The sequence below is a fragment of the Modestobacter excelsi genome (assembly GCF_005930495.1).
GTDB lineage: Bacteria > Actinomycetota > Actinomycetes > Mycobacteriales > Geodermatophilaceae > Modestobacter > Modestobacter excelsi.
Genome location: NZ_SJEX01000018.1, coordinates 1 through 55,517 on the forward strand (window position 1 = coordinate 1; position 55,517 = coordinate 55,517).

The following is a 55,517-nucleotide window of genomic DNA, read 5'->3' on the forward strand; positions in this document are numbered from 1 at the left end:
CTGCTGGACGGGCGGGCGGTCCGGCTGCGGGCGCTGCCCGACGTCGCGGCGGTGCTCGCCGTGCCGGACCTGTCGGTGGTCGCCATCGACATGCCGATCGGGTTGTCCGAGGACGGCGTCCGGGCCTGCGACGTCGAGGCACGGGACCTGCTCCGCCGGACGGGCGCGGCGAGCTCGGTGTTCCCCTCTCCCGTGCGCGCCGTCCTCGAGGCCCGCGACTACGCCCACGCCCGCGAGCTCAGCCGGGCGGCCACCGTGCCGCCGAGGGCGCCGTCCGCGCAGACCTACATGCTGGTCACGGCGATCCGCGCGCTCGACGAGGCGCTCGGGTCGCCGCCCACCGGGCGGGTCGTCGAGGTGCACCCCGAGCTGGCGTTCCGCTGCGGCCTGGGCGGCGTCACCGACCGCAAGGGGACCGCGCGCGGCACCGTCCAGCGGCTGGCGGCGCTGCGCGCGGTGATGGACGTGGAGGAGGCGCTGGCCGACGCCCCGGCCGGCGTCCCGGTGGTCGACGCGCTGGACGCCTGCGCCGCCGCCTGGTCGGCCCGGCGGCTGGCCGACGGCACCGCGCGGTGCGTGGGCGACGGGTCGACGGACTCCCGCGGCCGGCCGATGCGGATCTGCTGGTGACCGCCGGCTGGGTCGAGGTCGGCGACCGGGTGTTCGTCCGCCGTCACCAGGACCTGGACCTCAACTGCGGGCTGGTCGTGGGGGCGGACGGCTGCCTGGTCGTCGACACCCGCTCGCACCTGGGCGAGGGCCGCGCGCTCGCCGAGGCGGTGCGGGCGGTCACGCCGCACCCGTGGACGGTGGTCAACACCCACGCCCACCACGACCACTGCTTCGGCAACGCCGCGTTCCGCCCGGCCGCCATCTGGGCGCACCGGGACTGCGTCACCGAGCTGCTGAGCACCGCGGAGCAGCAGCGCGCCGCGGTCGTCGCCGCGCTGCTCGCCGACGGCGACCCGGCCGCCGAGCTGGTCGCCGCGGCACCGGTGGACCCGCCCGACCACCTCGTCGGCGACGCGGCGGTGCTGGACGTCGGCGGCCGCACGGTGTCGCTGCGGCACCTCGGCCGCGGGCACACCGGCGCCGACCTGGTGGTCGCGGTGGACGACGTCGTCTTCGCCGGCGACCTGGTCGAGGAGGGTGCGCCGCCGGCCATGGACGACGCCTTCCCGCTGGAGTGGGCGGACACGCTCACCGAGCTGCTGGCGCAGACGCGGGGCCCCGTCGTCCCCGGGCACGGCGCGGTCGTGGACGCGGCGTTCGTCGCCGCCCAGCGCGACGAGCTCGCGCAGCTGGCCCGCTGGCTGACCGAACCGGGGTCCGCGCCGGCGTTCGACGAGCAGACCCGGTCGGTCGCCCGCGGGCGGCTCAGGTGAGCAGCCGGAGGACCGGCAGCGGGAGCACGCGGAGCAGCGCGGAGACCGGGCGCCACGGCCACTCGGGCACGTAGGCCCGCACCGGCTCGCGCTCGATCGCAGCGGTCAGCGCCGCGACGCCGGTCGGCAGGTCGACGGTGAACGGGCCGCGGCGCCCGGTGTTGAGGTCGGTGGCGATGAACCCGGGCAGCACGGTGGTCACCGCGATCGGGCCGCCGAGCACGTCGGCGCGGATGCTCTCGGCCAGCGAGTTGAGCGCGGCCTTGCTCGCCCCGTAGGCCGAGCGGCTGCCCGTCATGCCGCGCACCGAGGCCACCGAGGAGATGACCACCAGGTGGCCGGCGTGCTGGGCGCGGAACAGCTGCATCGCCGCCTCGCAGGTGGCGTGGGTGCCCAGCACGTTGGTGGCGAGCACGGCGCGGTTGCGGGCGGCGTGCCCGGTGCCGACCGAGGCGCTCTCGCCGATCCCCGCGTTGGCGATGAACCGGTCGACGCCACCGAGCTTGCCGGCCAGCCGCGGGACGACCTCGGCGACCGCGTCGGGTCGTCGACGTCCAGCTCACCGACCACGACCCGGATCCCGGGACGGCGGGCGCGCAGCTCCTCGCGCAGCTCCTCCAGGCGGTCCAGCCGCCGGGCCACCAGCACGAGGTCGCGACCCCGGGCGGCGAACTCGCGGGCCATGCCCGCGCCGAGCCCGGCGCTCGCGCCGGTGATGAAGATCCGCTGACGGAGGGGGTGCGGCACCCGGTCAGGATGCCGCACGGCCATGTTGGCCAACACGGCCCCGTCACGGGGCAGTCACCCGCCGCCGGACGGCCATGTTGGCCAACATGGCCGCGGGTTCAGCGGCCGCTGAGCTCGAGGGCGTCGGCGGGGACGGAGGACATGTCCGGCCCGGCGGTGCGGGTGCGCTTGAGCTCCCAGAAGTCCGGCAGGTTGGCCAGCAGCACGGCGCCGTCGAAGGCCTTGCCGGCCTCCTCACCGGTGGGGACCCTGCTGATGACCGGGCCGAAGAAGGCGACGCCGTCGATGTGCATGACCGGGGTGCCGACGTCGTCGCCCACCGGGTCCATGCCCTCGTGGTGGCTCTTCTCCAGCTCCTCGTCGTACTCGGTGGAGCCCGCCGCCTCGGCCAGCTCGGCGGGCAGGCCCACCCGCTCGAGCGCCGGGGCGATCAGGTCGGGCAGCTCCACCTTCTCGTGGTGCCGGAGGGTGCCCATCGCGGTGTACAGGTCGCCCAGCACCCCCTCGCCGTGCTGCTGCGCGGCGGCGATGGCAACGCGGACCGGGCCGATGGCCTGCTCCATCATCGCCTGGTACTCCGGCGACAGCTCCCGGCCGCGGTTGAGCACCGACAGTGACATGACGTGCCAGTGCAGGTCGATGTCGCGCACCTTGGCGGCCTCCAGCACCCAGCGGCTGGTGAGCCAGGCCCACGGGCACAGCGGGTCGAACCAGAAGTCGACGCGGGCCTTCGTGGGCGCGCTCTGCACTGCCTCGGTCATGGGTGCTCCTCAGGTTCTCGGTGGTCCGGCCGGGCAGCGCCCGGGTCGTCTGCGGCCAGCAAGTCCGGACGCCGTCCCGTTGTTCCCGGTCGCCCGGCGGGGCACACGGGGAGGAGACCGTCGTCCGGGCATGGGAAGCTCCGTCCCGTGGCAGTTCCCAACCTGACTCGTGACGACGCCGCGGCCCGCGCCGCGCTGCTGACCGTCTCCAGCTACGACCTCTTCCTGGACGTGACCGACGGTCAGGGCCATCCCGGCGAGGAGACGTTCCGCTCGGTCACCACCCTCACCTTCTCCGCGCGCACGCCCGGCGCCGAGACGTTCGTCGACCTGGTCGCCGAACGGGTCCGCTCCGCCACGCTCAACGGCGTCGAGCTGGACGTCAGCGGCTACACCGAGGAGGGCGGCCTGGTCCTGCCGGAGCTGGCCGAGGACAACGAGCTGGTGGTGGACGCCGACTGCCGCTACTCGCGCACCGGCGAGGGGCTGCACCGCTTCGTCGACCCCGAGGACTCCCAGGTCTACCTGTACACGCACTTCGAGCCGGCCGAGGCCAAGCGCGTGTTCGCCTGCTTCGACCAGCCCGACCTCAAGGCGACCTTCACCGTCCACGTCACCGCGCCGTTCGACTGGCAGGTCGTGAGCAACACCGGCGACCGGACCATCGAGGCCGGTGACGCCGGCTCCCAGCTGGTCCACTTCACCCCGACCAAGCGGATCTCGACCTACCTGGTCGCGCTGGTGGCCGGCCCCTACGCCCGCGTCACCGACCTGCACGACGGCATCCCGCTGGGCATCTTCTGCCGGGCGTCGCTGGCCCGGCACCTCGACCCGGACGCGATCTTCGCCGTCACCAAGGCCGGGTTCGACTTCTACCACCGGGTCTTCGACTACCCGTACCCGTTCGACAAGTACGACCAGCTCTTCGTGCCCGAGTTCAACGCCGGGGCGATGGAGAACGCCGGCGCGGTCACCTTCCTGGAGGACTACGTCTTCCGGTCCAAGACCAGCCGGGCCCGCTACGAGCGGCGTGCCGAGACGATCCTGCACGAGCTGGCGCACATGTGGTTCGGCGACCTGGTGACCATGCGCTGGTGGGACGACCTGTGGCTCAACGAGTCCTTCGCCACCTACATCTCCACGCTGTGCCAGTCCGAGGCGACCGAGTACACGACCGCCTGGACGACGTTCGCCAACACCGAGAAGTCCTGGGCCTACGCGCAGGACCAGCTGCCCTCGACCCACCCGATCGCGGCCGACATGGTCGACGTCGCGGCGGTCGAGGTGAACTTCGACGGGATCACCTACGCCAAGGGCGCCTCGGTGCTCAAGCAGCTGGTGGCCTACGTCGGCCGCGACGAGTTCCTGGCCGGGGTGCGCCGGTACTTCCGCAAGCACGAGTACGGCAACACCACCCTCGACGACCTGCTCAGCGAGCTGTCCGAGGCCTCGGGCCGCGACCTGTCCGACTGGTCGGCGCAGTGGCTGCAGACCAGCCAGGTCAACACCCTGCGGCCGGTGTACTCCCTCGACGCGGACGGCCGGTACAGCGCCTTCGCCATCGAGCAGACCGCCGTACCGGCGCACCCGGTGCTGCGCCGGCACCGGCTGGCGGTCGGGCTGTACAGCTCCGGCCCCGAGGGCCTGACCCGCTCGCACCGCGTCGAGCTGGACGTCGACGGGGCGCGCACCGAGGTGGCCGAGCTGGTCGGCCACCCGGCCGCCGACCTGGTCCTGGTCAACGACGACGACCTCACCTACGCCAAGCTGCGGCTCGACGAGCGGTCGCTGGCCACGCTACGCAGCCAGATCGGTGCGCTCCCGGAGTCCCTCCCCCGTGCCCTGTGCTGGTCGGCGGCGTGGGACATGACCCGTGACGGCGAGCTGCCGGCCCGCGAGTGGGTGCAGCTGGTGCTCGCCGGCGTGGACGCCGAGTCCGAGATCAGCGTCGTCCAGTCCCTGCTGGCCCGGGTCCAGTCGGCACTGTCGGCCTACGCGGACCCGGCCTGGGCACCGACCGGCTGGGAGCTGCTGGGCGACAAGGCGCTGGCCGCGCTGCACAGCGCCGAGCCGGGCAGCGACGCGCAGCTGCAGTGGTCGCGCACCCTCGCCGCGGCCGCCCGCAGCGAGCAGCACGTGGCCGAGCTACGCGGGCTGCTCGACGGGTCGCGGCAGCTCGAGGGGCTGGCCGTCGACGCCGACGCGCGCTGGGCGTTCCTGCACGGGCTGGTCGCCGTCGGGGCGGCCGGCGACACGGAGATCGACGCGGAGGCCGAGCGCGACCCGACGGCGACCGGCGCCCGCCGGGCCGCGACCGCCCGCGCGCTGCGGCCGACGGCCGAGTCCAAGGCGGAGACCTGGGAGCGGGCGTTCACCGACGAGTCGATCCCGAACGCCGTGCACGAGGCGATGGTGGCCGGGTTCTGGCACCCGGCCCAGGAGGAGCTCACGGCGCCCTACGTCGAGCGCTACTTCGCCGACATCCGCGGCCTGTGGGACCGCCGGCCCGGCGAGATCGCGAAGAACGCCGTCGAGTACCTGTTCCCGAAGGTGATCGAGGAGCGGACGGTCGCCGAGGCCGACGCCTTCCTGGCCGGTGACGACGTCCCGGCACCGCTGCGCCGGTTGGTGAGCGAGGGCCGCGATGGCGTCGCCCGGGCCCTCTGGGCGCGCAAGCGGGACGCCGCCGCCGGCTGACCCGCACGCCGGCCGGTGATCAGGTCACCTGATCCAAGGGCAGGGCGCGGCGTGGCTGGTTCAGTGCGAGCGGCGGGAGGGGCGACCGGCGGCGTCGGACATCTGGCGCAGGCCGTTCACGATCGCACCGACGAGGTCGCCCGAGCCGAGGCGGTTGGTCATCGACAGCACCGCCAGGGCGCAGGCCCGATCGGGCAGCCGGCGGGCGGCGGCGGTGCCGGTGACGATCTCCAGCACCCGCTGCCCGGGCGAGATCGCCACGAGCACGCTGGTGGAGGTGTCGCCGCCGGAGCGGGCGTGCAGACCCTCGGCGGTGGTCCGGGTGTCGGTGCCCAGCTCCCCGATGTAGAGGGTGAAGCGCAGCCCGGTCTCCTTCGAGGACATGGTCAGCGCCTCGTCGAGGCGGGACAGGTCCTGGTAGGAGAACGGGGTGGTGCCGCCGGACTCGTCGACCACCGAGCCGCTGGTGTCCGAGGTCGAGGTGCCGCGGGTGTCGGCGGGCGAGGTGTCGCGGGTGGCGAGCTGCTGGGACATCGGGGCGGGGTCTCCGGAGGGTGACGGGGCGGCGGAGAAGGCGGTGCTCATGGCGCGGTCACCAGGTCCCGCGGGCGCCGCCGGCGGCGGTGCGCCGGTGGGCGTCGGGCTCTTGCTGCTCCTGCGGCACGTGCGGGTGCTCGCCGATCGCCAGCGCGGCGGCGGTGGCACCGAGGCTCGGGGTCACGTGGCCGTCGGCGTGCGCATCCTCCCCGTGGCCACCGCCGGCACCGGAGGCATCGGGGTGCGGCTCGTACCAGATCGGCGCCACGTCCCACGGCTGGCCGGGGCGGTACTTGGTCCGGTCCTTGCCCCGCCCGGGCAGGAGGGTCAGCGCCGCCAGCAGCAGGAAGACCGCCAGCGGGATGACGCCGTAGATGAGCACGGTCTCGGTCACGGGCATGGCCGCAATCTACCGGGACACCGGCACCCCGGCCTGGCAGGTCACCACAGAGCGGGGTGGCGGTGCGCCCAGGGCCGGGCCTGCTCCAGCTGGGCGGCGAGCGAGATGAGCGTCGCCTCGTCGGCGGGGCGACCCACCAGCATGGTCCCGATCGGCAGCCCGGCCGCCGTCCACCACAGCGGCACGCTGACCGCGGGCTGACCGGTGACGTTGTAGACGGCCGGGAACGCGGCGTAGCGCTTCTGCCGCTCGAAGTCCTCGGGACCGTCGTCGCCGAACCAGCCCACCGGGCGGGGCGGCATCGTGCAGATCGGCGAGAGCAGGACGTCGTACCGGCTGGTGGCCTCGATGAACCGGCGGGCGAACAGCCGGAGGACGAACATCGCCTGCATCGCGTCCCGGGCCGACAGCGCCAGGCCCCGCTCGCGCAGGTACCGGGTGAGCGGCCGCAGGTGCGGCACACCTGCCTCGGGCACCGGCAGGGTGGTGGCCGACAGCGCCCAGACCACCTCGAAGGAGCCGTAGATGTCGGCGGTGGGCGGGCCCGACGGGAGGTCCTCCACGTCGTGGCCGAGCTCGGCGAGCAGTGTCGAGGCGTCCTCGAAGGCGGCGCGCACCTCCGGGTCCAGCTCGGCGCCGGGCAGCCCGGAGTCCAGGTACCGGCCGATCCGCAGCCGGCCCGGTGCCCGGTCGGCGTAGCCGAGGAAGCTCTCCCCGGCCGGCGGGGGCGCCGCCCAGAACGGGTCGCCGGGCACCGGGCCGGCCATGGCGTCGAGCATCGCCGCGGCGTCCCGCACGGTCCGGGCCAGCGGGCCCTGCACGCCCAGGGCGGTGACCTCGGAGTTGTACGGCGCGTTGCTCACCCGGCCGCGGCTGGGCTTGATGCCGAACAACCCGTTGATGCCGGCCGGGATGCGGATCGAGCCGCCGCCGTCGGACCCCTGGGCGAACGGCAGCAGGCCGGCCGCGACCGCGGCGGCCGCGCCGCCGCTGGAGCCGCCGGCCAGCAGGGTGGTGTCCCAGGGGCAGCGGGCAGGGCCGGTCAGGTCGTTGTCCGTGTAGCAGGGGAACCCGAACTCCGGTGTGCTCGTCTTGCCGACCGAGATGGTGCCGGCGGCGGCCAGTGCGGTGACGACGGCGTCGTCGACGTCGGGCACGAACTCGGCGAGCACCCGCGAGCCCATCGTCGTCCGCACCCCGGCGGTGTTGTTCAGGTCCTTGATCGCCGTCGGCACGCCGTGCAGCGGCGGCAGCTCCGCGCCGTCGACGACGGCCTGGTCGGCGCGCGCGGCCGCCGCACGGGCCCGGTCGGCGGTGACGGTGATGAAGGCGCCGATCCCCGGGTCGAGGGCGTCGATCCTGGCCAGGGCGTGCTCGACCAGCTCGGTCGGGCTCACCTCCCGTGCCCGGACGACGGCCGCCTGCTCCAGCGCGGTCAGGTCGTGCAGCTGGGTACCCGTCGACGAGGTCACGGCCGGACGCTAGCGGGGGCTGCGCCACGATGGGCAGGTGGACCTCTCCCGCGCCGCGGCTGCCGCCCTGGACGACGCCGACCCGCTCGCCGCCTTCCGCGCCCGGTTCACCGGCGTCGACGGCGGCCTCTACATGGACGGCAACTCGCTGGGCCGGCTGCCCGTCGAGACGCCCGCGGCCGTCGCCCGGGTGGTCGAGCAGGAGTGGGGTCGCGGCCTCGTCGGGTCCTGGAGCAGCTGGGTCGAGCAGTCCCGCCGGATCGGCGACGTGCTGGCCGACGGCGTCCTGGGTGCCCGGCCCGGGGAGGTGCTGGTCTCGGACACGACCAGTGTCGACCTCTACAAGCTGCTGGTCGCCGGGGTCGACGCCCGCCCGGGGCGCGACGTGCTGGTCTGCTGCGCCGACGACTTCCCCACCGACCGGTACGTCGTGGCCGGGGTGGCCGCCGCCCGCGGCCTGACCGTCCGCGAGGTCGACGCGCACATCGACACCGGGCTGGACCTCGACGTGCTGGCCGCCTCGCTGGACGACCGGGTCGCCGTCCTCGTCCTCTCCCAGGTGGCCTACCGCTCCGGAGCCCTCGTCGACATCGCCGAGGTCACCCGGCTGGCCCGGGACGCCGGGGTCATCGTCCTGTGGGACCTCAGCCACGGCGCCGGGGCGGTGCCGGCCGAGCTGACCGCCGCCGGCGCGGACCTCGCCGTCGGCTGCACCTACAAGTACCTCAACGGCGGCCCGGGGGCGCCGGCGTTCCTCTACGTCCGCCGGGAGCTGCAGGAACAGCTGCGCCAGCCCATCTGGGGCTGGTTCGGCGCCCGTGACCAGTTCGCCATGGGGCCGGCCTACGAGCCGGCGGACGGCGTCGACCGGTTCGGCGTCGGCACACCGCCGGTGCTGGCCATGGCCGCGGTGGAGGTCGGCGCCCGGATCTCCGCCGAGGCGGGCATCGAGCGCCTCACGGCCAAGGGCCGCGCGCTCACCGAGCTGGTGATCGCGCTCGCGGACGAGTGGCTGGCCGGGCACGGCGTCACCGTCGCCTCGCCCCGGGAGGTGGCCCGCCGGGGCTCGCACGTCAGCCTGGCGCACCCGCAGGCGTGGCAGCTGACCCAGGCGCTGGTCGACCGCGGCGTCGTCCCGGACTTCCGGACGCCGGACCGGCTGCGGCTGGGCCCGGCACCGCTCTACACCCGGTTCGTCGACGTCTGGGACGCGATGGACCGGCTGCGCACCGTGCTCGCCGAGGGCGCGCACGAGAGCTACCCGACCCAGCGGGCCCGCGTCACCTGATGGAGGACCCTCGTGCCCCCCACCACTCGCGAGCTCGCGGCGGGCCCCTGCACGAGGGCCGTTCCAGGACGTCACCCTGGGTCCGTCAGATGTCGGTGGGGACGCCGATGGGGTTGTGCGGCGGCCAGTCGCCGGCGGCCGTGACGGCGCGGCGCACCGGCACGAGCAGCTCGGCCAGCCGGTCGCAGCCGGCCTCGCCGAGCGCGGCCCACGGGCCCTGCGCCAGCCGGTCGGTGTCCGCCTCCACGGCGGCCCGGAGCGCCAGCCCGTCGGCGGTCAGCTCGCCGTCGGCCAGCCAGCCGCGGGAGGTCAGCACGACCCCGGCGTCGGTCCACTCGTCGGTCGACCAGCCGCGCGCCTTCTGCAGCCAGTCGGCGGACGTCGTCCCGGCCGCGGCGCTGAGCACGAGCGCGGGCAGGCCGAGCAGCTCGTGCTGCATCAGCGTGGCCAGGTGCCCGTCACCGCGGTGCTCGCGCAGCGTCGTCAGCGACTGCCACAGCGCGAGGTGCGGCTGCTCGGGAACGGGCAGCGCGGAGTTCGCCGCGGCCAGCGGGCGGCCCGGGAGGTCGACCGCCTCCGCCGCCCACCGGGCCAGGGTGGCGGCCTCGACGGCAGCGGTCGAGTCGGCCCAGCCCGGCAGCGCCCGCTGCACGGCGGCGTCGACCCCGGCCAGCCGGGCGGCCAGCGCCCCGGCCGGGGACGTCGTCGACCACACCTCGGGCACCCGTCGCGCCACGAACGCCGGCGCGAAGGAGGCGAAGGTCGCCGTCACCACCTCCGGGCCGACGGCGCCCAGCGGAGCGGCCCGGCCGGCGAAGTAGCCGGCCCAGAAGGTGCGCAGCCCGGCGGCGGCGAAGGCGGTGCGGGCCTCGTCGGCGAAGTAGGTCAGCGCGTGGAACGGCTCACCCAGCGCCCACAGGCGCCGCGCCACGGTGTGGCCCTGCTGCAGGGACCCGGCCCGAGCCCGCGAGGGCTGGGCGGCAGGAGGGTCCTCCATCAGGCACTCACGGAGTCGGGCATGCCGAGCCACTCCCGCCACCGGGGGTCGACCGTCCGGTGCCCCAGCAACCGCCACGCCGCGCCGCTGGGGGCGCGCGGCGGGTGCGGCAGCGACCAGCCCATCTCCGCCAGCGACCGGTCGGCCTTGGTGTGGTTGCACCGCCGGCAGGCGGCGACGACGTTGTCCCAGGTGTGCGTGCCCCCTCGGCTGCGCGGCACGACGTGGTCGATGCTGGTCGCCGAGCCGCCGCAGTAGACGCAGGTCGACCCGTCACGGGTGAACACGGCGCGGCGGGACAGCGGCACCTGGACCGGGTAGGGCACCCGCACGTAGCGGGTCAGCCGCACCACGATCGGCACGGCCAGGGTGATCCGCTCGGCGTGCACCTCGTCGTCGGTGACGTCGACGGCCTCGGCCTTGGCGGCCAGGACGAGCACGACCGCGCGGCGGCTGGAGACCACGCACAACGGCTCGTAGGTGGCGTTGAGCAGGAGCGTCGCACCGGTCATGGACGGAGCCGGGGCAGGCGCGTGCGGAGCGAGGGAGCGGTCGTGGCGGGCGCCGGGGTGCCCCGGCGCGGACGACGACCCGAGTGCGGTGATCGACACGGGACACCTCCGAGTGCCCCGGGCCACCGACGGCTTCGACAGCCCACGGGCACGCTCATCCTGCACTGTCCCACCGTGCTGTGAGATGCCGGGCTGTCAGGGGGCCCGGCTACGGTCGGCGCGTGCGCTACCCCGACGCCCCCCGCCTCGACCTGGTGGAGGACCTGCACGGTCACCCGGTCGCCGATCCCTACCGCTGGCTGGAGGACGACGACGACCCGCGCACCACCGCGTGGGCCGCCGGCCAGGACGAGCTGGCCACCGGCCTGCTGACCGGTCTGCCCACCCGCGCGGCCTTCGCCGACCGCCTCACCGAGCTGGTGCACGCCGGCGCGGTCGGCATCCCGGTCCGGCGGCGGGGGCGGGCCTTCTCCACCCGGCGCGACCCCGGTCAGGAGCACGCGGTCCTGCGGGTCACCGAGCCCGACGGGACGGTCCGGGTGCTCATCGACCCGACCGCGCTCGACCCGGCCGGCACCACCACGCTCGACGCCTGGTCGCCCAGCTGGGAGGGTGACCGGCTGGCCTACCAGCTCTCGGTGGGCGGCGACGAGGAGTCCCAGCTCTTCGTGCTCGACGTCGGCACCGGCGAGGTGCTCGAGGGCCCGATCGACCGCTGCCGCTACTCCCCCGTCGCCTGGCTGCCCGGCGGCGAGGAGCTGTTCTACGTCCGCCGGCTGGCTCCCGAGCTGGTGCCCGCCGGTGAGGAGCAGTTCCACCGGCGGGTGTGGCGGCACCGGGTGGGCAGCGACCCGGACTCCGACGTCCTCGTCCACGGCGAGGGCGCCGACCCGGCCACCTACTTCGGTGCCCGCACCAGCGCCGACGGCCGCTGGCTGGTGGTTTCCGCCTCGATCGGCACAGCTCCCCGGGACGACGTCTGGCTGGCCGACCTCGCCGGTGACGGCGCGCTGCGCGAGCTGCAGGTCGGCGTCGACGCGCAGACCACCGCCTGGGTCGCCCGCGACGGCCGGCTCTGGCTGCACACCGACCGCGACGCGCCGCGCAACCGCCTGGTGGTCGCCGACCCGGCCGACCCGGCGAGCTGGGCGCCGGCGGCCTGGCGCGAGGTGGTCCCGCAGCAGCCCGACGGCGTGCTGTCCGACCTGGCGCTGGTCGACTCCCCGGACGGCGGCCTGCAGGTGCTCGCCGTGCACGCCGTCGACGCCACCGACCGGCTCTCGCTGTGGTCGGCCGACGGGAGCGGCCGGCTGGCCGAGGTCAGCGACCTGCACCCGGGCAGCGTCTCCGGGGTGAGCGCTCCCCCGGAGGGCGGGACGACGGCCTGGGTGGGCTTCACCGACCACTCCACCCCGCCCTCGGTGCTGCGCTGGGACGCTGCCGACCCGACCGCGCTCACCACCTGGGAGCAGGCGCCGGTGGCCGGCCCGGTCCCGGACGTGCGGGTGGTCGAGACCCACGCGACCTCGGCGGACGGGACGCCGGTGCACCTGTTCGTGCTGTCGCAGACCGGGACGCCGGAGACGCCACGGCCGACCGTCCTGTACGGCTACGGGGGCTTCAACGTCTCGCTCACCCCGGCCTACAGCGCTCAGGCGCTGGCCTGGGTCGCCGCCGGCGGCGTGTGGGTCGTGGCCAACCTGCGCGGCGGCTCCGAGCACGGCGAGGACTGGCACCGGGCCGGCATGCGGGAGCGCAAGCAGAACGTGTTCGACGACTTCACCGCCGCGGCCGAGCACCTCATCGCCAGCGGCTGGACGACGCCGGCGCAGCTGGCGGTGATGGGCGGCTCCAACGGCGGGCTGCTGGTGGGCGCGATGACCACCCAGCACCCCGACCTGGTCGCCGCCGTCGTGTGCAGCGCCCCGCTGCTGGACATGGTCCGGTACGAGCTGTTCGGTCTGGGCCGCACCTGGAACGACGAGTACGGCACCGCCTCGGACCCGGAGGAGCTGGGCTGGCTGCTGGGCTACTCGCCGTACCACCGGGTGGTCGAGGGCACCGCCTACCCCGCGGTGCTGTTCACGACCTTCGAGTCCGACACCCGGGTCCATCCGCTGCACGCCCGCAAGCTCGCCGCGGCGCTGCAGCACGCCACCAGCGCGGAGGCGCCGATCGTGCTCCGACGGGAGCTGTCGGTGGGTCACGGCGCCCGCGCGGTGAGCCGCACGGTGGGTCTGGCCGCCGACCAGCTGGCCTTCCTGGCCGCCTTCACCGGACTGCACCCCGCCGGTCAGCCCTCCCCCGCGGCAAAGAGCTGACCGGCGGGTTCTCCGACGACCGCAACGTACCGGAACGACGACGCCCCATATCCGCCGAGATGGTCGACCGCATCGCGCCGACCTGCAACACTCACCGCCATGAAGCGGGCACGATCGGTGACCCCGATGGACGACTGCGGCGCTGATCCGGGCCGGCTGTGCTCACTGCCGAGCCGCGGCGGAGGGCTCCGCTGAGGCGCCCCCGCCGCGGGCGGGTGGCCGAGGCCAGCCGTCCGGCGACGTACCGGCAGGTCTTCGCCGTGGCCGAGTTCCGCCCGCTGTTCGGCTCCTACCTGCTGTCCACGATCGGCGACGAACTGGCCCGGGTGGCGCTCACCGTGCTGGTCTACCAGCGCACCGACTCGCCCCTGCTGTCGGCGGTGACCTTCGCCATCACCTACCTGCCCTGGCTGCTCGGTGGTCCGGTGCTGGCCGCACTGGCCGACCGCTTCCCCCGCCACCGCGTGCTGGTCAGCAGCGACGTGGCCCGGGCCGTGCTCGTCGCGTTGATGGCCGTCCCGCACGCGCCGCTGGCGCTGCTCCTCGCCCTGCTGCTGGCGGTGTCGCTCTGCGCGCCGCCCTTCGAGGCGGCCCGCTCGGCGCTGATGGCCGACGTGCTGCACGGCGACCGGTACGCCGTCGCCACGTCGCTGACCGGGGTCACCGCGCAGGTGTCGCAGCTGGTCGGCTACCTGCTCGGCGGCGCGCTGCTGGTCGCGTCCTCGCCCGCGACCGCCCTGCTCGTGGACGCCGCGACCTTCGCCGTCTCCGCGGTCTGGCTGTGGCTCGGCCTGCAACGCCGGCCCGCGCCCGTGCCGGACGGCCCCGACGAGGCGACCCGGTCGATCTGGCAGGACGCCGGCAGCGGGCTGAACCTGGTCGCGTCGATCCCCCGGCTGCGCGCGATCGTCGGGCTGCTGTGGGTCAGCGCCTTCTTCGTCAACGCGCCGGAGGGGGTCGCGACCCCGCTCGCGCTGCAGCTGAACGGGGCCACCGCGGCTGCCGGGCTGCTGCTGGCGGCCAACCCGGCCGGGACGGCGATCGGCGGGCTGGTGCTGGGCCGGCTGTGCCCGCCGCAGCTGCGCGACCGGCTGCTCACCCCGCTGCTCGCGCTGTCGCTCGGTGGGGTGCTGCTGGCCGGGCTGGTGCCGCTCGTGCTGAGCCGTGGGCTCCTCGCCTACGGCCTCGTCGTCGCACTGTTCTTCGTCGCCGGCCTCGGCGGGGCGTGCAACATCCCGCTCAACGTCGCCTTCGTGCAGGCCGTCCCCAGCGCCTTCCGCGGCCGGGCGTTCGGCGTCGCGGTGGCCGGTCTGTCCGGCGCGCAGGGGCTGGGCATCGTCCTGGCCGGGGCGGGCGCCGAGCTGCTGCGGCCGACGACCGTGGTGGCGCTGGCCGGGGGCGTCGGGCTGGTGGCCGTCGTCGTCCCGCTGCTGGCGCTGCGCCGCTCCCCGCCGCCGGACGGCCCGGGAGACGTGGCTCACGTGGCCTCGGCCAGCGGCGCTGAGGGACGATCGACGTCATGAGCGAGACGAGCCGGTCGCTGCCCTCGGCGCGCACCTTCTACGCCGAGGTCGGCGGTGCCGAGACCTTCCGCGCCCTCGTCGCGCACTTCTACGCCGGCGTGCGGGAGGACCCCGTCCTGCGGCCGATGTACCCGGCCGACGACTGGGAGGGCGCGGAGACCCGGCTGCGGATGTTCCTCGAGCAGTACTGGGGCGGGCCGACCACCTACTCGGAGAACCGGGGTCACCCGCGGCTGCGGATGCGGCACGCGCCCTTCGCCGTCGACGCGACGGCCCGGGACGCCTGGCTCACCCACATGCGGGCCGCGGTCGACTCCCTCGAGCTGCCCGCCGAGCAGGACGCCACGTTGTGGGGTTACCTGGAGATGGCCGCCCACAGCATGCAGAACCGCTGACCCCCCGGGGCCGGCTGCACGCGGGCGCAGACCTCCCGCGACCCACCGCCCCTGGAGCACCCCCTGAGCGAGAGCCCGACCCTGTCCACCGCTGACGCCGACTGGTGGCGGACCGCCGTCTTCTACCAGGTGTACGTGCGCAGCTTCGCCGACGAGACCGGTGACGGCGTCGGCGACCTGGCCGGCATCCGCTCACGGCTGCCGTACCTCGCCGAGCTCGGCGTCGACGCGCTGTGGATCACGCCCTTCTACCCCTCCCCGATGGCTGACCACGGCTACGACGTCGCCGACCCGCGCGACGTCGAGCCGGTGTTCGGCGACCTGCCCGGCTTCGACGCCCTGCTCGCCGACGCCCACGCCCGGGGCATCCGGGTGACCATCGACCTGGTCCCCAACCACAGCTCGCACGACCACGAGTGGTTCCAGGAGGCGCTGGCGTCCCCGCCGGGCTCGGCGGCGCGTGCCCGGTACCTGTTCCGCGACGGCCGCGGCCCGGACGGCGGCGAGCCGCCGAACAACTGGCCCTCGGTGTTCGGCGGGCCGGCGTGGACCCGGGTCCCCGACGGCCAGTGGTACCTGCACCTGTTCGCCCCCGAGCAGCCCGACCTGGACTTCACCGACCCCGAGGTCGTCGAGGACCTCGAGACGACGATGCGGTTCTGGCTGGACCGGGGCGTCGACGGCTTCCGGATCGACGTCGCGCACGGCATGGCCAAGCCCGACGGGCTCCCGGACATGGTGCCGATGGAGGACACCGGGCTGCTGGCCGACCACGGCCCCGGTGACCACCGGTTCGACCAGGACGGCGTGCACCTGGTGCACCGCCGGGTCCGCACCGTGCTCGACGGCTACCCGGGCACCATGGCCGTCGGCGAGGTGTGGGTGTCCGACGACGACCGGCTGGCCGAGTACATCCGGGCCGACGAGCTGCACCTGGCGTTCAACTTCAAGCTGCTGACCTCCGCCTGGGACCCTGCCGCGCTGCGGACGGCGATCGACCACTCGCTGGCCACCGTGGCAGGCACCCCCGCGCCGGCCTGCTGGGTGCTGTCCAACCACGACCGGCCCCGGCACGTCAGCCGCTACGGCGACGGCGAGCTGGGCACCCGCCGGGCCCGCGCGGCGGCCCTGCTGCAGCTGGCGCTGCCCGGCGCGGCCTACCTCTACAACGGTGACGAGCTCGGCTTGCCCGACGTCGACCTCCCCGACGAGGTGCTGCAGGACCCGATCTGGGAGCGGTCCGGGCACACCGAGCGCGGCCGCGACGCCTGCCGTGTGCCGCTGCCGTGGTCGGGCGACCAGCCGCCCTACGGCTTCACGAGCGCCGCCGACACCTGGCTGCCGATGCCCGCGGGCTGGGGCCCGCTGACCGTGGAGGCGCAGGCCGCCGACCCCGACTCGGTGCTGTCGCTGTACCGCGCCGCGCTCGCGCTGCGGCGCAGCTCCCCCGCCGTCGACGGCGACGCGCTGGCCTGGCTGCCCGCGCCGGAGGGGGTGCTGGCGTTCCGCCGTCCGGGTGGGTTGGTGTGCCTGGTCAACCTCTCCAGTGGCCCGGTGCCGCTGCCCGAGGGCCAGCTGCTGCTGGCCAGCGAGCCCGTCGTCGGCGGGCAGCTGCCCGTCGACGGGGCGGTGTGGCTCAGCGCCTGAGCACCCCACCGGAGCGCCTCCCGGGACCGGCGTCCCGGGAGGCGCTCGCTCCGGTCCCAGGTAGCATGCGGGTGGTCACGCAGCGTCGCCGCCAACGCTGGGACCACCTTCCATCGACCTGTGTCGACGACCCTCCCAGGGAGCCCGCCCGCCCATGTCGCTGCTCCAGGTCCAGGGCCTGACGAAGTCCTTCGGCGCCCGTCGCGTGCTGCGCGACGTCTCCTTCGGCGTCGGCGCGGGCGAGATCGTCGGGCTCGTCGGGACCAACGGGGCGGGCAAGTCCACCCTCGGCGACATCCTCGCCGGCATCACCGCCGCCGACTCCGGCGTCATGACGCTGCAGGGCGTCCCCTACGCGCCGCTGTCCGCGGACGACGCCCGGCACCTTGGGGTCGGCGTGGTCGAGCAGCTGGTCCGCATCGACCCGGAGCTCACCATCGCCCAGGCGGTCTTCCGCGGGACGCCGCAGGCGGGGCGGCCACCGGCCGAGCTGCGCCGGCAGGCGCAGGTGCTGCTGTCCGCGGTCACCCTGGACGTCGACCCGGACACCCTCGTCGGCGAGCTGCCGCACTTCGTGCACGGGCTGGTGGAGATCGCCCGGGTGCTCGCCGAGGACACCCGCCTGGTGGTTCTCGACGAGGTGTCGGCGGCGCTGCTGCCCATGGAGGTCACCGGCCTGCACGCCGTGGCCGACCGGCTCAGCCGCCAGGGCCGCGGGGTGCTCTACATCAGCCACCGGCTGCCCGAGATGCTCGAGGTCGTCGACCGGGTGCTGGTGCTGCGTGAGGGCCGGATCGCGCTGGACAGCCCGGCCGCGGACCTGGATCCGGTCCGGCTGGCCGCGGAGACCGTCGGCGAGGCGGTGCCGGCGCCCCGGGTGACGACGGTCGCGCCGCGTGCCGACCGGGAGGCCGCACCCGTGGCCGGCGCGCCGTGGCCGCTGCCCACCGGCGAGGTCGCCCTGCGGGTCCGCAACCTGCGGGTCCCCGGCGCGGTGGACGGCGTGGACCTGCTGCTCCGCCGCGGTGAGGTGATCGGGCTGACCGGGCGGCGCTCCTCCGGCGTCCGGGAGATCGCCGGTGCGCTGACCGGTGAGCTGCCCGCCGTGACCGACGAGCTGCTGCTGCACGGCGAGCCGCGTGAGCTGGGCTCCCGGGCGAACGGCAGTGGGCTGCAGCTGCCCGCCTACCGCCCCGACGAGGACGCTTACGGGGTGGACCCCGGCGAGACGATCGCCCGGACGCTCACCCAGGAGGAGTGGGGGGCGCTGACCGACCTGCGCCAGGAGATCGCCACCCTGCGCAGCGTCATCCGCACCGTCCACCAGATGGACGTGAAGACGCTGAGCATCCGGACGCGGGTGGGTGCGCTGTCCGGCGGCGACCAGCACAAGCTCGCCCTGGCCCGGTGGATGGCCGCCTCCGCGCACGACGTCCTCGTGCTGCACGAGCCCACCCGCGGCCTGGACGTCCGGGCCCGCCGGCAGGTGCGCCAGCTGCTGGACGACGCGACCGGGAACGGCGCGTCGGTCGTCGTCGTCTCGGTCGACCCGGACGAGCTGGCCGAGTGCTGCGACCGCGTCGGCATCGTCTCCGGCGGCCGCGTCGCCCGCTGGATCGACACCGGCGGACTCGCCGACGGCAGCGTCCGCGCCCGGATCATCGAGGCCTCGACCGCGGCCTGAGGCGGTGCGCTGACGCCCTCCCCGTCCGGGGAGGGCGTCAGCGCTGCGCGGGGTCCTCCGTCAGACCGCCACGTTGCCGGCGACCGCCCGCAGCTTGTGCCGGGCCAGCGCCAGGTTGGCGCCCACGCGGTTGAGCACGAGGTAGATGAACAGACCGGTGTTGCCCTCGCCGCGCAGCACGTTGATCAGGTGGTACTGGCTCTGCAGCGTGATCAGGACGTCCTCGATCTCGTCCTTCAGCTCGAGGTCGGAGATCGTGCGCAGCTTGGCGCGGACCACGTTGGAGTTCCCGGCGGCGGCGACGTTCAGGTCGAAGCCGGGGCTGCCGCCGGCCGCGAGGGCCATGCCGCTGTCGATGTCCACGATCGCGGCGCCGGTGGCGCCCTCGATCGCGAGCAGGTCGGCGATGACGTTGTCGAGCTGTGCCACGGATGAGGCTCCTGTCGTTCTCGCTGGGGGACGCAGCAGGTCGCTGCGCCCCGGGTCGGGATGGGACCCGGGTCGGCCGGACGGGCCGGACGTCTGGAGGTGCGCGGGCACCCGGGGCGGCGTCGGTGCCACCCCGGTGTGCATCGCACCGGCCGGAGCGCGGTGCGGAGCCGTCTCGTCGGGGGCGGGCGGGGCATCGGGTCGGGGACCGTCATCGGGCACCCGGTCGGGGTCCCGCGGGGCCGCCGCTGCGGGCTGCTGCGGTGCGGGGTGCCCCCACGTCCACAGCGACGCCCACCACCCGGTTGCCATGCTGTTGTTCCGCCTTCGCCGAGGGGCTCAGGACCCCAGACAACACGGCCGCGCCGGGCCGGGCAAACCGGCGGACGTATCTGCAGGTGAGCGCACCGACACTCACGGCGAGCGGCATCGAGGCCCTCCCAGGGGCTCTGCACGGGGCTCGCGGCCGTGCGGCGCTGCGCCCGGCCCGTCGCCTCCCCGCCGGACTCCGGTACCTTCCGCCGGGAACGCGCGGGCTCCCACCCGCTGGCTGTAGAGGAGACGCCGTGAAGACCCGCGACCTCGCTTACATCGCCCTCTTCGCCGCCATCATCGCGGTGCTGGGGACCCTGCCCGCGATCAACGTCGGCCCGGTGCCCATCACGGCGCAGACGCTCGGCGTGATGCTCGCCGGCAGCGTGCTGGGCGCCCGCCGGGGCTTCCTCGCCGTGCTGCTGTTCCTCGTCCTGGTGGCGGTCGGGCTGCCGCTGCTGGCCAGCGGCGCCGGTGGTCTGGCGCCCTTCGCCGGGGCCTCGGCGGGGTACCTGTACAGCTGGCCGGTCGCCGCCGCCGTCATCGGTTGGCTGACCGAGCGCACCTGGGGCCGGTACAACGTCGTCGTCGGCACGCTGGTCAACGTGGTCGGCGGGATCATCGTCATCTACGCGGTCGGCGTCCCGGTGCTCAAGGCCGTCGCCGGGCTGTCCTGGCACACCGCGCTGTGGTCCGGCGCCGCCGTCTTCGTGCCCGGCGACCTCGTCAAGGCGTTCGTCGCCGCGGCCATCGCCGACGTCGTGCGGCGCAGCTACCCGGTGATCGAGCGTCCCCGACGGGCCGTCGGCGCTCGGTGAGGTTCCGCCGCCCCGGTGCCGTCGCGGCAGGCACCGACACCGCCGACCCCGGCCGCGGCCTCGAACTGCGCGGGGTCGGGCACCGGTACGGCGACCGGGTGGTGCTGGAGGGCATCGACGTCACGCTGACCGAGCCGCGCGTGGGGGTCATCGGCGCCAACGGATCGGGCAAGAGCACCTTCGCCCGGCTGCTCAACGGGCTGGTGGTGCCCGACCAGGGACAGGTGCTCGTCGACGGGCTGGACACGCGCACCCAGGTGCGCGCCGTGCGCCGTCGCGTCGGGTTCGTGTTCCAGGACCCCGACGCGCAGATCGTCCACCCCACGGTGGCCGAGGACGTCGGTTACGGGTTGGAGAACCAGGGGGTGCCGGCCGATGAGCGCGCCGCCCGTGTCGCCGAGGTGCTCGCGCGCCACGGACTGGCCGGGCACGCCGACCATCCCGCGCACCTGCTCTCCGGCGGGCAGAAGCAGCTGCTGGCCATCGCCGGCGTGCTGGTGATGCGCCCGGCCCGGATCGTCTTCGACGAGCCGACGACGCTGCTGGACCTGGTCAACGCCCGCCGGGTCGGCGACCTGATCGCGGGGCTCGAACAGCAGGTGGTCGTGGTGACCCACCAGCTGGACCTGCTGCACGACTTCGACCGGGTGCTGGTGGTCGACGGCGGCAGGGTCGTCGAGGACGCCGGCCCGGGCCCCGCCGTGGCTGCCTACCGCACCCTCATGGCCGACCGGTGACCCTCGCGCTCTACGTCCCGCGGGCGAGTGCCGTCCACCGGCTGCCGGCGGGGCTCAAGCTGCTGTGTCTGGCCGTCCTGGCCGTCGCCCTCTTCGCCCTGCCGACGATCACGGCGGCCGGCGCGGCGCTGGCCGGCGTGCTGGCCGTGGGGCTGCTCGTCGCGCGGTTGCCCGTCGCCGTCCTCGCCCGGCAGGCACGCGCGGTGCGGTGGTGGCTGCTGGCGCTGCTCGTCGTCCACGCGCTGACCACGGACCTGCTGACCGGCGCGCACGTCGCGCTCCGGCTGCTGACCCTGGTGCTGGCCGCGGCGGTGGTCACCGCGACGACCCGGGTGAGCGAGATGGTCGCGGTGGTCGAGACGGTGTGCGCACCGCTGCGGCTCGTCGGCGTGCGGCCGGCGCGGGTGGGCCTGGCGATCACCCTGGCGCTGCGGTTCATCCCCGTGCTGACCGAGCGCGCCGACCGGATCCGGGCCGCGCAGGCGGCACGCGGCGGCTCGCCGCGGGGCGTGCGGGCACTGCGCACGACGATCGCCCCGCTGCTGGTGCAGGTGCTGCAGATGGCGCACGACGTCAGCGAGGCGCTCGACGCCCGCGGCGCCGACGTCGAGCCACCGCGAGCGGCGTGGCGGCGGTCGTGACCGGTCGGGTGCGGGAGATCTGGACGGCACCGGCGGCCGCGGCGCCGATGGTGCGGTCGTCGTCGGTCCAGGCGCTGGCCGGGGTCGGGCTGGTGGGTGACCGGTACGCGCTGGGCGGGGGGACGTGGGCCGGCTACCCGCTGCAGGAGAAGCAGCTGACGCTGATCGACGCCGACGAGGTGGCGGCCGTGGCGCGGGAGGTGGGTGTCCCGCTGACCCCCGGCGCGACCCGGCGGAACCTGGTCACCGACGGCGTCGCGCTGCCCTCGCTGGTCGGCCGGTACTTCGCGGTCGGTGAGGTGCTGGCGTTCGGCACCAAGCGCTGCCCACCGTGCACGCACCTGGAGCGGCTGACCGGCTGGAAGCTGGTCAAGGCCCTGGCCGCCCGCGGTGGGGTCAACGCCGCGGTGCTCGTCGGCGGGACGGTGGCCGAGGGCGACGTCGTCCGGCTGGTGTCCGACGAGGAGGCCGCCGGCCGCGGGGCGCCCGTCGGCGCCGACCGCCCGGTCCCCCGCATCGTCGCCCTCCCCGACTGACCCTCCCCCGGGCTCCCGGTACCGAGGCCCGGGGTCAGAGAGTGGGCTCGTCCAGGTACTTGTTCAGGAAGACCTTCTCCTCCGGGGTGAGCCGGCGGGGGCGGTTCAGTGCGAAGTCGACCGGCACCAGCAGGGTGCTGCCGGTGACGGCGAGCCGGCCGTGGTCGAACAGCTCGTAGTGGCAGGTGAAGGCCGCGGCGCGGATGGCGGAGACCCAGATCTGCACCTGCAGCGGCTCGGCGTCGTAGACCACCGAGCGCTTGTAGGCGATCTCATGGGAGGCGACGACGATGCCGCGGCGCAGGCCGGTCTTCTCGTCGTGCGTGGGCTGGTCGAAGAACAGGTCGACCCGCGCCATCTCGAAGTAGCCGAGGAAGGCCACGTTGTTGATGTGCTGGTAGGCGTCCATGTCCGACCAGCGCATCGGGACGTCGACGGTGTGCCTCACGGCGGCCACCCTGCCCTACGTGCTGCTCGAGGCCTGCACGCGGCCCTACTCTCGCCGGCATGAGCGGAGGGTGGGAGCCGGCCGCGCCCGGGGTGCTGACCCTGCCGTCGGGGCGCCGGGTGCGGGGTCGCGGACGGGGTGCTCCGCTGCTGGAGGGCCCGGTGCCCGACCTCGGGGTCTACCTGCTGGGCCGGCGACCGGAGCCGGTGCCGTGGGAGGAGCGCTGGGTGCGCTGGCCGGACTTCCGGCTGCCGGGCGACCCGGCGGAGCTGCGCTCGGCCCTGCTGGAGGCGTGGGAGCGCTCGGCGGACGAGCGGGTCGAGCTGGCCTGCCACGGCGGCACCGGCCGCACCGGGACGGCGCTGGCCTGCCTGGCGGTGCTGGACGGGGTGCCGCCCGCCGAGGCGGTGACCTTCGTCCGGGCGCACTACCGCCCGCGCGCGGTGGAGACCCCGGGACAGCGCCGCTTCGTCGCCGGCTTCGCGCCCCGCTGAGACGCCGACGGCCGGCCGGCGCAACTGCGCCGACCTGCCGTGGTGACGAGCTGGAACGGCCCCCTCGCAGGACCCCGGCACGAGCTCGCGAGTGTTGGGGGGCGAGGGGGTCCTCCTAATCCCGGCTCAGCTTGCGGTAGGTCGCGCGGTGCGGGCGGGTGGCGTCGATGCCCAGCCGCTCGACCTTGTTCTTCTCGTAGTCGGCGAAGTTGCCCTCGAACCAGAACCACTTCGACTCGCCCTCGTAGGCGAGGATGTGCGTCGCGACCCTGTCGAGGAACCACCGGTCGTGGCTGACGACCACGGCACAGCCGGGGAACTCCAGCAGCGCGCTCTCCAGGCTGGTGAGCGTCTCGACGTCCAGGTCGTTGGTCGGCTCGTCGAGCAGCAGCAGGTTGCCGCCCTGCTTCAGGGTCAGCGCCAGGTTCAGCCGGTTGCGCTCACCGCCGGAGAGGACGCCGGCCTTCTTCTGCTGGTCCGGGCCCTTGAACCCGAACGCCGAGACGTAGGCACGCGACGGCATCTCGACGTTGCCGACCTTGATGTGGTCCAGCCCGTCGGAGACGACCTCCCACAGGCTCTTGGCCGGGTCGATGCCGCTGCGGCTCTGCTCGACGTAGCTGATCTTGACCGTCTCGCCGACCTTGACCTCGCCGTCGTCGGGCTTGTCCTGGTCGACCAGCATCTTGAACAGCGTCGTCTTCCCGGCGCCGTTGGGGCCGACCACGCCGACGATCCCGTTGCGGGGAAGGGTGAAGGACAGGTCGTCGATCAGCAGGCGGTCGCCGAAGCCCTTGGACAGGTGCTTGGTCTCTATGACGATGCTGCCCAGCCGCGGGCCCGGCGGGATCTGGATCTCCTCGAAGTCCAGCTTGCGGAACTTGTCGGCCTCCGCGGCCATCTCCTCGTAGCGGGCCAGCCGCGCCTTGCTCTTGGCCTGGCGGGCCTTGGCGCCCGACCGCACCCACTCCAGCTCCTCACGCAGCCGCTTGGCGCGCTTGGCGTCCTTGGCGCCCTCGACCTTGAGCCGGGTCGACTTGGTCTCCAGGTAGGTGGAGTAGTTGCCCTCGTAGGGGTACGCCCGGCCGCGGTCCAGCTCGAGGATCCACTCGGCCACGTTGTCCAGGAAGTACCGGTCGTGGGTGACGGCGATGACGGTGCCGGCGTACTTCTCCAGGTGCTGCTCCAGCCACGCGACGCTCTCCGCGTCGAGGTGGTTGGTGGGCTCGTCGAGCAGCAGCAGGTCCGGCGCCTCGAGCAGCAGCTTGCACAGCGCCACGCGGCGCCGCTCACCACCGGAGAGCACCCGGACGTCGGCGTCACCGGGCGGGCAGCGCAACGCGTCCATGGCCTGCTCGATGCGGGCGTCGAGCTCCCAGCCGTCGGCGTTCTCGATGACCTCCATCAGCTCGCCCTGCTCGGTCAGCAGCGAGTCGAAGTCGGCGTCGGGCTCCCCCATCGCCGCGCTGACCTCCTCGAAGCGGGTCAACGCCGCGCGGAGGTCGGCGACGGCCTCCTCGACGTTGCCGCGCACGTCGAGGTCCTCGTTGAGCGGCGGCTCCTGCTGCAGCATGCCGACGGAGGCGTCGGGGGCCAGCACGGTGTCGCCGTTGGAGGCGGTCTCCAGACCGGCCATGATCTTGAGGACCGTCGACTTGCCGGCGCCGTTCGGGCCGACCACGCCGATCTTGGCGCCCGGCAGGAACGCCAGGGTGACGTCGTCGAGGATCACCTTGTCGCCGTGCGCCTTGCGCGCACGGACCATCGAGTAGATGTACTGGGCCACTGGGGGTTCGAGCCTTCCGTCAGGTCGCGAGCGGGGGCGGGGCAGGGCGGCCGTAGCGCGGCTCCGGCCCCACCCCCTGCGTTCTCGACTCCGATCCTCCCAGTCGGGGAGTCTCACGCCAGCGTCGGCACCGCCTCGCGGTCGCCGCTGACGTCGGAGTCCGTCTCGTGCAACGTCCCTTCCCCCTCGATGTAGTCCGTCGATCGCCCCGAGTACGGGTCCTCGGACGGGGAGGTGTCCTCCGGTGAGAGGCCGGGCCCGGACTCAGCACGCGCCGGCCGCTTGAACTCCGACCAGCCGCGGGCCAGGTTCAGCCCCACGGCCGTGGCCTTGATCCGGTTGGCCTGCCGCCTGCCTGCGTCGCTGTCCCAGGACTCGGTGAGCAGGTTGCCGACGACGACCACCGGGTCGCCCTTGCTGATGCTGCGCACGACGTTCCCGCCCAGCTCGCCCCAGCAGGCGACGTCGATGAAGAGGGCGGCGCCGTCGACGAAGCCCTTGGTCTCGTCGTCCCAGCGGCGGGACGTCGACGCGATGCGGAAGTTGGTGACCGAGCCGTTGGTGGTCCGGTTGTGACGCGGGACGTCGACGACGTTGCCGACGACGTGCAGGGAGGTCTCGTTCACGGTGCTCCTCGGTGCGGTGGGGCCGCGGCGACCTGCCGGGCTGCGACCACCGTCCAGCGCGCACCCCCTCCCGGGACAGACAGCCGGCGCAGCTGTGGACGGCCACCCCGGGTGTGGAGGACGACGCCCGGCCAGCGGCCGGAGACGCTAGGGCACCCGGCCGCGGACCGTCGACGCCCGGGCGGTGAGCGCGATCGAGCCGTCGTCCCGGGTCGGCAGCCCCCGGCGGAGCGCCTCCCGGATCCGGGTCCGGACGTCCTCGTCCCGCGTCGCCAGGTACGCCGGCGCGGGCCCGGTGCCGCCGAGGAACGGCGTCCAGTAGTCGTCGAAGTCGGCGAACACCGTCGGGACGTCGACCGAGCCGGTGACCACGTCGTCCAGCCCGGCGGCGGAGAACAGCCGGTGGAGCGGCCCGGGTGCGCAGAGCGGGAACCGGGTGCCCTCGTCGACCTCCGCACCGGCGGGGTCCACCCGCGCGGCGGCGTCCCAGAAGGCCCGCATCAACTGCATGCCCTCGGCGTGGTCCCACACGTACGCGGCCACGACCGCGCTCCGCACGGCGACCCGTCGGCACTCGCCGACGGCGGCGGGCGCGTCGGGCAGGAAGTTCAGCACCAGGCCGGAGACGACCGCGTCCGCCGAGGCGTCGCGCAGCGGCAGGGCGAGCGCGTCGCCGACGACGAAGGTGGCCCGCCGGTCGGGGAGGCGGGCGGCGGCGGATCGCACGAAGGAGGGTGACCGGTCGACCGCGCGCACGGCGGCCGGCTCGGCCAGGTCGAGGACGGTCCCGGTGAGCACGCCGGTGCCGCAGCCGACGTCCACCCACCGCCCGCCGCCGGGGACGGCGAGGCCGGCGACGAACTGCCTCGCGACCGGCCTGCTCCACCGGCCCACGTACGCCTCGTACCGGTCGCCGTCGGCCCATGAACCGGTCTCCGCGGTCGTCCCGCCCATGCCCACCCCTCGACGGAGGTGATGCTGCCCGAGCGGGGTGTGCTGTGGTGCGATGATCGGCACCACGAGCGCCCGTAGCTCAGTGGACAGAGCAGGTGCCTTCTAAGCACTTGGTCGCAGGTTCGATCCCTGCCGGGCGCGCCGACGCAGGCGGCGCCCGGCCTCACCGATCCGGTGCCGCCGGTCCGTCGAACAGCAGGTCGCCCGCGCGGGCGAGCACGTCGGCCCGGGTGCGGTCGCCGTGGCCGGCGGCGAGGAAGTGCTCGCCGATCGCCAGGCAGAACGCGAGCAGGCTGCGCGCCTCGACCTCGTCGGGGTCGGCGCAGAAGGAGCCGATCAGCTCGCGGAGCAGGCCCATCCGCCGGTCGTCGACCCGCCGCAACCGCTCGGCGACCGCCGGGTCGCGCCGGGCCCAGGCGCGGACGGCGAGGTCGATCGGGAGCAGCCGCTCGCTGGAGAAGGTCAGCGCACCGGCACGGCGGATCCTGGTCGGCGCGTCCCCGCCCGCCCGCTCGACGCGCTCGAGCACCTCGTCGGTGCTCTCCCGTTCCCAGGTGTCGAGCATCGCCTCGAACAGCGCGTCCCGGTCGGCGAAGGCCCCGTAGAACCCGCCCTTGGTGACGCCGAGGGCCTTGGCCAGCACCTCCACCCGGACGGCGTCCGGACCGCCGGCCGCCAGCGCCTGCAACCCCTGCTCGACCCACTGCTCGCGGGACGTCCGGATCGGGGGCACGCGCGATCACCTCATCTGTATACGGCACCGTATAAACCGGCTAACTTGAATGTGTACGGCACCGTACATGGATCAGGAGGCCGGACCATGGAACCCATCTCCACCGACGTGACCCGCGACGTCCCCGACACCGCGCGCAAGCTCAGCTCGCTGCCCCGCATCGACTACGCCGACCGGTGCACGCTCCGCACGGAGGTGGTCGCGACGCCGGAGCAGTGGGCCAGGGCGATGTTCGGCGACGTCCCCAGCCCGGCCGAGCAGTTGATCTGGCGCGGCGTGCTCGGGTTCCGGCTCAGCCGGGGGCGGTCACCGGCCACGGTCGGCGGCTGGCGGATCGGCGGACGCGGCACCGACTGGATCCGGCTGGAGACCGCGTCCTGGTTCCTCAGCGCGACCATGCTGGTCCAGACCGGCGACGACGCGGTGACGTGGACGACCTGCCTGCGGTTCGACCGCCTGCTGGGCCGCGCGGTCTGGGCCCCGGCGTCCGCCGTCCACCGGCGGCTCGTGCCGGGCGTGCTCCGCGCCGCCGCCGCGCGGCTCGACACCGCACCGCGGCCGGTCACGGTGGCCCGACGGCCAGCCGCGCGTCGGTGACGTCGTCGAACCGCGGGTCCCCGCCGCGGATGAGCACGTGGTGCTGCCGGACGGTCGCCTCGTAGACGCTGTCGCACCGGTCCGACAGAGCGCGGGTCACCCGAGCTCGCGCCGATCGGCCGACCGGTGGCGGACGACCCACACTGCGGCGACCGCCACCAGGCACCCGGTCACGACCGCCGACCAGGCCCAGACCTCCAACAAGCCCTCCAGGCCGGCGAACGGCCCCTGCCACTCCTGCACGGCTCCCCCGATCCACCCGTTGACTGAGCCCTCCCATCGGCGCGCGGGCGGGACCGCCGGAGGGGCCGGGCGCCGTGGTCATCCGGAAGGGGCGGTCCCGCGTGCAGCGACATCGCAGCGCACGCGCAGCTCGTTCATCGCCGGCAGGCCTTCCCTGGGGTCGTGAGCGAGACAGAGCAGGCCCCGGTCCCCCGATGAACCGCCGGCGCACCCGCGCGGTGGCGATCAGCACGCTCGCCGCGCCGGGCACCGACCCGACCGTCGTGTTCGGCGGCCGCGGTGGGTACGGCTGGGACCCCGGGGCGCTCCGCGGCGGGACCTCGACCCCCGGGACGGCGGGCAGCTCGGCGAGCACCGTCGCGGCGGCCACCCAGGTGACCGCGGACCAGCTGGTCGGCGTCGTCGACATCACCACGGTGCTCGGCTACGACAACGGCGAGGCGGCCGGCACCGGCATGGTGCTCACCCCCGACGGCGAGGTGCTGACCAACCACCACGTGGTCGAGGGCACCACCAGCATCACCGTCACGGTGCTCAGCACCGGCGAGACCCACACCGCGACCGTCGTCGGCACCGACCCGACCGCCGACGTCGCCCTCCTGCAGCTCGCCGACGCCTCCGGCCTGGACACCGTGCGGGTCGACGACGGCACCGTGGCGGTCGGCGACGACGTCATGGCCGTCGGCAACGCCGGTGACGCGGCGGGCACGGCGGCCGCCGCGGGCACGGTCACCGCCCTGGACCAGTCGATCACCGCGACCGACGAGAGCGGGCAGGACGCCGAGCAGCTCACCGGGCTCATCGGCATCGCGGCCGACGTGGAGGCCGGTGACTCCGGCGGCCCGCTGGTCGACGACGAGGGCGTAGTTGTCGGCATGGACACCGCGGCGTCGAGCACCGGCGGCCAGGCGTTCGCGATCCCGATCGACACCGCGCTGTCGGTCGCGCAGCAGATCGTCGCCGCCCCGGTCGTGCTGGGCACCGGCCCCGTGGACTGAGCCGGGCAGCGGCATGGCCGGGGCCGGGATGGGTACCGCGCCGCGCATGGCTCCCGACACGGTCGTCTACCACCCCGGCCAGGTCGTCCCGGCGAGCGGCATCTACCGCTGTGACGACGGGTGCGGCTCCACCTACGAGTCCACCGACGTGAGGGGCCACCGCTTCCCGCCGCTGCCGCACGGGTGCAGCGGCACGGGCTGGGTGCTGGAGAAGGCGGCCGCGCACCGCTGAGAGCTCAGCCGGCGGCGCGCTCCCCCGGCGGTACCCAGCCGATGGCCGGGGCGACGTGCCGGGTGACCGTCTCCAGCAGGCGGGCGTTGTACTCCACGCCCAGCATGTTGGGCACGGTCAGCAGCAGGGTGTCGGCGTCCCGGACGGCGGCGTCCTTGGCCAGCTCCTCGGCGAGCTGGTCGGGCTCGCCGACGTAGCTCTTACCGAACCGCGCCCGCACCCCCTCGAGGATGCCGACCTGGTCACCGCCGCCGCGCTCGGAGCCGAAGTACTGCCGGTCCAGGTCGCTGGTGATCGGCATGACGCTGCGGCTCACCGAGACCCGCGGCTCGTGCTCCCAGCCGGTCTCCGCCCAGGCGGCGCGGTAGAGGGCGATCTGCTCGGCCTGCAGCTCGTCGAAGGGCACCCCGGTGTCCTCGCTCAGCAGCGTGGAGCTCATCAGGTTCATCCCCTGCTGCGCCGTCCAGACCGCGGTGCCGCGGGTGCCCGACCCCCACCAGATGCGCTCCCGCAGGCCCGGCGACTGCGGCTGCACGGCGAGCCGGCCGGATGCCCCACCGGTCATCCGCGGATCGGCGTCCACGACGGTCGCGCCGCTGATCGCGGCCAGGAACAGACCGGTCTTCTCCCGGGCCAGCCCGGCGTCGTCGCCGTCCCCCGGGGGGACATAGCCGAACGCCTCGGAACCGCGGAGCGCAGTCTCCGGTGAGCCCCGGCTGATCCCGAGCTGCAGCCGTCCGGCACTGAGCAGGTCGGCGGCCGCCGCCTCCTCGGCCATGTACAGCGGGTTCTCGTAGCGCATGTCGATGACGCCGGTCCCCAGCTCGATCCGGGAGGTGCGCACGGCCATCGCGGTCAGCAGCGGGAAGGGCGAGGCCAGCTGCCGCGCGAAGTGGTGCACGCGCACGTACGCCCCGTCGAGACCGAGCTCCTCGGCCGCGACGGCCAGCTCGACGCTCTGCACCAGCGCGTCCCGCCCGGTCCGCACCTGCGAGCCCGGGATGGGCTGCCAGTGCCCGAAGGACAGGAAACCGATCCGCTTGTCCACCGCACTCACCTCTCGTCGTCCTCGCCGCCTTGAGCGTCGGCGGGACCGGTGGTGTTCCCGCACCGGTCGGCGGGATGGAACCGGGCGGCGCGCGCGTTCGTGCGCTGTGTCGCCCGACACGTCAACCGAGGAGCAGCCCATGCGCGCCACCGTCGACGGGACCGTCATCGCCGAGGCCCCGGAGTCCGAGCTCGTCCGGATCGAGGGCAACTGGTACTTCCCGCCGTCCGCGGTGGTGCCGGGTGCGCTGAGCGAGAGCCCGACGCCGTACACCTGCCCGTGGAAGGGGCCGGCCCAGTACTGGCACGTCGTCACGCCGGACGGCACGACGCAGGACGGCGCCTGGAGCTACCCCGACCTCAAGCCGTCCGCGGTCGAGCGGGTGGGCACCGACTTCGCCGGCTACGTCGCCTTCTCCCCCGGTGTGACGGTCAGCGAGGACTGAGACCGGCACCCGGACGCGGGCTGTACGGGAGCCGAGGGACAGGCGTACGGTCGGTGCTGGTCGAAGCTCCGGCCGAACGCACGCCTGCGGAGGCGTCCGCGTCCCGGAGCTCCCGGGTCGCCGACCCTGCGCCGCACCGTGGGGAGACCACCGTGCTCGCACTGTCCGACACCCGACGCCCGCTCGACGAGCCGGCGCTCCTGACCGTCTCCGTCCAGTGGTCCCGCGCCACCGTGGTCCTCTCCGGTGAACTCGACCGCGACTGCGCCCACCACCTCCTCGACGGCCTCGCCGCACTGGTCGACATCGACCAGCCGTGCTGGGTGGTCGACGCTGCCGCCGTCACCTGGTGCGATGCCGGTGGCCTCCGGGCGCTGGCCGCTGCGCACGCGCTGGCCGTCGCACACGGCCGCCGGCTCCGGCTGGTGCACGCCAGCCGGTGCGTCGAGCGACTGGTCCGGCTCAGCGGACTGGACGTGCGGATGGCCGACACACGGGTGTGAGGGCCCGACACGCCGGACCCGCGGTACGCGTGGTGCGGGTCTGGCGTGTCGCACCGACTTCCGAATACGGTCGGTTCCCGAGCTGAGCGCGACGCTCCCTGCACGTCCGTCTGCGCGGACAGCACCCGCCGCGAGACACGCCGCCCCCTGCCACTGGGAGAACCGTGGTCACCCCTTCCTCCTCGACCGGCACCCAGCCGGTCAACCCGTCGTCCATCGCCGTCTCGGTCGACCTGCCCCACGCCCGGGTGCGGGTGGCCGGCGAGCTGGACCGGGACTCCGCCCACCACCTGCTCGAGGCGGTGGAGATCCTCGCCACCCGCCCGAGCCGGCAGTGGTCGCTGGATGCGGCCGACGTCACCTTCTGCGACGCCAGCGGTCTCCGTGCACTGACCAGTGCGCACGCGATCGCCGCCTCGCACGGCCGGAGCCTGCGGCTGGTGCGCCGCAGCCGCCCGGTCGCCCGGCTGGTGTCGCTCCTCGGCGAGGACGAGGTCTTCCCGCCTGCTCCGACGTCGGACCGCTCCCGCTCGGCGCGCGCACTGTGTGGCGCGACGCGCACTGCGTGACCGGAGGGACCGTTCGTCACACCGGGTGACGGCACGAACACTCGACTTCGGCTCGGGTTCCCGGGTTGACGTCACCGGATGAGCCACCCTGTCCCCGTGACCATCCCCGCCCCCGAGTCGTCCGGCGCCTCCGTGCCCACCGGCGCTGCCGGGCAGCGGCTGCGTGCAGCCGACGTGCTGCTCGCCGACCGCGGTCAGCTGTTCCGCGCCCTGTTCCTCGCCGCGCCCATCGCCAAGGCGGTGGTGTCCCCCGACGGGCACCTCCTCGTGGCGAACCGGGCCATGTGCGAGCTCACCGGCCGCACCTCCGGCGCGCTGGTCGGCCGGCACCTGGACCTGCTGACCCACCCGGACGACGTGCCCGTCGGTGACCGCGCGACCGAGCACGTGCCCGGCACCCCGCTGCTCGACCCGCAGCTCGAGGTCGTCGGTGAGCGCCGGCTGCGGCGGGCCGACGGCGAGAGCATCTGGGTGCACCAGTCCCAGGAGCTGGTCCACCGCAGCAACGGCGAGCCGCAGTTCGTGGTGGTCACGATGGTCGACGTCACCGACCGCCGGCGCGTCGAGGAGGACCTGGTCCGCCGCGCCTACACCGACGCCCTGACCGGGCTGCCCAACCGCCGCGCGCTGACCGAGCGGCTGCAGCGCGCCCTCGCCGTCTCCCGCCGCCGCGGCACCTCGGTCGGCCTGCTCCACCTGGACCTGGACCGCTTCACCGCGGTCAACGACTCCCTCGGCCACGAGGGCGGTGACCAGCTGCTGTGCCAGGTCGCCGACCGGCTGCGCTGGAGCACCCGGGTCGAGGACACCGCGGTCCGCTTCGGCGCCGACGAGTTCCTCGTGCTGGCCGAGGAGGTCGAGGACGTCGAGGCGCTGCGCACGCTCGCCGACCGCCTGCTCAGCGTCCTGGACGAGCCGTTCCAGGTGCTCGACCGGGAGATCGTCCTGTCGGCCAGCGTCGGCATGACGCTCGGCTCGGACATCGCCCCGGAGGCGCTGCTCCGCCAGGCGCACAGCGCCCTCGCCCGGGCCAAGGCCAGCGGTGGTCGCGGCCGCGTCGAGGTGCACGACGGCGCGGTCGGTGAGGGCTACGTCGACCAGCTCCAGCTGGAGACCGACCTGCGGCACGCGCTCGAGGCCGGTGAGCTGCGGCTGTTCTACCAACCGATCGTGGCGCTGTCCGACGAGCACCTGCTCGGCTACGAGGCCCTCATCCGCTGGCAGCACCCCACCCGGGGGCTGCTGCCGCCCGGTGCGTTCCTGTCCGCGGCCGAGGACAACCGGCTCACCTCCCGGCTGGGCGCCTGGGTGCTGCACCAGGCCTGCTGGGACGCCGCCGGCTGGGACGCCGACCTCCGCGTGCACGTCAACATCTCCGCCCGGCACCTGGCCGAGCCCGGCTTCAGCGAGCTCGTCGCCGACGCCCTGGCCGAGTCCGGGCTGGCCCCGGAGCGGCTGGAGCTGGAGATCACCGAGTCGACGGCGCTGTTCGCCGCCGACGCGACGCTGCACGCCGTGGACACGGTCACCGAGACCGGCGTGACGCTCGCCCTGGACGACTTCGGCACCGGCTACTCGGCGATCACCGCGCTGCACCGGCTGCCCATCCACACGCTCAAGATCGACCGGTCGTTCGTCGCCGACGTCGTCGCCGAGCCCGCCACCGCCGCCCTGGTCCAGGGCCTGCTCCAGCTGGGGCAGGGCATGGGCCTGCAGGTCATCGCGGAGGGCATCGAGGACGGCGAGCAGGCCCGGTGGCTGCGCGAGCACGGCTGCTCGATGGCCCAGGGCTACGCCTTCGGCCGCCCGGCTCCCCTGCCGGCGCGGGAGCTGGAGGAGCTGCCCGACCTCGCGGACGCCGACCTGTCGGCCGGGGCCGGCGTGGACGCCGGCGCGCAGCTGGTCCCGCCGACCGAGCTGCACGACCCGACCGAGGACGAGTGGGGCCCCGAGGCGGACACCGGCCCGAGCCTCCGCTCGGCCGCCGTCCCCCAGCTGGACGCCTTCGTCCTGCCGGCCACCGGCGTGCTCGCCGCGCCGCCGGCGGGGACCGACGAGCTGCCCGCAGCCGAGGCCGAGGTCACGGACGTGCCCGTCGAGCCGGCGGTGGACGGGGCAGCGGACGTCGTTCCGGAGCCCGGTTTCGACCCCGGGGTCTTCCGGCCCTCCCGGGCCTTCCTCGAGCTGCGCGAGCTGCTGGCAGCCAACGGGGCCGCGGACATCGCCGGCGTCCCGGAGCCGCGGGAACCCGTCGCGTTCGGCGACCTGCGGTCGCTGACCGACGACCCGACCGACTTCTCCGGGCTGCGGCCCTGGCTGGAGTCCTTCCAGCAGCGGCTCGGCCCGCGCACCGGCGACGTGCCGCAGGTCGGCGACCGGGCCTGAGGACCCCGTCCTCCCCACCCCTGACAAGCTCGGGACGGGGCCGGACGGGGTCCCTCCCGTCAGGAGGTGTGGACGGTGATCGTCGAGGTGCCGATGACCAGGCCGCCGGCGAGCGCGTCGGTCGAGAAGGTCGAGTTCAGCAGCGCGGCGGCCTCGTCCGAGAGCTTGACGGTGGTGCCGTCGAGCACGGCGGAGCCGTCAGCGTCCGTCGTCGGCGCGGACAGCGTGCTGCCGTCGAGGTCGAACAGCGGCGCGTTGCTGGCGGCCGGCTGGCCGTTGACGGTCACGTCGCCGAAGAGCCGGGCCGGCTTGCCCGGGTCGATGACGAAGTTGCTCAGCTCGACGGTGGTGCCGGCGGCAGCCAGGGTCAGGCCGCTGCCGTTGTGGAAGACGACGCCCTGGACCCACGGGCGGTATCCGGTCTCGCGGTCGTAGAGGGTCACGGTGCCGCCGGTGATCGGAAGTCGACGACGCCGGTCGTCCCGTCGAGGGTGGCCGTGCCGGTGACGCCCGGGGTCAGGCCCAGCGTGCCGAGCGCGCTGACGAAGCCCGGGTCGAGGGTGACGGAGGTGTCCCCGCCCGGGATGGCGCGGACGACCGCGGCGGGCTTGGGCACGGAGACCGAGCTGCTCGACGAGTCGGCGGCCTGGGCGGTGTCGACGTCGGTGCTGCCGCAGGCGGACAGCCCGATGACGGCGCTGAGTGCGGCGGCGGCGACGAAGGCCTGGCGAGTGGCGCTCTTGCGGGACATGAGTGACTCCAAGTCGTGAGCGAGTGAGGCAACGACGGGAGTTCGAGGTCGGCACGTGGACCGGATGGGTCCTCAGGTCACGAATCAGTCACGGGCCAGAAAGTAACGGGCAACTGTTCGGGTGCCACGCCCCTCGCCGAGGCGCCGACGACCGACGCGCGGGGACTGGAGCACCTCGGCGGGTGGCCGACCGCTCATCCCACCGTCATCCGCCCGACACGGGGGAGGACGAGGATCGGCGGTCATGCGCATCGATGTCGCCTGCTCCCTCACCGTCTCCTCCCCCGTGCCGGCGACCGCGCTGCTGCAGGTCGCCGTCGCCGCCCCGGCCGGCGAGCAGCTGACCGTCCTGACCGACGGACGACCGGTGCCCGTCGAGGAGGTCGCCGTCCCCGGCGCGCGGGTGCACCGGCTGCAGCTCGGCGCCGGCGGGTCGACCATCGCCTACACCGCGCACGTCGACCCCGGCGGCGGCCCCCGCCGGGTGACCCCGGCGGAGTGGGCGGAGTTCCTGCGGCCCAGCCGGTACTGCCCCTCCGACCAGCTCGAGGGCTACGCCGGCACCGAGTTCGACCGGACGACCCCGCGGGCCCGGTTGGTCACCGACGTCGCGGCCTGGGTGGGCCGTCGGCTGGTCTACACCTCGGGCTCCAGCCGGCCGGTGGACACCGCCGTCGACACCCTGCTGCTCGGCCAGGGGGTCTGCCGGGACTACGCACACCTGACCATCACCCTGCTCCGGGCCTTGGAGGTGCCGGCCCGGCTGGTCGCCGTCTACGCCCCCGGGTTGTCCCCGATGGACTTCCACGCGGTCGTCGAGGCCGACGTGGACGGCGTGTGGAGGACCGTCGACGCCACCCGGCTGGCGCCGACGTCGTCCCTGGTCCGGATCTGCTCCGGCCGGGACGCCGCCGACACCGCGTTCCTCTCCCTCTTCGGCGGCCGGGCCACGCTGGATGCGATGACCGTCACCGCCACGGTCGACGGCGAGCTCCCCGCACCGGACGACGAGCCGTTCCCGTTGCCCTGAGCCCGGGTGGGGTCCTGCGTCAGCTCCCGGTCGGGGTGACGCCGAACAGGAGCACGCGCCGCTCGACGTCGTAGTGCACCGTGCTCGTGTTGGTGAGCAGGTCCTGGAGGTTGTCGGCGTCGTCCGGGTCCAGCGTCAGCACCTCCTCCCACGCCCCCTGGTCGAGGACGAGCTGCAGGGTGTAGGTCCCCGGCTGGCCCGCTTCCCCGGCTGTCCAGCTGAACTGGTAATGGGTCAGCTGGCGCACCTTGATGCTGTTGTCGGTGACGGGCTGCGGTACCTCCGGCATGGTTGCTCCTCGAGTCCGTGGTCACCATGACGTGACCTGCGCCACATCCTGCCCCTGGTCGGCACCGTCGGGACCGACCCGGCGCACGGGCGTCAGCCGGGCAGCCTGAGCTCGGTCACCCGACGCTCCAAGAAGGACCGCTCCGCGTCGTTGCCGCCGCGCTCGAGAGCCGCGGCGTAGGCCTGCGCCGCCTCGGCCCGCCGGTCCAGCCGGCGCAGCAGGTCGGCGCGGACGGCGTGGACCAGGTGCCCGGGCAGGTCGAGCTGGTCGACGAGCGCCAGCCCGGCCGCCGGCCCCTCCACCTCCGCGACCGCCACGGCCCGGTGCAGCGCGACGACCGGGGTCGGCGCCAGCGCGAGCAGCAGGTCGTAGAGCTGCACGATCTGCCGCCAGTCCGTGTCGGCCGCCGTCGGTGCGTCGCTGTGCACCGCGCTGACCGCCGCCTGCACCTGGTACGGCCCGGGCTCCCCACGGCGCAGGCACTCCCGGACCAGCGCCTGGCCCTCGGCGACCAGCGCGGAGTCCCAGCGCCGGCGATCCTGGTCGGCCAGCAGCACCAGCTCGCCGCCCTCGGTCGCGCGGGCCGGCCGGCGGGACTCGGTGAGCAGCATCAGCGCCAGCAGGCCGGTCACCTCCGGCTCGTCCGGGAGCAGCTCGTGCAGCAGCCGGCCGAGCCGGATGCCCTCGGCACAGAGGTCGGGGCGGGCCAGCTCGTCCCCGGCGCTGGCGGTGTGGCCCTCGGTGAAGACGAGGTAGACCACCGCCAGCACCGGGCCGAGCCGCGCCGGCAGGTCCTGCTCGCCGGGCACCCGGTACGGGATGCGGGCGTCGCGGATCTTCGCCTTCGCCCGCACCAGCCGCTGCGCCATGGTCGGCTCGGGCACCAGGAAGGCCCGGGCGATCGCGCCGGTGCTCAGCCCGCCGACGAGCCGCAGCGTCAGGGCCACCTGGGCCGCCGGTGCCAGCGCCGGGTGGCAGCAGGTGAACACCAGCCGCAGCCGGTCGTCGGACACCGCGCCCACGTCCAGCGGCTCGTCGCGGGCGTGCAGCAGCGCGGCCTGGGCGTGCCGGTCGTCGCGGGAGGCCTCCCGCCGCAGTCGGTCGATGGCCCGGTTGCGGGCCGTGGTGATGATCCAGCCGGCCGGGCTGGGCGGGACGCCGTCCTCCGGCCAGCGCTGCACCGCCGTGGTGAACGCGTCGGCGACCGCCTCCTCGGCGACGTCGACGTCCCCGAAGACCCGCACCAGGACGGCGACCGCGCGCGCGTACTGCTCGCGGAACACCTGCTCGACCGGCTGCTCGACCGGCACGCCCGAGCTCACTCCCCGCCCTGGAAGGGGCGCACCTCGATCGGCAGCCGCGTCGCCCGGGCCAGCCGGGTGCCCCAGTCGAGCGCCGCGTCCAGGTCCGGCGCCTCGATGATGGAGAAGCCGCCCAGGTGCTCCTTGCCCTCGGCATAGGGCCCGTCGGTGGTGAGCACCTCGCCGTCGGCCACCCGGACGACGGTCGCCGTCTTCGGGGAGTGCAGGCCACCGGCGAACACCCACACGCCGGCCTCGTGCATCTGCCGGTCCACCTCGCCGACGTCGGCCATGATCTGGTCCAGGTCCGGCGGCAGCGTGCCGTCCCCGCTGGGCTCGACGACGCTGAGCAGGTACTGGGTCATGGGGTGCTCCTCCCGGTCGGAGCCGGCCCGTCGCCGGCTCTCACCCTCTGTACGAACGGCACCCGCCCGGATCGACAGCGCCGGTCAGCCGGGCGGCGTGGGTTGCGGCGCGTGCGGCGGCCGCAGGTCGTCGGGGACCAGCTCGACCAGCTCGTCGGGCAGCAGCGGCAGGTCCAGCAGGGAGAGCTTGACCCGGCTCCGCTCGGCGGCCCGCGAGTCGGTGATCCGGACCAGCAGCCCCGCGTCCGGGCGGGTCGTCACCTCCACCACGTCACCGACCGCGCACTCGCCGGACCAGACGCCGTCGATCTCCATGGCCGGCCGCCCACCGGTGATCTCCAGGGACAACGGCTCGGACGGCCCGACCACGACCGTGCGGCTGATCCCGCTCATCGGCGCCGACGGGGTGACCAGCACACCCGCCGCGCCCGGGCTCATCACCGGCCCGCCGGCGGCGTAGTTGTAGGCCGTCGAGCCCATCGGGCTGGAGGCGATGAGGCTGTCGCAGCGGTACCGGCCGTACCGCCGTCCGGACACCGACAGCACGCCCTCCACCTGCCCCTGGCCCGGCACCCGGGCGAGGACGACGTCGTTGAAGGCGACCGCCTCCCAGCCCGGCCCCCGGACGACGAGGCAGCTGCGCGGCTCGATCGTCGAGCGCCCCTCGGCCATCGCGGTCAGCGCCCCGTCCAGCTCACGCGCCTCCACCTCGGTGAGGAAGCCCAGCCGGCCGAAGTTCACGCCCAGCACCGGCACCGGCCTGGCCGCCACCAGCCGCATCGCCCCGAGCAGGGTGCCGTCACCGCCGAGCGCGATCAGCCCGTCGACGGTGGTGGCGAGCTCCTCGACGTCGACCGGGGTCACGCCCTGCAGCCCGAGCCGCTCCACGTCGGCGGCGCCGGCGACCAGCTCGACGCCGTGGGTCGACGTCCACGCCGCCACCTGGCCGACGGCTCCGCCGCAGTTGCGGACGGGGTGCAGGACCAGCCCGATCCGGCTCCCGTCGTGCACCGGTCAGCCCCGCCAGGTCTCGAGCAGGCGCAGCCACACCTCGCTGATCGTGGGGTAGGCGGGGACGGCGTGCCAGAGCCGGCTGATCGGCACCTCGCCGACCACGGCGATCGTCGCCGAGTGCAGCAGCTCGGCCACGCCCGGGCCGATGAAGGTGGCCCCGAGCAGCACCTCCCGGTCGGGATCGACCACCGCGATCGCCGTCCCGGTGTAGTCGTCGGCGAACACGCCGGCGCCGGCGACGCTGCCGATCGGGTACTCGACCACGCGATGCGGCAGCCCCTGCTCCTCCGCCTGCGCGGCGGTCAGCCCGACCGCCGCCACCTGCGGGTCGGTGAAGACGACGCTGGGCGTGGCGCGGCGGTCGGCGGTGGCGACCGACGGCGACCAGTCGCCGAGGTCCACCTGCTCGCCGCAGGCACGCGTCACGATGGCGTGACCGGCCTGCCTGGCCTGGTACTTGCCCATGTGGGTGAGCAGCGCCCGGCCGTTGACGTCGCCTGCGCCGTAGAGCCACGGCACGCCCGGCACCTGCAGCGACTCGTCGACCTCCAGGAACCCGCCCGGCTCCAGGCCGATCGTCTCCAGGCCGATCGCGTCGGAGTTCGGCGTCCGGCCGACCGCGACCAGCACCTCGTCGCCGCGCACCTCCTCCTCGCCGCAGCCGAGCACCACCTCGCCGCCCTCCCGCCGGGCGGAGTCGACCTGGGTGCCGAGCCGGACGTCGACGCCGAGCGCACGCAGCGAGGCGGCGACCGCCTCACCGGCGGCGGGCTCGAGGTCGGGCAGCACCCGGTCGCCGTGCTGGAGCAGCGTCACCGAGGCGCCCAGCTGCTGCCAGGCGGTGGCCATCTCGCAGCCGACGTAGCCGCCGCCGAGCACCAGCAGCCGGCCGGGCGCCTCCTTGGCGCTGGTGGCCTCCCGCGGCGTCCAGGGCTGCACCTCGGCGAGACCGGCGACCGGGGGGACGGCGGCCCGGGAACCGGTGCAGACCGCGACCGCGTGCCGCGCCACCAGCACGAGCTCCGTGCCGTCGGGCTGGGCGACCACGACCCGCTTCTCCCCCGCCAGCCGGCCGTGCCCCCGGACCAGCGCGATGCCCGCCCCGTCGACCCAGCGGGCCTGGCCGGCGTCGTCCCAGTGGCTGGTGAAGTCGTCCCGGCGGGCCAGCGTCGCGGCGACGTCCTGCTCGCCGGTGACCGCCGCCGCGGCACCGCGCACGGCACGTGCCGCGGCGATCGCCTCGCTGCCCCGCAGCAGCGTCTTGCTGGGCATGCACGCCCAGTAGGAGCACTCTCCGCCGACCAGTTCGCTCTCCACGAGGACGGCGGTCAGGCCGCCCCGGACGGCGATGTCGGCGATGTTCTCCCCGGTCGAACCGGCGCCAAGAACAATGACGTCGTACGTCTGCTCCGCGTCTGCCACCCGGCCATCCTGTCTGTTGTGCTCCACTGACCGCCATGCCGGTCGATCCGGGCGAGTACGCCGCCGCCCTGCGCCAGTACGCCGCCGGGGTGGTGCTGCTGACCGTGCGCGACGACATCGACGACGTCGGGACGACGGTGACCTCGCTGATGAGCGTCTCCGCCGACCCGCCGCTGGTCGCGATCGGCCTGGCCGCCGATGGCTACCCGGCCGAGGTGCTGCAGTCCGTCGGGGCCGGCGTGGTCAACGTGCTGGCGGCCGGTCAGGCGATCCTGGCCAGCCGGTTCTCCTCCGCGGGGCGCCCCTCGGCCCGGCACCTGCTGGAGTCGGTGCCCTGGCGGCGGGCACCGGTCAGCGACGCCATCGCCCTCGACGGGGCGCTCGCGACCCTGGACTGCCGGGTCTCCTCGGTGGTCGAGGCGGGCAGCCACGTGCTGGTGCTGCTGTCGGTCGAGGCGGTCCCGGTGGTCGCCGCCGAGGGCGACCCGCTGCTGCGGCTGCGCGGCCGCTGGACCGACGCCGCCGGCCGGCCGCTCCGCCGTCCCTGAAGAAGGACCCCGGGCCATGTCGCCAACATGGCCCCGGGGAACGCGGGCGACATGTGCCGGGGTTAGCGTCGGAGCCGATGCCCGCCATGCCCGCTCCGTCCGAGTCCGCCCTGCGCCGCGCCCTGGTCCGCGCCGAACGCGGGGTGACGCTGGACGCCACCGAGGCCGAGACGCTGCTGCACGCCCGCGGGCTGGCCGAGGGCGAGCCGCTGGACCGGCTGCTCACCGCCGCCTCCCGGGTGCGCGACGCCGGGCTGGCCTCGGCCGGGCGGCCGGGCGTGGTGACCTACAGCCGCAAGGTGTTCATCCCGCTCACCCACCTGTGCCGCGACCGCTGCCACTACTGCACCTTCGTGACGACGCCGGGCCGGCTGCGCGCCGAGGGCAAGGCCCCGTTCCTCTCCCCCGACGAGGTGCTGGAGATCGCCCGCGCCGGCGCGGCGCTGGGCTGCAAGGAGGCGCTGTTCACCCTCGGCGACCGGCCGGAGGACCGCTGGCCGGTCGCCGCGGAGTGGCTGGAGGCACACGGTTTCGACTCCACGCTGGGTTACCTGCGGGCGATGGCGATCCGGGTGCTGGAGGAGACCGGGCTGCTCCCCCACCTGAACCCCGGCGTGCTGAGCTGGGAGGAGGTCCAGCGGCTGAAGCCGGTCGCCGCCTCGATGGGGATGATGCTGGAGACGACCGCCACCCGGCTGTGGTCGGAGCGCGGCGGCCCGCACTTCGGCAGCAAAGACAAGGAGCCCGCCGTGCGCCTGCGGGTGCTCGAGGACGCCGGCCGCTCCGCCGTCCCGTTCACCACCGGGGTGCTGCTGGGCATCGGCGAGGACTACGCCGAACGGGTCGAGGCGATCGCCGCGATCCGCGCCTCGGCCCGCCGGCACCAGCACGTGCAGGAGGTGATCGTGCAGAACTTCCGGGCCAAGCCGCGCACCGCGATGGCCGCCCACGACGACCTCGGCCTGCAGGAGTACGTCGCCGCCGTCGCCGTCACCCGGCTGCTGCTCGGGCCCGCGGCCCGGGTGCAGGCCCCGCCGAACCTGTCGGACACCACCGAGCTGGGGCTGCTGCTGCGCGCCGGCGTCGACGACTGGGGCGGGGTCAGCCCGCTGACCCCCGACCACGTCAACCCCGAGCGGCCCTGGCCGAACATCGACGAGCTCACCGCGCTCACCGCCGAGGCCGGCTTCACCCTCCGCGAGCGGCTGGCCGCCCAGCCCGGCTACGTGACCTCCCCCGAGCCGTGGCTCGACCCGAGGGTCCGCCCGCACGTCGCCGCCCTCGCCGGGCCCGACGGGCTCGCGGTGGAGGGACGGATCCCGGTCGGGCTGCCGTGGCAGGAGCCGGACGAGGCCTGGACAGTGCTGGGAACGGGGACCGGCCGCACGGAGCTGCACGTCGAGGTGGACACGGTCGGGCGCACCGGTGACCGGCGCAGCGACTTCGACGCCGTCTACGGCGACTGGTCCGAGCTCCGCGAGGCGACCGTCGCCGCCCGAGACGGGCACTCCACTGCGCTCAGCGCCGGCGACCCGGAGGTGCACGCCGCCCTGGCCCACGCCGAGACCGACCCCGCCGGGCTGTCCGACGCCGAGTACCTGGCGCTGCTGGGCGCCGACGGCCCGGACCTGGAGGCCCTCGCCGCGCTGGCCGACGCCGTCCGCCGCGACGTCAATGGCGACGACGTCACCTACGTGGTGAACCGGAACATCAACTTCACCAACGTCTGCTACACCGGCTGCCGGTTCTGCGCGTTCGCCCAGCGGCGCACCGACGCCGACGCCTACACCCTGTCGATGCAGCAGGTCGGCGACCGGGTCGACGAGGCGTGGGCCGGCGGGGCGACCGAGATCTGCATGCAGGGCGGCATCCACCCCGACCTGCCCGGCACCGCCTACCTCGACCTGGCCCGCGAGGTGAAGGCCCGCCGTCCCGACATCCACCTGCACGCCTTCTCCCCGATGGAGGTCGTCAACGGGGCCGCGCGCACGGGGCTGTCCTTCGCCGACTTCCTCACCGCGGCGAAGGAGGCCGGCGTCGACTCGCTGCCCGGCACCGCCGCGGAGATCCTCGACGACGACGTCCGCTGGGTGCTCACCAAGGGCAAGCTGCCGGCCGCGACCTGGCTGGAGATCGTCAAGACGGCGCACACCGTCGGGCTGCCGACGACCTCGACGATGATGTACGGGCACGTCGACACCCCGGCCCACTGGGTGGCGCACCTGCGCACGCTCAGCCGCCTGCAGGACGAGACCGGTGGCTTCCGCGAGTTCGTGCTGCTGCCCTTCGTGCACCACAACGCCCCGATCTACCTGGCCGGGGTCGCCCGGCCCGGGCCCACGAACCGGGAGAACCGGGCCGTGCACGCCGTCGCCCGGCTGCTGCTGCACGGGCGGATCGACAACGTCCAGACCTCCTGGGTCAAGCTCGGCGACGCCGGCACCCAGGCGATGCTGGGCGGCGGCGCCAACGACCTGGGCGGCACGTTGATGGAGGAGACGATCAGCCGGATGGCCGGCTCGGGCAACGGCTCGCTGAAGACCATCGCCGAGCTCGAGGCGATGGCCGCCGGCATCGGCCGGCCGGCCCGGCAGCGGACGACGGAGTACGGGACGCCCAGCGCCGAGCGGATGGCCACCGCCCGCTCGGACGAGGGCCGGCGGGCGCTCACGCTCTCGATCACCCCGGCCTGAGCGGGACGAGGTCGGGGGCGCCGGACCTGCGACGGGTCGCCCCACCCGGTGCCCGTCTGCGCGTCGGCCGGTGTGCCCCGCGCGGACTCCTCGGGTGCATGGATACAGTGCGACGATGTGAGGCGCGCCACTGCGCCTCCCTCTGACGCAACGGGCGGGTCCGCATGCTCTACGCCGCGTACGAACTGCAACGCCGCTTGACCTCACCGGCGGTGGCGGTCTCCGCGAGGACGGCGCGGGTGCTGAACGCGCTGCCTGCGCCCATGACCGCCCCCGGCGTCCGGCACCTCCGGGCAGCCTGCGACATCGTCGCCCATGCCCGCCCGACGCACGACCGGCCGGCGTTCGGCATCGACTCCGTGCTGGTCGACGACCGGCCGGCAGAGGTGTCCGAGCACCCGGAGACGAGCACGCCCTTCGCCACGCTCCTGCACTTCCGGAAGCCGTCGGTCACCGGCCAGCCCCGGGTGCTCGTCGTCGGACCGATGTCCGGGCACTTCACGACGCTGATCCGGCCGGCCATCCGGACACTGCTGTCCGACCACGACGTGTACGTCCTGGACTGGCACAACGCCCGGGACGTCCCCGTCGAGGACGGCCGCTTCGGGCTGGACGAGTACATCGAGCACGTCATGGACGCGCTCCGCCACCTCGGCCCCGGCAGCCACGTCGTCGCCGTCTGCCAGCCCGCCGTCCCGGTGCTCGCGGCCGTCGCACTGCTGGCCGCCGCCGACGACGAGGCCCAGCCCCGCAGCCTGACCCTGATGGCCGGACCGGTCGACACCCGGGTGAACCCGAACCGGATCAACACGATGGCCGCGACCAAGCCGCTGTCGTCCTTCGAACGCCGGGTCATCGACACGGTGCCCGCCCGGTACGCCGGCGCCGGGCGCCGGGTGTACCCCGGCGTCGTCCAGCTGACCGCGTTCATGTCGATGAACCCCAAGCGGCACCTGAGCGCGCACGCGCGTCTCTACCGGGACCTGGTGGCCGGTGAGACCGCCCGAGCGGCCAGCACCCGCGCCTTCTACGACGAGTACGGCGCCGTGATGGACGTCCCGGCGGAGTTCTACCTCGAGACGGTCGGCCGGATCTTCCAGGACAACGCCCTCGCCACCGGGGCGTTCACCTGGCGCGGTGCCCCGGTCGATCCCGGGGCCATCTCCGGCACGGACCTGCTCACCGTCGAGGGTGCCAACGACGACATCTGCTCCCCGGGGCAGACCGAGGCCGCGCACGACCTCTGCACCGGCATCCCGGCCGACCGCAAGCACCACCACCTGCAGCCGGGGGTGGGCCACTACGGCGTGTTCAGCGGCTCCCGCTGGGACACGGAGGTCTACCCCGTGGTGCGCGACTTCATCGCCGGGGCCGGAGCAGCCCAGCCGATGGCCTCGCCGGCCTGACCGCCCGATGCCCGGGAGAGGGCGCACCGGGGGTCGGGAACGGCCGGGAACGCGTCGGTGACCGCGCCGGCCCCGGGCGGCCCCCGCGCCGCCGAGCAGGCCTGGCGACGGTTGCGGCCGCAGCTGGCCGAGGAGGCGGTGGCCGCGCTGGGGCCGGCGGAGGCCGACGCGTTCCTGACCCGGGTCGAGGTCGCGCTGGTCGACGTGCACGCCCCGCTGGTCGCGCTCTACGGGCAGCGCGCCGACCCGGAGGAGCTGCTGGCCCGTGGCCTGCGGCTGGTCCTCGCGGCTGCCGCGGAGCGGCCGGCGGAGCTGCGGGTGCTGGACCGGCGCCGGGAGATCGACCCGCACTGGTTCCAGCGCGAGCGCATGCAGGGCTACGTCTGCTACGTCGACCGGTTCTGCGGCACGCTCGGCCAGCTGCCCGCGCGGCTGGACCACCTCGCCGAGCTGGGCACCACCTACCTGCACCTGATGCCGCTGCTGCGGCCGCGCGAGGGCGAGAACGACGGCGGCTACGCGGTCGCGGACTACCGCGAGGTCGACCCGCGGCTGGGCACGATGGCCGAGCTGGAGGCGGTCGCCGCGGCGCTGCGCCGGCACGACATGAGCCTGTGCATCGACCTGGTGCTCAACCACACCGCCGCCGAGCACCCGTGGGCGAGGGCCTGGCTGGCCGGTGACCCGGCGTACGCCGACTTCTACACGGCCTTCCCCGACCGCCGGCTGCCCGACGCCTACGAGGCGACCATCCCGGAGGTCTTCCCCGACCGGGCGCCCGGCTCGTTCAGCTGGGTGCCGGAGGCCTGCGGCGGGGCCGGCGGCTGGGTGTGGACCACCTTCTGGAGCTACCAGTGGGACCTGGACTACGCCAACCCCGAGGTCACGCTGGCGATGCTCGGTGAGATCACCTGGCTGGCCAACCGCGGGGTCGAGGTGTTCCGGATGGACGCCATCCCGTTCATGTGGAAGCGGCTGGGCACCAACTGCCAGAACCAGCCCGAGGTCCACGACCTGGTGCAGCTGCTGCACGCGCTGGCCCGGATCGCCGCCCCGGCGGTCGTGTTCAAGGCCGAGGCGATCGTCGCACCGGAGGACCTGGTGCCCTACCTGGGCGCGCACGCCCGGGAGCGGCCCGAGTGCGAGCTGGCGTACCACAACCAGTTGATGGTGCTGCTGTGGAGCAGCGTGGCGGCGCAGGACGCCCGGCTGGCGATCGCTGCGCTGCGCCGGATGCGGCCGATCCCCACCGGTGCGACCTGGGTGACCTACGTGCGGGGTCACGACGACATCGGCTGGGCGGTCAGCGACACCGACGCCGCCGCCGTCGGCGCCGACGGTGATGCGCACCGGCGGTTCCTCAACGACTTCTTCTCCGGCCGCTTCCCGCACTCCCCGGCCCGCGGAGCGCTGTTCCAGGAGAACCCGCTCACCGGGGACGCCCGGATCTCGGGGACGGCGGCGTCGCTGTGCGGCATCGAGTCGGCCCTGGAGAAGGAGGACGGCGCAGCCCTGCACCGCGGGATCCGCCGGCTGCTGCTGATGTACTCGGTCGTCTTCTCCTTCGGCGGCATCCCGCTGCTCTACATGGGCGACGAGATCGGCATGCGCAACGACGCCGGCTACCTGACCGACCCCGAGCGCGCCCCGGACAACCGGTGGATGCACCGCCCGCCGATGGACTGGACCGCGGTCGGGCGCCGGCACGACCCGGCGACGCTGGAGGGCCGGGTGTTCACCGGGCTGCGGGAGATGGGCGAGGTGCGGCGCTCGCTGCCGGCGCTGCGCGGCGGGGCGGAGCCCACCGTCCTGACCGCGGGCAGCGACCGGGTGCTCGTCTGGCGACGGAGGCACCCGCGCAGCGGTTCCTTCGTCGGCGTGGCGAACTTCTCCTCGATGCCGGCGGTCGTCGACGCCGACACCGTCACCGGCTTCGGCACCTACGAGCCGGCGCTGAGCAGTGACGGCCCGCTCGAGGTGCAGGGCCGTGGCCTCGTCGTCCCGGGTCTCGGGTTCGCCTGGTACGCCGAACCCTGACGCGGACGCCGACCCGGCCCGGACCGGCCGGTGGAGGCGGCGCGCAGCCGCCTCCACCGGCCGTCGTGCTCAGCGGCTGCCGCCGCCGATCATCGGGTCGTCCCCGTCGCCGCGCACCGTGGACTCGACGCCCTCGGTGGAGGACGGCGCGGTGTAGCCCCCGGCCTCGTGCTCCTCGATCAGCACGCCGTCCCGCACCGAGTCCGCCGGGGGCTGGTCCACGACGGTCACCGGCTGGGTCGTGGCCGGCTGCGGCGGGGCGGCCTCGGTCGGCTGCGGCTGCGGCTGCTCGGTCCCCGAGCCGCTCTTCGTCGCGGCCACCGCGGCGGCGGCGACGCCGGCGACCGCCGCAGCACCGGCGACGACCTTCGCCGACACCCCCGCCTTGCCGCTGTCCCCGCGCGACAGCGCGGCGTCCTCGACGCCGGGCGTCCCGGCGCTGACGCCGTGCTGGACGGTGCCGCGCCACGCCCCGCTCTCGTAGCCCGCGTCCTCGATGAGGGCCTTGAACCTCTGCAGGTCCGACCGGGCCTGGCGGCCGACGATGCCGAGCTTGTCCCCGGCCTGCTCCACGAGCCCCTCCGGCTCGTACTCCAGCGTCAGGTGCACCATCGTGGCGGCCGGGCCGGCCGGGGTGAACCGGACGGCGCCGGCGTTGGTCGCGCCGCTCGTGGCCGCCCAGGCGATCTTCTGGTCGGGCACCTGCTCGAGGACGGCGGCGTCCCACTCGCGCCGGACGCCGGCGATCTCGGCCACCCAGTGCAACCGCTGGTCGCCGAGCTGGTGGACCTCCTTGACGCCTCCCATGAAGTGGGGGAAGTCCTCGAACTGGGTCCACTGGTTGTAGGCGGTGCTGACCGGTACGTCGACCTGGATCGACTCCTCGACCTTGGTGGTCATCGCTGTTCCTCCTTCGTCGCAGGACACTCGCTGAGCTGCGACGTACCCCGTCAGCCCCCGGTGATGCACGAGGTCAGGTGGCCTGTGGCGGCCGGCACCAGAGGGCCTCGACGTCCCCGTCCAGCACCAGTGCGCCCGCCTCGTGGGGCACGAGGAGGGTCATGCCGGCCCGGACGGTCGCCGTCCAGTCCCCTCCCGCCGCCCGGAGCCCGCCCTGCCCGCTGGTCACCATGACGACCCCGAAGGAGGCGCCAAACGAGTCCCTCCCCGCACCCGGTCCACCCGGAAGAACTCCGCTGCGCGTCCCGGCAGCACCGGGCCCCGGCCGCGGTCGCGGACGACGAGCTCGGCGATGCGCTCGGGCGACCAGACGCTGAGGTCGGCGGCCTCCAGCGCGAGGTCGCAGCCGAGACCGAGGTGCCCGTCGCGCTCACCGTCGAGCGCGAAGCCCCGCCACTCCATCAGGACGGACAGGTCCTCGGGCTCCTGGACCTCCACCAGGAAGACCCCGGCCCCGATGGCGTGCGGGAGACCGGCCGGCACCAGCACGGCATCGCCGGGGGCCACGTCGAGGGGGTGCAGCGCGGCGAGGAGCGCCTCGACGTGCTGCTCCCGGACCAGCCGGCGCGCCTCGGCGCGGTCCATGCCCTGCCGCAGACCCAGGTGCACCTCCCCGCCCGGCAGGACGACCCACGCCTCGGTCTTGCCGTGCGCGCGCTGCAGGTGCTCGGCGGCGAACGCGCCGTCCGGGTGCAGGTGGACCGGCAGCCGTTGCCCGGCGTCGAGCAGCTCGGTCAGCAGCTTGGTGTCGGGTCCGTACCGGGCCAGGTGCTCCGGCCCGAGCCAGGCGAGCGGGTCGGCGGCGACCGCGTCCCGCAGCAGGCGCCCGTCGGGCAGCCGGGTCAACCCGGTCGCATGCTCCCCGAAGAGGGTCGTGGTGCTGCCGACCCAGTCCTCGGGCAGGTTGCCGCCGGCCCAGGGGGTGCCGCGGAAGCCGGCGATCCGCTGACCGCCGGCGTAGAAGCGGTCGACGGGCTGGTTGGGCGGAGGAGTGGGCGCAGGCCCGGGGGTGAGGACGCCCTGCGGGCCGGCGGCCCGTCCTCGTCGGCCCCGTCGGCCCCGTCGGCCCCGTCGGCCCCGTCGGCACAGCTGACCTCTGCGACACAGGACGCGACCTGCGTCACCCCCGCTCCTGGCCGGGGCTAATGTTGCCGCGCTGTACCGGCTCCAGGGGCGCCCTGAGCCCACGGACCGGCCCCGCGCACCCACCCCCGAGTGCTCGTCCCCACGGAGGAAACCACGATGCTGTCCCACTTCCGGGCCCGGAAGACGTCCGCGGCCCTGGTCCTGCTCAGCGCGGTGGCGCTGAGCGCCTGCAGCAACGGCGACGACGCCGGCAGCAGTGGTGGCGGAGGCGGCGACGGCGAGGTGGACAAGGTCGGGCTGATGCTCCAGGACATCTCCAACCCGTTCTTCGCCTCGATGCAGAAGAGCATGGAGCAGGCCGCGGAGGACCAGGGCTTCGACCTCAACGTCCAGGACGGTCGGCAGGACCTCGGCACCCAGAACGACCAGATCGACACCTTCATCCAGCAGGGGATGGACCTGATCCTGCTCAACGCCGTCGACAGCAGCGGCATCGCCTCGGCCGTGGCCCGGGCGCAGGCCGCCGGCATCACCGTGGTGGCCGTCGACGTCGACGCCGAGGGCGCCGACGCGGCCGTCACCACCGACAACGTGGAGGCCGGCCGGCAGTCCTGCCAGGCGCTGGTCGACGCCCTGGGCGGCAACGGGAACATCCTCGTCGTCGAGGGCACCCCGACCACGGCGCCGCAGGACCGGGTGAAGGGCTGCGAGGAGGTGCTCGCGGCCAACACCGGCATCAAGGTGGTCGCCCGCCAGGCCGGCAAGAACGACCGGGCCAGCGGGCTCTCGCTGACCACCGACATGCTCACCGCCAACCAGGACGTGACGGGCATCTTCGCCATCAACGACCCGGAGGCCCTGGGCGCCGACCTCGCCGTCCAGCAGGCCGGTCGCACCGGCGTGACGATCGTCGGCGTCGACGGCTCGCCCGAGGCGGTCACCGCGCTGGAGGACCCGTCGTCCAACTTCGTCGCGAGCGCGGCGCAGGACCCGGGCGGGATGGCCCTCAAGGCGCTGGAGGTCGGCCAGGGCATCGTCGCCGGCGACGACCCGGCCGAGCGCGTGACGCTGCTGGCGCCCTCCCTGGTCACCAAGGACAACGTGGCCGACTACCAGGGCTGGTGACCCGGTGACGGCTGGCAGGAGGAACTCGTGAACGAGACCGCGACTCCGCTGCTCGAGGTCGAGGGCATCAGCAAGCGCTTCGGCGCGACGCTCGCCCTGTCCGACGTCAGCTTCGACGTCCGAGCCGGTGAGGTGCACGCCCTGATGGGCGAGAACGGCGCCGGCAAGTCGACGCTGATGAAGATCATCTCGGGCAACTACCAGCCGGACACGGGCACCATCCAGATCTCCGGGACCCCTGCCGTCATGGCGTCGCCGCGCGACGCCATGACGGCGGGGGTCGCGATCATCCACCAGGAGCTGAACACCATCCCGGACATGACGGTGGCCGAGAACCTGGCCACCGGCAGCGAGCCGGCGAGGTTCGGCGTCCTGGACCGCCGGACGATGGTCGCCCAGGCCCGGGAGAAGCTCGCCCGGGTCGGCGCCCAGATCGACCCCACCCGCCCGATCGGCCGGCTCAGCGTCGGCATGCAGCAGATGGTCGAGATCGCCCGGGCCGTGGCGGAGAACGCCAGGGTGCTGGTGCTCGACGAGCCGACGGCGTCGCTGTCCCGGACGGAGTCCGAGCAGCTCTTCGCGCTGATCCGGTCGATGCGCGACCAGGGCATGGGGCTGATCTACATCAGCCACCGCATGGAGGAGGTGTGGGAGCTCGCCGACCGGGTGACCGTCTTCCGCGACGGGAAGCTCATCGGCACCCGGGACATGCGCGCCGACGGCCCGGACCGGACCACCCCGGGCGACATCGTGCGGATGATGGTCGGCCGCGAGATCAGCGACCTCTACGTCCGCACCCAGCACCCGGCCGGTGAGGTCCGGCTCTCGGTGCGCGACCTGACCGGGCCCGGCGGGATCGGACCGGTGTCCTTCGACGTCCGTGGCGGCCAGGTGGTCGGGATGGTCGGCCTCATCGGTGCCGGCCGCACCGAGGTGGCACGGCTCATCTACGGCGCGGACCGGGCCACCGGTGGCACCGTCTCCCTCGACGGGAGCCCGCTCAGGGTGCGCAACCCGATCGAGGGGCTGCGCGCCGGGGTGGGCCTGCTCCCGGAGAGCCGCAAGGACCAGGCGCTGTTCCTGGACCTGACGGTCAAGGACAACATCTCCATGTCCACGCTCAAGCAGCACAGCGTCGCCGGGGTGCTGCGCGGCGGACCGCTGGTGCGAGCCGTGCGCGGGGTCATGGACCAGCTCAAGGTGCGCTCCAACGCGCTGGGGCTGGAGTCCCGGGCGCTGTCCGGCGGGAACCAGCAGAAGCTGGTCCTCGGCCGGCTGCTGCTGCAGCGGCCCAAGCTGCTGATCCTCGACGAGCCGACCCGCGGCGTCGACATCGGCGCGAAGAGCGAGATCTACCGCCTGATCAACGAGATCGCCGGGACCGGCGCCGCCGTCCTGGTGATCTCCTCCGACCTGCCCGAGGCCCTCGGCATCAGCGATGAGCTGCTGGTGATGCGCGCCGGGCAGATCGTGGCCACCCTCGACGCCCGCCGGGCGACGGAGGAGACCGTCATGCAACACGCCACCGGCGTCTCCGCAGACGACGCCGCCCCGACCGAGACCGCTGGGACCGCCCGATGAGCACGAGCACCGCCCCGACCACCGACCCGACCGTCCAGCCGCCGGAGAATCGCGGGTTCCCCGTCGCCTACTGGTGGGACAGGGTCGGCATCTTCCTGGTCCTGCTGCTGCTCATCGCGCTCATGTCGGCCATCGCGCCGAACTTCCTGTCGGTCGACAACGCGGTCAACGTCGCGCGCTCGGTGTCGATCAACGCGATCCTCGCGGCCGGGATGACCGTGGTCATCCTCACCGCGGGCATCGACCTGTCGGTCGGCTCGATCCTCGCCGTGGCCGGGGTCGGCGGCGTCCTGCTGGCCACCAACGGCGTCCCCACGCCCCTGGCCCTCCTCGGCGGCATCGCGATCGGCGCGCTCTGCGGCGCGGTCAACGGTGCCCTGATCGCCTGGCTGGCGCTGCCGGCGTTCATCGTGACGCTGGGCTCGCTGACCTACCTGCGCGGCCTGGCGTACTCGATGCTCGACGGTCAGCCGCTGGTCGCCACCGACCTCGGCTTCCGCGGCATCGGCAACGGCAGCGTCGCCGGCATCCCGCAGCCGGTGATCGTGATGCTGGTCGTCTACGTGGTGTTCTGGTTCCTGCTGGAGCGGACCCGGTTCGGGCGGCACGTCTACGCCGTGGGCGGCAACATCGAGGCGGCGCGGCTGGCCGGCATCAACGTCAAGCGGGTCCTGCTGTCGACCTACATGCTCTCCGGCGCGGCCGCCGGCGTGGCCGGGCTCATCTTCTCCGCGCGGGTCCTGTCGGCGCAGCCGACGGCCGGGAACGGGTACGAGCTGGACGCGATCGCGGCGGTGGTGCTGGGCGGCACCTCGCTGGCCGGAGGCCGCGGGCGGATCTTCGGCACGCTGGTGGGTGCGGTGATCATCGGGGTGCTGTCCAACGGCCTCGTGCTGCTGGACGTGCCGTTCTTCTACCAGCTCATCATCAAGGGCGTCGTGATCATCATCGCCATCGCGCTGGACAGCCTGAAGCGGTTCGCCCGGTCGACCAGTTGACCGCGCCGACCTGACCACCCCTCCGACACCCCGCACGGTCCCGGCCGTGCGGGGTGTCGTGCGTCGGGACCCCGGCCGGCTCCCCCTGGCGTCGTCCCGCGGGGGTCGGGATCATGACGAGGCACCCTGACACCGACCCTCCCGGAGGACCGCACGTGGCCGGACCGCAGCAGGACCTCCCCGACGACTGGCACCAGCCGCTGCGGCACGTCCGCGCCGACCAGCTCTCCGCGGACACCGGGCAGACCGCCGGCATGACCCGCCGGGAGGCGGTGTCCGCGCAGACCGTCGGCGCCCAGCGGCTGTGGATGGGCCAGACGCACGTGGCACCGCACACCGGCTCCGGGGACCACCACCACGGCGACTCCGAGACCGCCATCCACGTGCTGCGCGGCCACCCGGTGTTCGTCTTCGCCGAGGGCGGGGAGGAGGTCCGGCTGACCACCGGGCCCGGTGACTACGTCTTCGTGCCGCCGTTCACGCCGCACCGCGAGGAGAACCCGCACGACGACGAGGCGGTGGTCGTGATCGCCCGCAGCAGCCAGGAGGCGATCGTGGTCAACCTCCCGGGCCTGCTCCCCGAGGGCCCCGGCGCCGACGACTGAACGGGGGCGGCAGGCCGACCCCGGGGCTAGCGTGACCGGCGTGACCGAGCCCGTGCGCCCGCCGTCCGAACTCGACCAGCTCGCCGACCGCTTCGTCGAGGACTACGCCGCCTCGCAGCCGACGGTGGCCACCTACATCGGCGTGCCCGGGCACGACGACCGCTGGCCCGACCTCACCCCCGACGGGCACGGCGCGCACGCCCAGCTGCTGACGGCGGCGATCGGCATGGCGGGGCGGATCGAGCCGGTCGACCGCCGCGACGAGGTCGCCCGGAGCGCGCTGCTGGAGCGGCTGGGTGCCGAGCTCGCCCGCTACCAGGCGGGCTGGGCACAGGCCGACCTGAACACCATCGACAGCCCCCTGCAGGGCTTCCGCTCGTCGTTCGACCTGATGCCCGCGGCGACCGAGCAGGACTGGGCGACGATCGCCCGCCGGCTCGCCGCCCTGCCGGCCGCGCTGGACGGCTATGCGGTCGGCCTGGAGTCCGCGGCCGGCAACGGCCGCACCTCCGCCGCCCGGCAGGTGCGGCTCGGCGCGCAGATCGCCCGCCGCTGGGCCGGCACCCCCGACCGCCCCGGCTTCTTCACCCAGCTGGTGACCGGCGCGCCCGCCGGGTCCGCAGGCCTGACCCGGGACCTGGAGCGGGCCGCGCAGCAGACCTCGGGCGCGCTGCTCGGCTTCGCCGACCGGGTCGAGCAGAGCCTGCTGCCCGCAGCACCCCAGGCCGACGGGGTCGGCCGGGAGCGCTACGCCCTGGAGTCGCGGTACCACGCCGGGGTCGACCTGGACCTCGAGGAGACCTACGCCTGGGGCTGGGAGGAGCTGGCCCGGATCGTCGCCGAGAAGGAGGCCGTGGCCGACTCGATCGCCCCCGGCCAGGGTCCCGCCGGCGCCGTCGCCGCGCTGGACGCCGACCCGGCCCGCCAGGTCCGCGGCCGGGAGGCGCTGCAGACCTGGCTGCAGGAGACCGCCGACCGGGCGATCGCGGCGCTGGACGGCGTCCACTTCGACATCCCCGGGCCGGTCAAGCGGATCGAGGGCCGGCTGACGCCGACCTCGGGGGAGGGCGTGTACTACACGGCCCCCAGCGAGGACTTCAGCCGGCCCGGCCGGATGTGGTGGTCGCTGCCCGAGGGCGTCACCGACATGACCACCTGGCGGGAGACGACGACGGTCTTCCACGAGGGCGTCCCCGGCCACCACCTGCAGATCGCCGAGACGGTGCACAACGCCGCGCTGCTCAACCGCTGGCAGCGGCTGCTCTGCGCCTGCTCCGGGCACGCCGAGGGCTGGGCGCTGTACTCCGAGCGGCTGATGGCCGAGCTGGGGTTCCTCGACGACCCCGGTGACCGGCTGGGCATGCTGGACGCCCAGGAGCTGCGCGCGGCCCGGGTGGTGCTGGACATCGGCGTGCACCTGGACCTGCCCATCCCGGCCGGGCGGGCGGCCGGCGAGCGGTGGACCTACGACGTCGCCCTGGCCTTCCTCCGCACCCACGTGGACATGGAGGACGCGATGCGCGTCGACGAGCTGCACCGCTATCTGGGCTGGCCGGGCCAGGCGCCGGTCTACAAGGTGGGTGAGCGGGTCTTCCTGACCTGCCGGGAGCAGGCCCAGCTGCGCGCCGGTGCGGACTTCGACCTCAAGGCCTGGCACCGCGCCGTCCTCGACCTCGGCCCGCTGGGCCTCGCCCCGCTCGCCGCGGAGCTCGCCCGGATGTGACGGCCCGGCCGTCCACCGGGTGCGGGATCGATTGCACCGGCGGTCGGAGCGCCCCGGAGCTGCCCGGGAGGCCCGTCGAGCCGAAGTCGAACTGGACGAACCGACCCGTCACCGTCGGCAGAACCTGACGCCTGACGCGGCGCGTCGAGCCACCTCTGCGGCACTCCTGAGGTGTCTGCGGCGAGTGTGACGGATGGGACCGGGCGTAACACGGACGACATTTGACCCACCTGGAGGACACCCGTGTAATTCACCCCAACAGGTCACCGACGGTGACCCGCGGCAGTCGTCGAGTGACGAAGGCCGAACCGAGACGCAGGGGGACGCATCGTGACCATCGCCGACGTGACGTGGATGGACGACTACCGGGCTGCTGCCGTGGAGGCCACGCCGGTCACCTACGGGACCGACGTGCTGGGCCTGGCCACGGTGTTCGACGCCGGCTTCGCCGGCATGGAGGCCGAGGAGCAGGGCTGGCAGGAGCAGGCGCTGTGCGCCGAGACCGACCCCGAGGCCTTCTTCCCCGAGAAGGGCGGCTCGACCCGCGAGGCGAAGAAGATCTGCACCGGCTGCCAGGTCCGCACCGAGTGCCTGGAGTACGCGCTGGCCAACGACGAGCGCTTCGGCATCTGGGGCGGCCTGTCCGAGCGTGAGCGCCGCCGGCTCCGTCGCCGCGCCAGCTG

The 55,517-nt window shown here is 74.4% G+C and carries 57 protein-coding genes, 1 tRNA gene and 1 pseudogene (1 of these 59 running past the window's edge); 33 read left to right on the forward strand and 26 right to left on the reverse strand.

What is annotated here, in order from left to right; translation table 11 throughout:
- Both FHL80_RS08590 and FHL80_RS08595 read left to right on the forward strand, forming a co-directional pair.
- Positions 1-630: DUF429 domain-containing protein (locus FHL80_RS08590; RefSeq protein WP_138733018.1), on the forward strand; the 630-nt coding region annotated here is incomplete at its 5' end.
- On the forward strand, positions 627-1,385 hold the full coding sequence (locus FHL80_RS08595; RefSeq protein ID WP_138733019.1) for an MBL fold metallo-hydrolase: 759 nt from the start codon (positions 627-629) through the stop codon (positions 1,383-1,385). The genes FHL80_RS08590 and FHL80_RS08595, both read left to right, overlap by 4 nt.
- Here the strand turns inward: FHL80_RS08595 and FHL80_RS08600 are convergent.
- Together FHL80_RS08600 and FHL80_RS08605 are read right to left on the reverse strand one after the other, a co-directional pair.
- Positions 1,378-2,156, reverse strand: a pseudogene (locus FHL80_RS08600) (SDR family oxidoreductase). The gene FHL80_RS08595 and the pseudogene FHL80_RS08600 overlap by 8 nt on opposite strands.
- Before the next feature lie 74 nt (positions 2,157-2,230).
- Complete coding sequence (locus tag FHL80_RS08605) at positions 2,231-2,893, reverse strand: mycothiol-dependent nitroreductase Rv2466c family protein (protein WP_138733020.1); 663 nt, start codon at positions 2,891-2,893, stop codon at positions 2,231-2,233.
- Positions 2,894-3,040: 147 nt separating this feature from the next.
- Between FHL80_RS08605 and pepN the strand changes: the two genes are divergently transcribed.
- A complete protein-coding gene (gene pepN / locus FHL80_RS08610; protein ID WP_138733021.1) occupies positions 3,041-5,590 on the forward strand; it encodes an aminopeptidase N in 2,550 nt (849 codons plus the stop codon).
- 60 nt (positions 5,591-5,650) lie between these two features.
- Here pepN and FHL80_RS08615 read toward each other — a convergent pair whose 3' ends face one another.
- The 3 genes from FHL80_RS08615 to FHL80_RS08625 are packed head-to-tail and all read right to left on the reverse strand — an operon-like array spanning position 5,651 to position 7,999.
- Positions 5,651-6,175 carry a DUF5130 family protein gene (locus FHL80_RS08615; protein WP_138733022.1) on the reverse strand — a complete coding sequence of 175 codons (525 nt, stop codon included), beginning with the start codon at positions 6,173-6,175 and terminating at the stop codon, positions 5,651-5,653.
- 7 nt (positions 6,176-6,182) lie between these two features.
- Positions 6,183-6,527 (reverse strand): aa3-type cytochrome oxidase subunit CtaJ, encoded by a 345-nt coding sequence (ctaJ, locus tag FHL80_RS08620; RefSeq protein WP_138733023.1) that lies wholly within the window; start codon positions 6,525-6,527, stop codon positions 6,183-6,185.
- Positions 6,528-6,568: 41 nt separating this feature from the next.
- Positions 6,569-7,999, reverse strand: a complete 1,431-nt coding sequence (locus FHL80_RS08625) for an amidase (RefSeq protein ID WP_138733024.1) — start codon at positions 7,997-7,999, stop codon at positions 6,569-6,571.
- A gap of 37 nt (positions 8,000-8,036) precedes the next feature.
- On the opposite strand from FHL80_RS08625, the gene kynU reads away from it, so the two are divergent.
- Positions 8,037-9,287 carry a kynureninase gene (gene kynU, locus FHL80_RS08630; protein ID WP_138733025.1) on the forward strand — a complete coding sequence of 417 codons (1,251 nt, stop codon included), beginning with the start codon at positions 8,037-8,039 and terminating at the stop codon, positions 9,285-9,287.
- 85 nt (positions 9,288-9,372) lie between these two features.
- Here the strand turns inward: kynU and FHL80_RS08635 are convergent, their stop codons facing one another.
- Together FHL80_RS08635 and FHL80_RS08640 are read right to left on the reverse strand one after the other, a co-directional pair.
- On the reverse strand, positions 9,373-10,284 hold the full coding sequence (locus tag FHL80_RS08635; protein WP_246078557.1) for an SCO6745 family protein: 912 nt from the start codon (positions 10,282-10,284) through the stop codon (positions 9,373-9,375).
- Complete coding sequence (locus FHL80_RS08640; RefSeq protein WP_138733026.1) at positions 10,284-10,796, reverse strand: HNH endonuclease; 513 nt, start codon at positions 10,794-10,796, stop codon at positions 10,284-10,286. Before FHL80_RS08640 ends, FHL80_RS08635 begins: the two co-directional genes overlap by 1 nt.
- A gap of 221 nt (positions 10,797-11,017) precedes the next feature.
- Here FHL80_RS08640 and FHL80_RS08645 point away from each other — a divergent pair, with 221 nt between their 5' ends.
- From FHL80_RS08645 to FHL80_RS08665, 5 genes are all read left to right on the forward strand, one after another.
- A complete protein-coding gene (locus tag FHL80_RS08645) occupies positions 11,018-13,117 on the forward strand; it encodes a prolyl oligopeptidase family serine peptidase (protein WP_138733027.1) in 2,100 nt (699 codons plus the stop codon).
- Between the two features lie 215 nt (positions 13,118-13,332).
- Positions 13,333-14,640 (forward strand): MFS transporter, encoded by a 1,308-nt coding sequence (locus FHL80_RS08650; RefSeq protein ID WP_246078558.1) that lies wholly within the window; start codon positions 13,333-13,335, stop codon positions 14,638-14,640.
- Complete coding sequence (locus FHL80_RS08655; RefSeq protein ID WP_026846225.1) at positions 14,637-15,035, forward strand: globin; 399 nt, start codon at positions 14,637-14,639, stop codon at positions 15,033-15,035. Before FHL80_RS08650 ends, FHL80_RS08655 begins: the two co-directional genes overlap by 4 nt.
- 135 nt (positions 15,036-15,170) lie before the next feature.
- Positions 15,171-16,682: a glycoside hydrolase family 13 protein gene (locus FHL80_RS08660; protein WP_246078559.1), complete on the forward strand. Its 1,512-nt coding sequence runs from the start codon at positions 15,171-15,173 to the stop codon at positions 16,680-16,682.
- A gap of 154 nt (positions 16,683-16,836) precedes the next feature.
- Positions 16,837-18,366: an ATP-binding cassette domain-containing protein gene (locus FHL80_RS08665; RefSeq protein ID WP_138733029.1), complete on the forward strand. Its 1,530-nt coding sequence runs from the start codon at positions 16,837-16,839 to the stop codon at positions 18,364-18,366.
- A gap of 60 nt (positions 18,367-18,426) precedes the next feature.
- Here the strand turns inward: FHL80_RS08665 and FHL80_RS08670 are convergent, their stop codons facing one another.
- The gene (locus FHL80_RS08670) at positions 18,427-18,795 is read right to left on the reverse strand and encodes a hypothetical protein (RefSeq protein ID WP_138733030.1); all 369 of its coding nucleotides are present in this window, start codon (positions 18,793-18,795) and stop codon (positions 18,427-18,429) included.
- 566 nt (positions 18,796-19,361) lie between these two features.
- On the opposite strand from FHL80_RS08670, the gene FHL80_RS08675 reads away from it, so the two are divergent.
- From FHL80_RS08675 to FHL80_RS08690, 4 genes are read left to right on the forward strand one after another with little or no spacing between them, the layout of a single operon-like run.
- Positions 19,362-19,925, forward strand: coding sequence for a biotin transporter BioY (locus FHL80_RS08675; protein ID WP_138733031.1), 564 nt, complete (start codon positions 19,362-19,364; stop codon positions 19,923-19,925).
- Entirely contained in the window at positions 19,922-20,662 is a 741-nt protein-coding gene (locus tag FHL80_RS08680; RefSeq protein WP_138733032.1) for an energy-coupling factor ABC transporter ATP-binding protein, read from the forward strand. Before FHL80_RS08675 ends, FHL80_RS08680 begins: the two co-directional genes overlap by 4 nt.
- Positions 20,659-21,303 carry an energy-coupling factor transporter transmembrane component T family protein gene (locus FHL80_RS08685; protein WP_138733033.1) on the forward strand — a complete coding sequence of 215 codons (645 nt, stop codon included), beginning with the start codon at positions 20,659-20,661 and terminating at the stop codon, positions 21,301-21,303. The genes FHL80_RS08680 and FHL80_RS08685 overlap by 4 nt, the downstream gene beginning before the upstream one ends.
- Positions 21,288-21,839 (forward strand): MOSC domain-containing protein, encoded by a 552-nt coding sequence (locus FHL80_RS08690; RefSeq protein ID WP_246078560.1) that lies wholly within the window; start codon positions 21,288-21,290, stop codon positions 21,837-21,839. The genes FHL80_RS08685 and FHL80_RS08690 overlap by 16 nt, the downstream gene beginning before the upstream one ends.
- Before the next feature lie 34 nt (positions 21,840-21,873).
- Here FHL80_RS08690 and FHL80_RS08695 read toward each other — a convergent pair whose 3' ends face one another.
- Positions 21,874-22,287: an acyl-CoA thioesterase gene (locus FHL80_RS08695; RefSeq protein WP_138733034.1), complete on the reverse strand. Its 414-nt coding sequence runs from the start codon at positions 22,285-22,287 to the stop codon at positions 21,874-21,876.
- Positions 22,288-22,346: 59 nt separating this feature from the next.
- On the opposite strand from FHL80_RS08695, the gene FHL80_RS08700 reads away from it, so the two are divergent.
- Entirely contained in the window at positions 22,347-22,781 is a 435-nt protein-coding gene (locus FHL80_RS08700) for a protein-tyrosine phosphatase family protein (RefSeq protein WP_138733035.1), read from the forward strand.
- Between the two features lie 115 nt (positions 22,782-22,896).
- Here the strand turns inward: FHL80_RS08700 and ettA are convergent, their stop codons facing one another.
- From ettA to FHL80_RS08715, 3 genes are all read right to left on the reverse strand, one after another.
- Entirely contained in the window at positions 22,897-24,567 is a 1,671-nt protein-coding gene (gene ettA, locus FHL80_RS08705) for an energy-dependent translational throttle protein EttA (protein WP_138733036.1), read from the reverse strand.
- A gap of 113 nt (positions 24,568-24,680) precedes the next feature.
- On the reverse strand, positions 24,681-25,193 hold the full coding sequence (locus tag FHL80_RS08710; RefSeq protein WP_138733037.1) for a single-stranded DNA-binding protein: 513 nt from the start codon (positions 25,191-25,193) through the stop codon (positions 24,681-24,683).
- Between the two features lie 147 nt (positions 25,194-25,340).
- Positions 25,341-26,147 (reverse strand): class I SAM-dependent methyltransferase, encoded by an 807-nt coding sequence (locus tag FHL80_RS08715; protein WP_138733038.1) that lies wholly within the window; start codon positions 26,145-26,147, stop codon positions 25,341-25,343.
- A gap of 68 nt (positions 26,148-26,215) precedes the next feature.
- On the opposite strand from FHL80_RS08715, the gene FHL80_RS08720 reads away from it, so the two are divergent.
- Positions 26,216-26,288, forward strand: a tRNA-Arg gene (locus FHL80_RS08720).
- A gap of 22 nt (positions 26,289-26,310) precedes the next feature.
- Here FHL80_RS08720 and FHL80_RS08725 read toward each other — a convergent pair.
- Complete coding sequence (locus FHL80_RS08725) at positions 26,311-26,880, reverse strand: TetR/AcrR family transcriptional regulator (RefSeq protein ID WP_138733039.1); 570 nt, start codon at positions 26,878-26,880, stop codon at positions 26,311-26,313.
- Between the two features lie 87 nt (positions 26,881-26,967).
- Between FHL80_RS08725 and FHL80_RS08730 the strand changes: the two genes are divergently transcribed.
- Positions 26,968-27,477: a DUF2867 domain-containing protein gene (locus FHL80_RS08730; protein WP_138733040.1), complete on the forward strand. Its 510-nt coding sequence runs from the start codon at positions 26,968-26,970 to the stop codon at positions 27,475-27,477.
- Here the strand turns inward: FHL80_RS08730 and FHL80_RS26695 are convergent.
- Positions 27,443-27,577 carry a hypothetical protein gene (locus FHL80_RS26695; protein WP_281283447.1) on the reverse strand — a complete coding sequence of 45 codons (135 nt, stop codon included), beginning with the start codon at positions 27,575-27,577 and terminating at the stop codon, positions 27,443-27,445. The two genes, FHL80_RS08730 and FHL80_RS26695, sit on opposite strands and share 35 nt — an antisense overlap.
- Positions 27,574-27,720, reverse strand: a complete 147-nt coding sequence (locus tag FHL80_RS25320) for a hypothetical protein (protein WP_216870537.1) — start codon at positions 27,718-27,720, stop codon at positions 27,574-27,576. The genes FHL80_RS26695 and FHL80_RS25320 overlap by 4 nt, the downstream gene beginning before the upstream one ends.
- 194 nt (positions 27,721-27,914) lie before the next feature.
- Here FHL80_RS25320 and FHL80_RS08735 point away from each other — a divergent pair, with 194 nt between their 5' ends.
- On the forward strand, positions 27,915-28,718 hold the full coding sequence (locus tag FHL80_RS08735) for a S1C family serine protease (RefSeq protein WP_138733041.1): 804 nt from the start codon (positions 27,915-27,917) through the stop codon (positions 28,716-28,718).
- Between the two features lie 46 nt (positions 28,719-28,764).
- On the forward strand, positions 28,765-28,950 hold the full coding sequence (locus FHL80_RS08740; protein ID WP_138733042.1) for a hypothetical protein: 186 nt from the start codon (positions 28,765-28,767) through the stop codon (positions 28,948-28,950).
- Positions 28,951-28,954: 4 nt separating this feature from the next.
- On the opposite strand, the gene FHL80_RS08745 is transcribed toward FHL80_RS08740, so the two are convergent.
- Positions 28,955-30,007 carry an LLM class flavin-dependent oxidoreductase gene (locus FHL80_RS08745; RefSeq protein WP_246078561.1) on the reverse strand — a complete coding sequence of 351 codons (1,053 nt, stop codon included), beginning with the start codon at positions 30,005-30,007 and terminating at the stop codon, positions 28,955-28,957.
- 130 nt (positions 30,008-30,137) lie between these two features.
- Here FHL80_RS08745 and FHL80_RS08750 point away from each other — a divergent pair, with 130 nt between their 5' ends.
- The 4 genes from FHL80_RS08750 to FHL80_RS08765 all read left to right on the forward strand — a co-directional run bounded on the left by FHL80_RS08750 (position 30,138) and on the right by FHL80_RS08765 (position 33,900).
- Positions 30,138-30,443 carry a DUF427 domain-containing protein gene (locus FHL80_RS08750; RefSeq protein WP_138733043.1) on the forward strand — a complete coding sequence of 102 codons (306 nt, stop codon included), beginning with the start codon at positions 30,138-30,140 and terminating at the stop codon, positions 30,441-30,443.
- A gap of 152 nt (positions 30,444-30,595) precedes the next feature.
- Positions 30,596-30,946 (forward strand): STAS domain-containing protein, encoded by a 351-nt coding sequence (locus FHL80_RS08755; RefSeq protein ID WP_138733044.1) that lies wholly within the window; start codon positions 30,596-30,598, stop codon positions 30,944-30,946.
- 164 nt (positions 30,947-31,110) lie between these two features.
- On the forward strand, positions 31,111-31,515 hold the full coding sequence (locus FHL80_RS08760; protein WP_138733045.1) for an STAS domain-containing protein: 405 nt from the start codon (positions 31,111-31,113) through the stop codon (positions 31,513-31,515).
- 96 nt (positions 31,516-31,611) lie between these two features.
- On the forward strand, positions 31,612-33,900 hold the full coding sequence (locus FHL80_RS08765) for a putative bifunctional diguanylate cyclase/phosphodiesterase (protein ID WP_138733046.1): 2,289 nt from the start codon (positions 31,612-31,614) through the stop codon (positions 33,898-33,900).
- A 59-nt stretch (positions 33,901-33,959) separates the two neighbouring features.
- Here the strand turns inward: FHL80_RS08765 and FHL80_RS25325 are convergent, their stop codons facing one another.
- Together FHL80_RS25325 and FHL80_RS25330 are read right to left on the reverse strand one after the other, a co-directional pair.
- A complete protein-coding gene (locus FHL80_RS25325) occupies positions 33,960-34,343 on the reverse strand; it encodes a hypothetical protein (protein WP_216870538.1) in 384 nt (127 codons plus the stop codon).
- Positions 34,340-34,651: a hypothetical protein gene (locus tag FHL80_RS25330; RefSeq protein ID WP_216870539.1), complete on the reverse strand. Its 312-nt coding sequence runs from the start codon at positions 34,649-34,651 to the stop codon at positions 34,340-34,342. Before FHL80_RS25330 ends, FHL80_RS25325 begins: the two co-directional genes overlap by 4 nt.
- Positions 34,652-34,895: 244 nt before the next feature.
- Here FHL80_RS25330 and FHL80_RS08775 point away from each other — a divergent pair, with 244 nt between their 5' ends.
- Positions 34,896-35,681, forward strand: a complete 786-nt coding sequence (locus FHL80_RS08775; protein ID WP_138733047.1) for a transglutaminase-like domain-containing protein — start codon at positions 34,896-34,898, stop codon at positions 35,679-35,681.
- 19 nt (positions 35,682-35,700) lie between these two features.
- Here FHL80_RS08775 and FHL80_RS08780 read toward each other — a convergent pair whose 3' ends face one another.
- The 5 genes from FHL80_RS08780 to FHL80_RS08800 all read right to left on the reverse strand — a co-directional run bounded on the left by FHL80_RS08780 (position 35,701) and on the right by FHL80_RS08800 (position 40,072).
- The gene (locus FHL80_RS08780) at positions 35,701-35,970 is read right to left on the reverse strand and encodes a hypothetical protein (RefSeq protein ID WP_138733048.1); all 270 of its coding nucleotides are present in this window, start codon (positions 35,968-35,970) and stop codon (positions 35,701-35,703) included.
- Between the two features lie 92 nt (positions 35,971-36,062).
- Entirely contained in the window at positions 36,063-37,280 is a 1,218-nt protein-coding gene (locus tag FHL80_RS08785) for an RNA polymerase sigma factor (protein WP_138733049.1), read from the reverse strand.
- 8 nt (positions 37,281-37,288) lie between these two features.
- Positions 37,289-37,636, reverse strand: coding sequence for a YciI family protein (locus tag FHL80_RS08790; protein ID WP_138733050.1), 348 nt, complete (start codon positions 37,634-37,636; stop codon positions 37,289-37,291).
- Between the two features lie 84 nt (positions 37,637-37,720).
- Positions 37,721-38,647: an NAD(+)/NADH kinase gene (locus FHL80_RS08795; protein WP_138733051.1), complete on the reverse strand. Its 927-nt coding sequence runs from the start codon at positions 38,645-38,647 to the stop codon at positions 37,721-37,723.
- Between the two features lie 3 nt (positions 38,648-38,650).
- A complete protein-coding gene (locus tag FHL80_RS08800) occupies positions 38,651-40,072 on the reverse strand; it encodes a dihydrolipoyl dehydrogenase family protein (RefSeq protein ID WP_216870540.1) in 1,422 nt (473 codons plus the stop codon).
- A gap of 35 nt (positions 40,073-40,107) precedes the next feature.
- Between FHL80_RS08800 and FHL80_RS08805 the strand changes: the two genes are divergently transcribed.
- From FHL80_RS08805 to FHL80_RS08820, 4 genes are all read left to right on the forward strand, one after another.
- On the forward strand, positions 40,108-40,620 hold the full coding sequence (locus FHL80_RS08805; protein WP_138733052.1) for a flavin reductase family protein: 513 nt from the start codon (positions 40,108-40,110) through the stop codon (positions 40,618-40,620).
- An 86-nt stretch (positions 40,621-40,706) separates the two neighbouring features.
- Positions 40,707-43,313, forward strand: a complete 2,607-nt coding sequence (locus FHL80_RS08810; protein ID WP_246078562.1) for a bifunctional FO biosynthesis protein CofGH — start codon at positions 40,707-40,709, stop codon at positions 43,311-43,313.
- A gap of 164 nt (positions 43,314-43,477) precedes the next feature.
- The gene (locus tag FHL80_RS08815) at positions 43,478-44,719 is read left to right on the forward strand and encodes a polyhydroxyalkanoate depolymerase (protein ID WP_138733054.1); all 1,242 of its coding nucleotides are present in this window, start codon (positions 43,478-43,480) and stop codon (positions 44,717-44,719) included.
- 57 nt (positions 44,720-44,776) lie between these two features.
- Entirely contained in the window at positions 44,777-46,756 is a 1,980-nt protein-coding gene (locus tag FHL80_RS08820) for an alpha-amylase family protein (protein ID WP_138733055.1), read from the forward strand.
- A gap of 69 nt (positions 46,757-46,825) precedes the next feature.
- On the opposite strand, the gene FHL80_RS08825 is transcribed toward FHL80_RS08820, so the two are convergent.
- From FHL80_RS08825 to FHL80_RS08830, 3 genes are all read right to left on the reverse strand, one after another.
- Entirely contained in the window at positions 46,826-47,656 is an 831-nt protein-coding gene (locus FHL80_RS08825) for an SRPBCC family protein (protein ID WP_138733056.1), read from the reverse strand.
- 73 nt (positions 47,657-47,729) lie between these two features.
- A complete protein-coding gene (locus FHL80_RS25335) occupies positions 47,730-47,885 on the reverse strand; it encodes a hypothetical protein (protein WP_216870541.1) in 156 nt (51 codons plus the stop codon).
- Positions 47,882-48,562, reverse strand: a complete 681-nt coding sequence (locus tag FHL80_RS08830) for a class I mannose-6-phosphate isomerase (protein WP_216870542.1) — start codon at positions 48,560-48,562, stop codon at positions 47,882-47,884. The genes FHL80_RS25335 and FHL80_RS08830 overlap by 4 nt, the downstream gene beginning before the upstream one ends.
- A 396-nt stretch (positions 48,563-48,958) precedes the next feature.
- Between FHL80_RS08830 and FHL80_RS08835 the strand changes: the two genes are divergently transcribed.
- The 6 genes from FHL80_RS08835 to FHL80_RS08860 all read left to right on the forward strand — a co-directional run.
- Positions 48,959-49,927, forward strand: a complete 969-nt coding sequence (locus tag FHL80_RS08835; RefSeq protein WP_138733057.1) for an ABC transporter substrate-binding protein — start codon at positions 48,959-48,961, stop codon at positions 49,925-49,927.
- Between the two features lie 27 nt (positions 49,928-49,954).
- Positions 49,955-51,508, forward strand: coding sequence for a sugar ABC transporter ATP-binding protein (locus tag FHL80_RS08840; protein ID WP_138733058.1), 1,554 nt, complete (start codon positions 49,955-49,957; stop codon positions 51,506-51,508).
- On the forward strand, positions 51,505-52,506 hold the full coding sequence (locus FHL80_RS08845; protein ID WP_138733059.1) for an ABC transporter permease: 1,002 nt from the start codon (positions 51,505-51,507) through the stop codon (positions 52,504-52,506). Before FHL80_RS08840 ends, FHL80_RS08845 begins: the two co-directional genes overlap by 4 nt.
- A 155-nt stretch (positions 52,507-52,661) precedes the next feature.
- Positions 52,662-53,111 (forward strand): cupin domain-containing protein, encoded by a 450-nt coding sequence (locus FHL80_RS08850; RefSeq protein ID WP_138733060.1) that lies wholly within the window; start codon positions 52,662-52,664, stop codon positions 53,109-53,111.
- A 40-nt stretch (positions 53,112-53,151) separates the two neighbouring features.
- Positions 53,152-54,834, forward strand: coding sequence for a DUF885 domain-containing protein (locus tag FHL80_RS08855; RefSeq protein ID WP_138733061.1), 1,683 nt, complete (start codon positions 53,152-53,154; stop codon positions 54,832-54,834).
- A gap of 354 nt (positions 54,835-55,188) precedes the next feature.
- On the forward strand, positions 55,189-55,517 hold the 5' portion of the coding sequence (locus FHL80_RS08860; protein WP_246078565.1) for a WhiB family transcriptional regulator. The gene runs 1 nt beyond the window's last position; 329 of the gene's 330 nt are visible here — the first part of the coding sequence; its start codon is at positions 55,189-55,191; the stop codon is cut by the window's right edge — 2 of its three bases fall inside, at positions 55,516-55,517.

Bases quoted from the DNA above. Each gene is read 5' to 3' on its own strand.
- FHL80_RS08605 (WP_138733020.1), bottom strand. From the start codon at position 2,893: ATGACCGAGGCAGTGCAGAGCGCGCCCACGAAGGCCCGCGTCGACTTC.
- FHL80_RS08615 (WP_138733022.1), bottom strand. From the start codon at position 6,175: ATGAGCACCGCCTTCTCCGCCGCCCCGTCACCCTCCGGAGACCCCGCC.
- ctaJ (WP_138733023.1), bottom strand. From the start codon at position 6,527: ATGCCCGTGACCGAGACCGTGCTCATCTACGGCGTCATCCCGCTGGCG.
- FHL80_RS08635 (WP_246078557.1), bottom strand. From the start codon at position 10,284: ATGGAGGACCCTCCTGCCGCCCAGCCCTCGCGGGCTCGGGCCGGGTCC.
- FHL80_RS08640 (WP_138733026.1), bottom strand. From the start codon at position 10,796: ATGACCGGTGCGACGCTCCTGCTCAACGCCACCTACGAGCCGTTGTGC.
- FHL80_RS08655 (WP_026846225.1), top strand. From the start codon at position 14,637: ATGAGCGAGACGAGCCGGTCGCTGCCCTCGGCGCGCACCTTCTACGCC.
- FHL80_RS08665 (WP_138733029.1), top strand. From the start codon at position 16,837: ATGTCGCTGCTCCAGGTCCAGGGCCTGACGAAGTCCTTCGGCGCCCGT.
- FHL80_RS08700 (WP_138733035.1), top strand. From the start codon at position 22,347: ATGAGCGGAGGGTGGGAGCCGGCCGCGCCCGGGGTGCTGACCCTGCCG.
- FHL80_RS08715 (WP_138733038.1), bottom strand. From the start codon at position 26,147: ATGGGCGGGACGACCGCGGAGACCGGTTCATGGGCCGACGGCGACCGG.
- FHL80_RS08730 (WP_138733040.1), top strand. From the start codon at position 26,968: ATGGAACCCATCTCCACCGACGTGACCCGCGACGTCCCCGACACCGCG.
- FHL80_RS08735 (WP_138733041.1), top strand. From the start codon at position 27,915: ATGAACCGCCGGCGCACCCGCGCGGTGGCGATCAGCACGCTCGCCGCG.
- FHL80_RS08740 (WP_138733042.1), top strand. From the start codon at position 28,765: ATGGCTCCCGACACGGTCGTCTACCACCCCGGCCAGGTCGTCCCGGCG.
- FHL80_RS08750 (WP_138733043.1), top strand. From the start codon at position 30,138: ATGCGCGCCACCGTCGACGGGACCGTCATCGCCGAGGCCCCGGAGTCC.
- FHL80_RS25330 (WP_216870539.1), bottom strand. From the start codon at position 34,651: ATGTCCCGCAAGAGCGCCACTCGCCAGGCCTTCGTCGCCGCCGCCGCA.
- FHL80_RS08775 (WP_138733047.1), top strand. From the start codon at position 34,896: ATGCGCATCGATGTCGCCTGCTCCCTCACCGTCTCCTCCCCCGTGCCG.
- FHL80_RS08780 (WP_138733048.1), bottom strand. From the start codon at position 35,970: ATGCCGGAGGTACCGCAGCCCGTCACCGACAACAGCATCAAGGTGCGC.
- FHL80_RS08790 (WP_138733050.1), bottom strand. From the start codon at position 37,636: ATGACCCAGTACCTGCTCAGCGTCGTCGAGCCCAGCGGGGACGGCACG.
- FHL80_RS08805 (WP_138733052.1), top strand. From the start codon at position 40,108: ATGCCGGTCGATCCGGGCGAGTACGCCGCCGCCCTGCGCCAGTACGCC.
- FHL80_RS08810 (WP_246078562.1), top strand. From the start codon at position 40,707: ATGCCCGCTCCGTCCGAGTCCGCCCTGCGCCGCGCCCTGGTCCGCGCC.
- FHL80_RS08815 (WP_138733054.1), top strand. From the start codon at position 43,478: ATGCTCTACGCCGCGTACGAACTGCAACGCCGCTTGACCTCACCGGCG.
- FHL80_RS08825 (WP_138733056.1), bottom strand. From the start codon at position 47,656: ATGACCACCAAGGTCGAGGAGTCGATCCAGGTCGACGTACCGGTCAGC.
- FHL80_RS08835 (WP_138733057.1), top strand. From the start codon at position 48,959: ATGCTGTCCCACTTCCGGGCCCGGAAGACGTCCGCGGCCCTGGTCCTG.
- FHL80_RS08845 (WP_138733059.1), top strand. From the start codon at position 51,505: ATGAGCACGAGCACCGCCCCGACCACCGACCCGACCGTCCAGCCGCCG.